The organism is Nocardioides sp. YIM 152315, from assembly GCF_029210375.1.
GTDB lineage: Bacteria > Actinomycetota > Actinomycetes > Propionibacteriales > Nocardioidaceae > Nocardioides.
Window position 1 is genome coordinate 1 of sequence record NZ_JARGER010000008.1, and the last position, 55,686, is coordinate 55,686.

56 protein-coding genes and 1 tRNA gene (1 of these 57 only partly in view) are annotated in these 55,686 nt (G+C 72.4%); 35 read left to right on the top strand and 22 right to left on the bottom strand.

Annotated features, from left to right (window positions below; all coding sequences use genetic code 11):
- Nucleotides 1–1,153 precede the first annotated feature (1,153 nt).
- From PZ894_RS01145 to PZ894_RS01160, 4 genes are all read left to right on the top strand, one after another.
- Nucleotides 1,154–2,134 (top strand): peptidoglycan-binding protein, encoded by a 981-nt coding sequence (locus PZ894_RS01145; RefSeq protein WP_275741616.1) that lies wholly within the window; start codon nt 1,154–1,156, stop codon nt 2,132–2,134.
- Between the two features lie 22 nt (nt 2,135–2,156).
- Complete coding sequence (locus tag PZ894_RS01150) at nt 2,157–2,819, top strand: lysophospholipid acyltransferase family protein (RefSeq protein WP_275741847.1); 663 nt, start codon at nt 2,157–2,159, stop codon at nt 2,817–2,819.
- A gap of 131 nt (nt 2,820–2,950) precedes the next feature.
- Entirely contained in the window at nt 2,951–5,095 is a 2,145-nt protein-coding gene (locus PZ894_RS01155) for a hydantoinase/oxoprolinase family protein (RefSeq protein WP_275741618.1), read from the top strand.
- Entirely contained in the window at nt 5,092–7,002 is a 1,911-nt protein-coding gene (locus PZ894_RS01160) for a hydantoinase B/oxoprolinase family protein (RefSeq protein WP_275741620.1), read from the top strand. The genes PZ894_RS01155 and PZ894_RS01160 overlap by 4 nt, the downstream gene beginning before the upstream one ends.
- Here the strand turns inward: PZ894_RS01160 and PZ894_RS01165 are convergent.
- From PZ894_RS01165 to PZ894_RS01175, 3 genes are read right to left on the bottom strand one after another with little or no spacing between them, the layout of a single operon-like run.
- Complete coding sequence (locus PZ894_RS01165; RefSeq protein WP_275741623.1) at nt 6,978–7,691, bottom strand: hypothetical protein; 714 nt, start codon at nt 7,689–7,691, stop codon at nt 6,978–6,980. The genes PZ894_RS01160 and PZ894_RS01165 overlap by 25 nt on opposite strands.
- A 16-nt stretch (nt 7,692–7,707) precedes the next feature.
- The gene (locus PZ894_RS01170) at nt 7,708–8,439 is read right to left on the bottom strand and encodes a hypothetical protein (RefSeq protein WP_275741625.1); all 732 of its coding nucleotides are present in this window, start codon (nt 8,437–8,439) and stop codon (nt 7,708–7,710) included.
- Nucleotides 8,432–9,016 (bottom strand): RNA polymerase sigma factor, encoded by a 585-nt coding sequence (locus tag PZ894_RS01175; RefSeq protein ID WP_275741849.1) that lies wholly within the window; start codon nt 9,014–9,016, stop codon nt 8,432–8,434. Before PZ894_RS01175 ends, PZ894_RS01170 begins: the two co-directional genes overlap by 8 nt.
- 123 nt (nt 9,017–9,139) lie before the next feature.
- Between PZ894_RS01175 and PZ894_RS01180 the strand changes: the two genes are divergently transcribed.
- Together PZ894_RS01180 and PZ894_RS01185 are read left to right on the top strand one after the other, a co-directional pair.
- Complete coding sequence (locus tag PZ894_RS01180; RefSeq protein WP_275741627.1) at nt 9,140–9,817, top strand: hypothetical protein; 678 nt, start codon at nt 9,140–9,142, stop codon at nt 9,815–9,817.
- 10 nt (nt 9,818–9,827) lie between these two features.
- Nucleotides 9,828–10,505, top strand: a complete 678-nt coding sequence (locus PZ894_RS01185; protein ID WP_275741628.1) for an NAD(P)H-binding protein — start codon at nt 9,828–9,830, stop codon at nt 10,503–10,505.
- Between the two features lie 18 nt (nt 10,506–10,523).
- Here the strand turns inward: PZ894_RS01185 and PZ894_RS01190 are convergent, their stop codons facing one another.
- Together PZ894_RS01190 and PZ894_RS01195 are read right to left on the bottom strand one after the other, a co-directional pair.
- Complete coding sequence (locus PZ894_RS01190) at nt 10,524–10,898, bottom strand: VOC family protein (protein ID WP_275741630.1); 375 nt, start codon at nt 10,896–10,898, stop codon at nt 10,524–10,526.
- Nucleotides 10,899–11,025: 127 nt separating this feature from the next.
- Nucleotides 11,026–11,241 (bottom strand): hypothetical protein, encoded by a 216-nt coding sequence (locus PZ894_RS01195; RefSeq protein WP_275741632.1) that lies wholly within the window; start codon nt 11,239–11,241, stop codon nt 11,026–11,028.
- A 132-nt stretch (nt 11,242–11,373) separates the two neighbouring features.
- Between PZ894_RS01195 and PZ894_RS01200 the strand changes: the two genes are divergently transcribed.
- Nucleotides 11,374–12,117 carry an SDR family oxidoreductase gene (locus tag PZ894_RS01200; protein WP_275741634.1) on the top strand — a complete coding sequence of 248 codons (744 nt, stop codon included), beginning with the start codon at nt 11,374–11,376 and terminating at the stop codon, nt 12,115–12,117.
- A 149-nt stretch (nt 12,118–12,266) separates the two neighbouring features.
- On the top strand, nt 12,267–13,877 hold the full coding sequence (locus PZ894_RS01205) for a carboxypeptidase-like regulatory domain-containing protein (protein ID WP_275741636.1): 1,611 nt from the start codon (nt 12,267–12,269) through the stop codon (nt 13,875–13,877).
- A 57-nt stretch (nt 13,878–13,934) separates the two neighbouring features.
- On the opposite strand, the gene PZ894_RS01210 is transcribed toward PZ894_RS01205, so the two are convergent.
- On the bottom strand, nt 13,935–14,594 hold the full coding sequence (locus PZ894_RS01210) for a response regulator transcription factor (RefSeq protein WP_275741638.1): 660 nt from the start codon (nt 14,592–14,594) through the stop codon (nt 13,935–13,937).
- Nucleotides 14,591–15,448 (bottom strand): sensor histidine kinase, encoded by an 858-nt coding sequence (locus tag PZ894_RS01215; protein WP_275741640.1) that lies wholly within the window; start codon nt 15,446–15,448, stop codon nt 14,591–14,593. The genes PZ894_RS01210 and PZ894_RS01215 overlap by 4 nt, the downstream gene beginning before the upstream one ends.
- A gap of 85 nt (nt 15,449–15,533) precedes the next feature.
- On the opposite strand from PZ894_RS01215, the gene PZ894_RS01220 reads away from it, so the two are divergent.
- Nucleotides 15,534–16,043: an SPFH domain-containing protein gene (locus PZ894_RS01220; protein WP_275741642.1), complete on the top strand. Its 510-nt coding sequence runs from the start codon at nt 15,534–15,536 to the stop codon at nt 16,041–16,043.
- Nucleotides 16,030–17,535, top strand: coding sequence for a potassium/proton antiporter (locus PZ894_RS01225; protein ID WP_275741644.1), 1,506 nt, complete (start codon nt 16,030–16,032; stop codon nt 17,533–17,535). The genes PZ894_RS01220 and PZ894_RS01225 overlap by 14 nt, the downstream gene beginning before the upstream one ends.
- Nucleotides 17,536–17,568: 33 nt before the next feature.
- On the opposite strand, the gene PZ894_RS01230 is transcribed toward PZ894_RS01225, so the two are convergent.
- Nucleotides 17,569–17,745, bottom strand: a complete 177-nt coding sequence (locus tag PZ894_RS01230) for a hypothetical protein (RefSeq protein ID WP_275741646.1) — start codon at nt 17,743–17,745, stop codon at nt 17,569–17,571.
- Nucleotides 17,746–17,868: 123 nt separating this feature from the next.
- On the opposite strand from PZ894_RS01230, the gene arcC reads away from it, so the two are divergent.
- Complete coding sequence (gene arcC / locus PZ894_RS01235) at nt 17,869–18,801, top strand: carbamate kinase (protein WP_275741648.1); 933 nt, start codon at nt 17,869–17,871, stop codon at nt 18,799–18,801.
- Between the two features lie 65 nt (nt 18,802–18,866).
- Nucleotides 18,867–19,961, top strand: coding sequence for a ring-opening amidohydrolase (locus PZ894_RS01240; RefSeq protein WP_275741650.1), 1,095 nt, complete (start codon nt 18,867–18,869; stop codon nt 19,959–19,961).
- A gap of 243 nt (nt 19,962–20,204) precedes the next feature.
- On the opposite strand, the gene PZ894_RS01245 is transcribed toward PZ894_RS01240, so the two are convergent.
- Both PZ894_RS01245 and PZ894_RS01250 read right to left on the bottom strand, forming a co-directional pair.
- On the bottom strand, nt 20,205–21,362 hold the full coding sequence (locus tag PZ894_RS01245; RefSeq protein WP_275741652.1) for a CoA transferase: 1,158 nt from the start codon (nt 21,360–21,362) through the stop codon (nt 20,205–20,207).
- Between the two features lie 62 nt (nt 21,363–21,424).
- On the bottom strand, nt 21,425–22,015 hold the full coding sequence (locus PZ894_RS01250) for a DJ-1/PfpI family protein (protein ID WP_275741654.1): 591 nt from the start codon (nt 22,013–22,015) through the stop codon (nt 21,425–21,427).
- 46 nt (nt 22,016–22,061) lie between these two features.
- On the opposite strand from PZ894_RS01250, the gene PZ894_RS01255 reads away from it, so the two are divergent.
- Both PZ894_RS01255 and PZ894_RS01260 read left to right on the top strand, forming a co-directional pair.
- Entirely contained in the window at nt 22,062–25,289 is a 3,228-nt protein-coding gene (locus PZ894_RS01255) for an ATP-dependent DNA helicase (protein ID WP_275741656.1), read from the top strand.
- Nucleotides 25,290–25,356: 67 nt separating this feature from the next.
- Nucleotides 25,357–28,530, top strand: a complete 3,174-nt coding sequence (locus tag PZ894_RS01260; RefSeq protein ID WP_275741658.1) for an ATP-dependent DNA helicase — start codon at nt 25,357–25,359, stop codon at nt 28,528–28,530.
- Here the strand turns inward: PZ894_RS01260 and PZ894_RS01265 are convergent.
- The 3 genes from PZ894_RS01265 to PZ894_RS01275 form a co-directional block, all read right to left on the bottom strand.
- The gene (locus tag PZ894_RS01265; protein ID WP_275741661.1) at nt 28,500–29,564 is read right to left on the bottom strand and encodes an FAD-dependent oxidoreductase; all 1,065 of its coding nucleotides are present in this window, start codon (nt 29,562–29,564) and stop codon (nt 28,500–28,502) included. The two genes, PZ894_RS01260 and PZ894_RS01265, sit on opposite strands and share 31 nt — an antisense overlap.
- A 205-nt stretch (nt 29,565–29,769) precedes the next feature.
- Complete coding sequence (locus tag PZ894_RS01270; protein ID WP_275741663.1) at nt 29,770–30,504, bottom strand: cache domain-containing protein; 735 nt, start codon at nt 30,502–30,504, stop codon at nt 29,770–29,772.
- The gene (locus PZ894_RS01275; protein WP_275741665.1) at nt 30,482–31,264 is read right to left on the bottom strand and encodes a GntR family transcriptional regulator; all 783 of its coding nucleotides are present in this window, start codon (nt 31,262–31,264) and stop codon (nt 30,482–30,484) included. Before PZ894_RS01275 ends, PZ894_RS01270 begins: the two co-directional genes overlap by 23 nt.
- 177 nt (nt 31,265–31,441) lie before the next feature.
- On the opposite strand from PZ894_RS01275, the gene PZ894_RS01280 reads away from it, so the two are divergent.
- The 5 genes from PZ894_RS01280 to PZ894_RS01300 are packed head-to-tail and all read left to right on the top strand — an operon-like array spanning nt 31,442 to nt 37,224.
- A complete protein-coding gene (locus PZ894_RS01280) occupies nt 31,442–32,836 on the top strand; it encodes a (Fe-S)-binding protein (RefSeq protein WP_275741667.1) in 1,395 nt (464 codons plus the stop codon).
- Nucleotides 32,833–34,344, top strand: coding sequence for an FAD-binding oxidoreductase (locus PZ894_RS01285; RefSeq protein ID WP_275741669.1), 1,512 nt, complete (start codon nt 32,833–32,835; stop codon nt 34,342–34,344). The genes PZ894_RS01280 and PZ894_RS01285 overlap by 4 nt, the downstream gene beginning before the upstream one ends.
- Nucleotides 34,341–34,634 (top strand): hypothetical protein, encoded by a 294-nt coding sequence (locus PZ894_RS01290; protein WP_275741671.1) that lies wholly within the window; start codon nt 34,341–34,343, stop codon nt 34,632–34,634. The genes PZ894_RS01285 and PZ894_RS01290 overlap by 4 nt, the downstream gene beginning before the upstream one ends.
- The gene (locus PZ894_RS01295; protein WP_275741673.1) at nt 34,631–36,178 is read left to right on the top strand and encodes an amino acid permease; all 1,548 of its coding nucleotides are present in this window, start codon (nt 34,631–34,633) and stop codon (nt 36,176–36,178) included. The genes PZ894_RS01290 and PZ894_RS01295 overlap by 4 nt, the downstream gene beginning before the upstream one ends.
- Nucleotides 36,175–37,224: an LLM class flavin-dependent oxidoreductase gene (locus PZ894_RS01300; protein ID WP_275741675.1), complete on the top strand. Its 1,050-nt coding sequence runs from the start codon at nt 36,175–36,177 to the stop codon at nt 37,222–37,224. The genes PZ894_RS01295 and PZ894_RS01300 overlap by 4 nt, the downstream gene beginning before the upstream one ends.
- On the opposite strand, the gene deoD is transcribed toward PZ894_RS01300, so the two are convergent.
- Complete coding sequence (gene deoD, locus PZ894_RS01305) at nt 37,217–37,936, bottom strand: purine-nucleoside phosphorylase (RefSeq protein WP_275741677.1); 720 nt, start codon at nt 37,934–37,936, stop codon at nt 37,217–37,219. The genes PZ894_RS01300 and deoD overlap by 8 nt on opposite strands.
- A gap of 25 nt (nt 37,937–37,961) precedes the next feature.
- On the opposite strand from deoD, the gene nudC reads away from it, so the two are divergent.
- On the top strand, nt 37,962–38,873 hold the full coding sequence (gene nudC, locus PZ894_RS01310; RefSeq protein ID WP_275741678.1) for an NAD(+) diphosphatase: 912 nt from the start codon (nt 37,962–37,964) through the stop codon (nt 38,871–38,873).
- Nucleotides 38,874–38,909: 36 nt separating this feature from the next.
- On the opposite strand, the gene PZ894_RS01315 is transcribed toward nudC, so the two are convergent.
- On the bottom strand, nt 38,910–39,161 hold the full coding sequence (locus PZ894_RS01315; RefSeq protein ID WP_275741680.1) for a mycoredoxin: 252 nt from the start codon (nt 39,159–39,161) through the stop codon (nt 38,910–38,912).
- Between the two features lie 78 nt (nt 39,162–39,239).
- Between PZ894_RS01315 and PZ894_RS01320 the strand changes: the two genes are divergently transcribed.
- The 3 genes from PZ894_RS01320 to PZ894_RS01330 all read left to right on the top strand — a co-directional run bounded on the left by PZ894_RS01320 (nt 39,240) and on the right by PZ894_RS01330 (nt 42,177).
- Entirely contained in the window at nt 39,240–41,264 is a 2,025-nt protein-coding gene (locus PZ894_RS01320; RefSeq protein WP_275741851.1) for an ATP-dependent DNA helicase UvrD2, read from the top strand.
- A gap of 210 nt (nt 41,265–41,474) precedes the next feature.
- A complete protein-coding gene (locus PZ894_RS01325) occupies nt 41,475–41,705 on the top strand; it encodes a hypothetical protein (RefSeq protein WP_275741682.1) in 231 nt (76 codons plus the stop codon).
- Nucleotides 41,706–41,838: 133 nt separating this feature from the next.
- The gene (locus tag PZ894_RS01330; RefSeq protein WP_275741684.1) at nt 41,839–42,177 is read left to right on the top strand and encodes a WhiB family transcriptional regulator; all 339 of its coding nucleotides are present in this window, start codon (nt 41,839–41,841) and stop codon (nt 42,175–42,177) included.
- A 52-nt stretch (nt 42,178–42,229) separates the two neighbouring features.
- On the opposite strand, the gene PZ894_RS01335 is transcribed toward PZ894_RS01330, so the two are convergent.
- Nucleotides 42,230–42,418, bottom strand: a complete 189-nt coding sequence (locus tag PZ894_RS01335; protein WP_275741686.1) for a hypothetical protein — start codon at nt 42,416–42,418, stop codon at nt 42,230–42,232.
- 29 nt (nt 42,419–42,447) lie between these two features.
- Between PZ894_RS01335 and PZ894_RS01340 the strand changes: the two genes are divergently transcribed.
- Entirely contained in the window at nt 42,448–42,654 is a 207-nt protein-coding gene (locus tag PZ894_RS01340; protein WP_275741688.1) for a hypothetical protein, read from the top strand.
- 103 nt (nt 42,655–42,757) lie between these two features.
- Here PZ894_RS01340 and PZ894_RS01345 read toward each other — a convergent pair whose 3' ends face one another.
- Both PZ894_RS01345 and PZ894_RS01350 read right to left on the bottom strand, forming a co-directional pair.
- On the bottom strand, nt 42,758–43,060 hold the full coding sequence (locus PZ894_RS01345) for a VOC family protein (RefSeq protein WP_345799128.1): 303 nt from the start codon (nt 43,058–43,060) through the stop codon (nt 42,758–42,760).
- Nucleotides 42,999–43,415, bottom strand: coding sequence for a VOC family protein (locus PZ894_RS01350; protein ID WP_275741691.1), 417 nt, complete (start codon nt 43,413–43,415; stop codon nt 42,999–43,001). The genes PZ894_RS01345 and PZ894_RS01350 overlap by 62 nt, the downstream gene beginning before the upstream one ends.
- A 22-nt stretch (nt 43,416–43,437) precedes the next feature.
- Between PZ894_RS01350 and PZ894_RS01355 the strand changes: the two genes are divergently transcribed.
- Nucleotides 43,438–43,602 (top strand): hypothetical protein, encoded by a 165-nt coding sequence (locus tag PZ894_RS01355; protein WP_275741693.1) that lies wholly within the window; start codon nt 43,438–43,440, stop codon nt 43,600–43,602.
- Nucleotides 43,603–43,645: 43 nt separating this feature from the next.
- Here PZ894_RS01355 and PZ894_RS01360 read toward each other — a convergent pair whose 3' ends face one another.
- Entirely contained in the window at nt 43,646–44,395 is a 750-nt protein-coding gene (locus tag PZ894_RS01360; protein ID WP_275741695.1) for a hypothetical protein, read from the bottom strand.
- 159 nt (nt 44,396–44,554) lie between these two features.
- Nucleotides 44,555–44,713, bottom strand: a complete 159-nt coding sequence (locus tag PZ894_RS01365) for a DUF5679 domain-containing protein (protein ID WP_165821076.1) — start codon at nt 44,711–44,713, stop codon at nt 44,555–44,557.
- A gap of 212 nt (nt 44,714–44,925) precedes the next feature.
- On the opposite strand from PZ894_RS01365, the gene PZ894_RS01370 reads away from it, so the two are divergent.
- The 3 genes from PZ894_RS01370 (at nt 44,926) to PZ894_RS01380 (ending at nt 47,823) form a co-directional block, all read left to right on the top strand.
- Nucleotides 44,926–45,720, top strand: a complete 795-nt coding sequence (locus tag PZ894_RS01370) for an enoyl-CoA hydratase/isomerase family protein (protein ID WP_275741699.1) — start codon at nt 44,926–44,928, stop codon at nt 45,718–45,720.
- A gap of 348 nt (nt 45,721–46,068) precedes the next feature.
- On the top strand, nt 46,069–47,109 hold the full coding sequence (locus PZ894_RS01375; RefSeq protein WP_275741701.1) for a PHP domain-containing protein: 1,041 nt from the start codon (nt 46,069–46,071) through the stop codon (nt 47,107–47,109).
- A 171-nt stretch (nt 47,110–47,280) separates the two neighbouring features.
- Nucleotides 47,281–47,823 (top strand): M48 family metallopeptidase, encoded by a 543-nt coding sequence (locus tag PZ894_RS01380; protein WP_275741703.1) that lies wholly within the window; start codon nt 47,281–47,283, stop codon nt 47,821–47,823.
- On the opposite strand, the gene PZ894_RS01385 is transcribed toward PZ894_RS01380, so the two are convergent.
- Together PZ894_RS01385 and PZ894_RS01390 are read right to left on the bottom strand one after the other, a co-directional pair.
- Complete coding sequence (locus tag PZ894_RS01385; protein WP_275741705.1) at nt 47,748–48,362, bottom strand: NUDIX domain-containing protein; 615 nt, start codon at nt 48,360–48,362, stop codon at nt 47,748–47,750. The two genes, PZ894_RS01380 and PZ894_RS01385, sit on opposite strands and share 76 nt — an antisense overlap.
- Entirely contained in the window at nt 48,359–49,702 is a 1,344-nt protein-coding gene (locus PZ894_RS01390; protein ID WP_275741707.1) for a zinc-dependent metalloprotease, read from the bottom strand. Before PZ894_RS01390 ends, PZ894_RS01385 begins: the two co-directional genes overlap by 4 nt.
- A 31-nt stretch (nt 49,703–49,733) precedes the next feature.
- Between PZ894_RS01390 and PZ894_RS01395 the strand changes: the two genes are divergently transcribed.
- The 7 genes from PZ894_RS01395 to PZ894_RS01425 form a co-directional block, all read left to right on the top strand.
- Nucleotides 49,734–50,156 (top strand): molybdenum cofactor biosynthesis protein MoaE, encoded by a 423-nt coding sequence (locus tag PZ894_RS01395; RefSeq protein WP_275741709.1) that lies wholly within the window; start codon nt 49,734–49,736, stop codon nt 50,154–50,156.
- Between the two features lie 46 nt (nt 50,157–50,202).
- Nucleotides 50,203–50,445, top strand: coding sequence for a hypothetical protein (locus tag PZ894_RS01400; RefSeq protein ID WP_275741711.1), 243 nt, complete (start codon nt 50,203–50,205; stop codon nt 50,443–50,445).
- 42 nt (nt 50,446–50,487) lie between these two features.
- On the top strand, nt 50,488–51,540 hold the full coding sequence (locus tag PZ894_RS01405) for a PDZ domain-containing protein (protein ID WP_275741713.1): 1,053 nt from the start codon (nt 50,488–50,490) through the stop codon (nt 51,538–51,540).
- Nucleotides 51,537–52,109, top strand: coding sequence for a PPA1309 family protein (locus PZ894_RS01410; RefSeq protein ID WP_275741715.1), 573 nt, complete (start codon nt 51,537–51,539; stop codon nt 52,107–52,109). The genes PZ894_RS01405 and PZ894_RS01410 overlap by 4 nt, the downstream gene beginning before the upstream one ends.
- 28 nt (nt 52,110–52,137) lie before the next feature.
- Complete coding sequence (locus PZ894_RS01415; protein ID WP_275741716.1) at nt 52,138–55,182, top strand: UPF0182 family protein; 3,045 nt, start codon at nt 52,138–52,140, stop codon at nt 55,180–55,182.
- A 48-nt stretch (nt 55,183–55,230) separates the two neighbouring features.
- Nucleotides 55,231–55,304, top strand: a tRNA-Met gene (locus tag PZ894_RS01420).
- Between the two features lie 194 nt (nt 55,305–55,498).
- On the top strand, nt 55,499–55,686 hold the 5' portion of the coding sequence (locus tag PZ894_RS01425; RefSeq protein WP_275741718.1) for a helix-turn-helix domain-containing protein. 37 nt of this gene lie beyond the right edge of the window; 188 of the gene's 225 nt are visible here — the first part of the coding sequence; it begins with the start codon at nt 55,499–55,501; its stop codon lies beyond the right edge, outside the window.

Sequence of the window (55,686 nt, forward strand, 5' to 3'; positions counted from 1 at the left end):
GGGCGGTCAAGGGCGCGAAGGGCGAAGCGAACCCTTGACCGCCCTGGCGGAGGACGAACACTGGCGCCGCCGGGAGGACGCCAACACTCACTGCCCCCGGGGGCACCGCGCCCAGCTCGACGTACCCGACCACCCGGGGTGGTTTCGAGACAGACGCCAGCGCGCCATCCTCAACCACCGGTGGCCCCTGCGGTGGTTTCGAGACGGGCGCCAGGGCGCCTTCCTCAACCACCGTGACGCTCGGGCGGCTTCGAGACAGGAGCGGGGGCGCCTTGCTCAGCCGCTGGGACCGTGGTCGCGAGGCTCGTCGCCGGGCGCTCCCACCGGGCCGAGTTCTCCACAGGCGCGGTGGAAAACCTGTGGGAACCGGGCCGTCGGCTGTGGACCACGGGGCCTTCGCCTGTGGGCGAACCGGCCGTTTCGGTGGAACCGGAGGAATGTCGGCCGGAGGTCTTGCGCGCCGTGGGACCCAGGGCATAGAACTTCTCCCACGCACTCCGGCAACGGGGAGCGGGACAGCTCGGAGACGAGGGTCCACACGGTGGTCCGCCAGCTTGCTGGAGGAGCACCGCGGCGGCTGGGTGACGAGGCCGCCGGGACCGGAGGAGCCGAGCGTGTCGACCGGAAGCGTCACCGGTACCGGTCAACCGAAGGGCCCTTGCGACTCATACTCGCAAGGGCCCTTCCTTCATTTCCGGTACCAGCGGCCAGGAGGGGCATGCCGGCGTCGCATCCGCGAGCCCATCTCCGATCCCGCTCAACTGTGGGGATCTGAACGAATTCTGTGGACAACGCGCACCTGATCTGTGGACGAACCAGCGAATTCCGGTGGAACCGGGAGAATGTCGGCGCAAGGCCTTGCGCGCGGCGTCACCCAGGGCATAGAACTTCTCCCACGCACTCCCGCAAGGGTGGGCGGGACAGCTCGGAGACGAGGGTCCACACGGAGCGTCGCCGGCTTGCCGGAGACGTTCCGCGGCGGCGAGGTGACGACGTCCGCCGGGGCCGGAGTCGACGAGCGGTCGACCGGGAGCGTCACCGGTACCGGTCACACCGAAGGGCCCTTGGAACTCATACTTCCGAGGGCCCTTCACCTTTTCCGACAAGGGTTTCCCCGGTTCCGCGGGCAGGGTGCTCGTGCTCGGATGGGTGCATGACCCGGACACTCCGCACCCTCGTGGGCTTCGTCCTCGTCGCGCTCGTGGCCGTGCTGGCGCTCGGCGTCGCGAGCCCGTCGTACGCCGCGACCTACCCGACGCTGTCGACCGGCTCGACGGGCGCGAACGTCGCGAGCCTCCAGTACCTCCTCACCTCGCGCGGCTATGCGACCGCCGCCGACGGCGACTACGGCAGCGGGACGAGGGCCGCGGTCACGGCGTTCCAGTCGGCCGCCGGCCTGACGGCCGACGGCGTCGCCGGTCCGGCCACCTTCGGCGCCGTCGTCAGCACGCTCCGCCAGGGTGACACCGGGCCGGCCGTGCAGGCGCTCCAGGTCCAGCTGGTCAAGCACGGCGCCTCGATCTCCACCGACGGCGACTTCGGCCCCGCGGCCGACGACGCGGTGCGCTCCTTCCAGTCGTCCCACGGGCTCGCCGTCGACGGCGTCGTCGGCCCCGCGACCTGGCAGGAGCTCCTCGGCACCGGGGGAGGCGGGGCGACGCCAGGGACGACGTACGACTCGCTGTCCGAGGAGCAGAAGGCCAACGCCCGGACGATCATCGGCGTCGCCAAGGGCGCGGGGGTGCCACAGTACGGATGGGTGATCGCCCTCGCGACCGCGATGCAGGAGTCGACCCTGATCAACCTCGACTACGGCGACCGCGACTCGCTCGGGCTCTTCCAGCAGCGCACCAGCCAGGGCTGGGGCACCGAGGCGCAGATCATGGACCCGGTGCTCTCCAGCAAGGCGTTCTACGGCGTCGCCGCCCACACGTCCAACCCGGGCCTCCTCGACATCAGCGGCTGGGAGTCGATGTCGGTCACCCAGGCGGCGCAGGCGGTCCAGCGCTCGTGCTGCCCCGACGCCTACGCGAAGTGGGAGACGCTCGCACGCGACATCGTCGCGCACGAGTCCGGGGCACCGACCATTCCGCGAGCCGACACCCCGGGCAGGAGTCGGCGGACCGGCCGGTAACCGCGAGACTTGGCCCGTGGTCATGTACTCGGTCCTGCACGCGGTCGTGCCGCCGGTCGCGAAGCTGATCTGGCGGCCCACGGTCACCGGGCTGGACAACGTCCCCCGCACCGGCCCGATCATCCTGGCCAGCAACCACCTCAGCTTCGCCGACAGCCTGGTCATCCCGATCGTCGCGCCGCGCAAGGTCGTCTTCCTCGCCAAGTCCGACTACTTCACCGGCACCGGGATCAAGGGACGACTGCAGAAGGCATGGTTCGAGGGCATGGGCCTGATCCCGGTCGACCGCGACGACTCCCGCGCCGCGATCGCCAGCCTCGACACCGCGCTGGAGGTGCTCGGCCGCGGCGAGGCGTTCGGCATCTACCCCGAGGGCACCCGCTCCCGTGACGGCCGGCTCTACCGCGGCCGCACCGGCGTCGCCCACCTCGCGCTCACGGCCGGCGTGCCGGTCGTGCCTGTGGGCATCACCGGCACCGAGAAGCTGCAGCCCATCGACTCGCGACTGCCGCGGGTCGTGCCGGTCACGGTGACGTTCGGTACGCCGATCGACGTCGCGGGACGGTACGACGGGGTGCCGCTCGGCAAGGCCCGTCGCGAGATCACCGACCAGATCATGCGCGCGATCCAGGCGCTGACCGGCCAGGAGGAGGCGGGGGTCTACAACGCTCGGCCCGAGGAGTGAGCGAAGCGAACGTCTCGAAAGGGACGGCCCGCCCGGCGCGGGGCGGGCTGGCAAAGGTTGCCGCGAGACGGCTGGTTCGTCGGCAATCTCTGCCGTGGGCCGGACCTGACGCCGCCGGTTGAATAGGGCGCATGGCAGAGCGGCAGCGACGGATCCGGATCGGCATCGACACCGGCGGCACCTTCACCGACGTGGTGGCGTTCGACGAGGACACCGGAGAGCTGGTGACCACCAAGACGCCGTCGACGCCGAGCAACCCGGCCGACGGCTTCCTCGCCGGCATCGACAAGGTGCTCGGCCTGCTCGGAGCCACCGGCGCCGACATCGACGCGGTCAGCCACGGCACCACCGTCGCGACCAACCAGCTGCTCGAGGGCAAGGTCGACCGGCTCGGGTTCATCACCAACACCGGCTACGAGGCGATGCTCGAGATCGCCCGCCAGTCCGTGCCCGACGGCTACGGCAACTCCTACTTCTGGGTCAAGCCCGACCGCATCGTCCCGCGCGACCGCGTCAAGGGCGTCGAGGGACGACTCGACGTCAACGGCGACGAGGTCCGACCCTTCGACGAGGACGGCGCCCGCGCCGTCGCGCGGTGGTTCAAGGAGCAGGGCATCAACACCCTCGGCGTCTGCTTCCTGCACGCCTACGCCAACCCGGTGCACGAGGACCGGATGCGCGCGATCCTGGCCGAGGAGCACCCCGAGGCGATCGTCTCGCTGTCGAGCGAGGTGCTGCGCGAGTACCGCGAGTACGAGCGCGCGATGACCACCCTGGTCGACGCGGCCGTGAAGCCCAGGCTCTCGGCGTACGTCAACAACATCAAGGCGCGGCTCACCTCGTACGACGACCGCACCATCCCCTTCTACGTCATGAAGTCCAACGGCGGCGTGCTCTCGGCCGACGAGGTCGTGCACCAGCCGATCACCACCGTGCTCTCGGGCCCGGCCGCCGGCGCGCTGGGCGCCGCGCTGATCGCCAAGGTCGCGGGCTTCGACAAGGTGCTCACCTCCGACGGTGGCGGCACCTCGACCGACGTGTCCGTCGTGATCGACGGCGAGCCGACGCTGACGACCGAGGGCTCGGTCGGTGCCTTCCCGTCGAAGATCCCGATGATCGACGTCGTGACCGTCGGTGCGGGCGGCGGCTCGATCGCCTGGCTCTCGCCCGAAGGCAACCTCAAGGTGGGTCCGCAGTCGGCCGGCGCCGACCCCGGCCCGCTCTGCTACGGCAAGGGCGGCACCGAGGTCACGATCACCGACGCCCACGTCTTCCTCGGCCGCATCCCCCCGCACCTGCTCGGCGGCGAGATCCCGCTGGACGTCGACGCCGCCCGCAACGGCATCGAGGCGCTCGCCAAGCAGCTGGGCCTCAGCCCGGAGGCCTGCGCCACCGGCATCCTCGAGATCTCCGCGTGGAACCAGGCCAACGCGCTGCGCCAGGTCACCGTCAAGCGCGGCCTCGACGTCCGCGACTTCGCGCTCACGACGTTCGGCGGCTCCGGCTCGCTGCTGCTGTGCCGGCTGATGGACGTGCTCGGCATCCCGACCGTCCTCGTCGCGCCCAACCCGGGCAACGTCTCGGCGTTCGGCCTGCTCACCGTCGACGTCAAGAACGACTACGTGCAGACCCACGTGGCGCTGGCCGACAAGCTCGACGCGGCGGACGTGGCCCGCGTCTTCGACGGCCTCGCCAAGCAGGCGACGGTCGCGCTCTCCAAGGAGGGCTTCGCCGCCGACGAGCACCAGTTCGTCCGCACCGCCGACCTGCGCTACTTCGGGCAGGCCTTCGAGGTCCGTGTCGCGGTGCCCGACGGACCGGTCGACGCCGACGCCCTCGACGAGGTGGCCCGCCGCTTCCACGCCGAGCACCGGGTCCTCTACGGCTACGACTTCTCCGGCGACGACTCTCAGCAGGTCGAGTGGGTCAACCTCCGGGTCTCCGGGATCGGTCCGATCCGGCGGCCGGAGATCAAGCGCCACGGTGGTTTCGAGACAGGACTTCGTCCTTCCTCAACCACCGACACGGTGGTTGAGGAAGGCGCCCTGGCGCCTGTCCCGAAACCACCGCGCCAGGTCTGCTTCGACGCCGAGCAGGGGTACGTCGACACGCCCGTGCTCTGGCGGCCCGACCTCGCCCCGGGCACCGTCGTCGAGGGGCCGGTGATCATCGAGGAGTTCGGCTCCACGGTGCCCGTGCACCCCGGCTTCGCCGTCCGCATCGACGAGTTCCTCAACCTCATCGTGACCCGCAGCCAGGAAGGCAGCCAGGCATGAGCCGTCGCGCCCCCACGCAGTTCCCCTTCGGCCACCTGACCGCCGACGCCGGCGCCAGCGCCGATCCGGTGCTCGTCGAGATCGTCCAGGGCTCACTCGCGAGCGTCGAGATGGAGGTCGAGACCGCCATCGGCCGCACCAGCCGCAGCCCGATGATCCGCGACGCCCACGACTTCCGCGCCGGCATCCACGACCGCCTGCTGCGCAAGCTGACCGGCCGCTCGTACTCCGCGCTCGTGCACCCGGTCGCCCGCGACTTCCTGATCGAGGAGATGCGCGAGGGAGACGTCTTCTTCCACAACGACGTCTACCGGTCCGAGGGCGGCATCGGGCACCTGCCCGACCTGTGCGTGACGGTCCCCGTCTTCAGCGGCGGCAGGGTCGTCGCCTTCGTGCAGGCCTTCGGCCACCACGACGACATCGGTGGCGCCGTGCCCGGCTCGATGCCCTCCAACGCCACCAGCGTCTTCGAGGAGGGGCTCATGGTCCCGCCGATCCGGCTGTGGGACGCCGGCGTCCCCAACCGCGCGGCGCTCAGCATCATGACCCGCAACTCCCGGATGCCCGAGTCGCTGGCAGCCGACCTCGACGCCGAGTGCTCGGCCTGCCTGATGGGCGCCCGCCGGCTCGGCGAGCTCTTCGACCGGTACGGCGTCGAGACCGTCGAGTCCTGCTTCGACGCGATCATCAGCCGCACCACCGACACCTACCGCCGCGAGATCCTCGGCAAGATCCCGGTCGGCACGTGGACCTGGGAGGACTACGCCGAGCACGACGGCGTCGACGACCCGCAGCTGCACACGCAGCGCATCACGCTGACCCGCACGCCGGCCGACGACCCCGAGGGGGAGCGGCTGATCCTCGACTTCGACGGCACCTCGCCCCAGGCGAAGGGCCCGATCAACCACTGCGGCGACTACAGCGACGGCGTCTTCCTCAAGAAGTGGCTGGCGCCGATCCTGCGCAACCTCGCCGACAGCCCCGAGCGGATGGCCGAGCTCGACGTCAACGAGGGCATCGTGCCGCTCATCGAGATGCGGTTCCCCGAGCCCGGCACGCTGCTGACGCCGGTCTTCCCGGCGCCGACCAACGCCCGCACCTTCGTGATCCTCCGGCTGCTCGGCGTGCTCGCCGGCGTGGTCGCCAAGGCCGTCGACGGCAACATGCCCGCCGACCAGGAGACGATCCGCTACACCGGCGTCTACGGCGAGGACCTCGAGGGCCGGCCCTACCTCATGCGCGAGGTGCTCGGCGGCGGCTCGGGCGGCCGCTACTACGCCGACGGCGAGGACACCATCCACGTCGTGCCGGACTCCCGCAACCTCCCCACCGAGTTCACCGAGGCGCGCTTCCCCTTCCGCGTCGAGGCCCTGACGCTCGCGACGGACAGTGGGGGCGCGGGCCGGTTCCGCGGCGGCCTCGGCTACGAGAAGCACATCCGGATGCTCAAGGACGGCCACTTCATGTCGATCGCCGACCGGTCCATCCTGGCCTGCTGGGGCGTCAAGGGCGGCCACGCCGGCAGGCCGTTCGAGGTCACGATCGACCCCGGCGGTCCGAACGAGCGCGAGGTCGACGCCCTCGCCGACGCCGAGGAGATCAAGGCCGGCGAGGTGGTACGGATCCGCACCACCGGCGGTGGCGGCTGGGGCAACCCGCTCGACCGCGACCCCGCCCTCGTCGTCCGCGACGTGGTGTGGCGCAAGGTCTCCCCGGAGGCCGCGCTCGCGTCGTACGGCGTGGTGCTCACCGGCTCGCTCGACGACGACTCCCTGTCGTACGACGAGGCCGCGACCGTCGCCGAGCGCGCGAGCCGTCCGGAGCCGAGCGAGGCGTTCTTCGACCGCGGACCGGGGTACGCCGAGCTCGCGTCCGGTGCGGCCTATGCCGAGGTCGACCTGGTCTGAGGCACGAGCCAGTCGGCGTCGGGGTCCGGCTCGGGCTCGTCCTCCCGCGTGGGGCGCAGCCGCAGCCACGCCACGGTGAGCAGGACGCCGGCGGCCAGGCCTCCGAGTCCCCACCAGACGCCGTCGACCGGGGCGGACGACCCGGCGGAGGACGCGGCGGCCGGCGCCGACGTCGGCGGCTCCGCCCGGACGGGAGCCGGAGCGGGAGCGGTCCTGTCCGTGAGCAGCCGGTCGAGGAGCAGCGAGAGCTCCTTGCCCGATGCGGCCCGGTGCCACACGACCGGGCTGTCCCAGATCGAGCCGGTCTCGCCGTCCATCACCTGCGTCGAGATCCACGGACCGCCCTCGGCGTCGAGGTAGACGCGGTCGATCCGCCACGGCTGCACGTCGTGGATCAGCCAGGTCACGGTCACGCCCGGGCCGCTCTCGTGCGTGCGGCCCGACGGGTCGGCGGGGCCGGTCCCGCCGTTCGCGCCGACCAGGTCGGCAAGCCGGTCGTACTCGGGATCGGTGTAGTAGACCGAGGCGGTCCTCCCCTCACCCGGGACCGAGAGGAGGGCGCTGGTAGGCCCGCCCGCCGACGCGGGCGGCGGCGTCAGCGGCGCCAGGGCGACGACGGCGACGACGGCGACGACGGCGATGAGTGGTGCGCGGAGCGTGAGCACGGCTGCCTCCTCGGGACGGTTCACTGGTGGTACACCGCCGTCAGCCGACAGGTTCCGACGACTCCGCGACCCGGATCGCCCGCCCGAGGTCGATGTCGCCCTCGAGCCGGAGCGTCGTGGCGCCGTCCTGCCAGATCAGCGTGTGCCCGGCGAGCCGGGCGGAATGGGTGACCTGCGTGCCGTCGGCGTCGATCAGCGCGACCTCGTGCGGCTCCTCGAACCAGAGCGCGTCGCCGCCGTCCACGCCGACGAAGGTGACCCCGGGCGTCCGCTTCACGACGGAGTAGTCCAGGCGCGCGTCGAACTGGTCGAGGCGGAGTACGCCGGCGTCGTCGGTCGTCCAGCTCATCGACACCCTGCGCCGGTCGGGCGACACCTCGACGCCGTCGGGGTCGCCCAGCCCGGCGGGCGCCGACACCGGGAACCCGACCAGCGCCGCGGCCTCCGACAGCCGCCCGGCCACCGGCAGGTCGGGAGGCGGGGGCGCCGGGTCCGAGGTCCCGGCGCCGCCCGGCTCGACCCGCACCGCGCCGAAGCCGAACCAGTCCGCGACGGCGGCGCGCACGGGCGGCGTGGCCAGCAGGCCCACGACGATCGCGACGACGACGAGCGCGGCCAGCCGGCGTCGCCGGGTCCACCACTCCGCCGTACGCCGTGTGGGCGGGTCGGCCACGCGTCGCAGCACGGCGCCCGCCAGGCCCTCCGACGGCGCCGCGACGTCGGCGCCGCGGCCCAGCGCGACCAGGTCGCGCACCAGCTGGTCGTCAGCCACCGCGGGTCACCTCCTCCGGCAGGTCGGACTCGGCGTCCAGCACGTCCCGCAGGCGGGCCAGGGCACGGTGCAACCGGGACTTCACGGTGCCGCGCGGCCACCCCAGGACGGTCGCGGTCTCGGCCTCGTCGAGGTCGAGGAGGTAGCGGCAGGTCACCACCTGGCGATGGTGCGGCGACAGGCCCGCGAGACCGCGGACGAGGGCGTCCTGCCGCTCCCGGGACAGCACGGACTCCGCCGGGTCGTCGGGCCGGGAGAGGAGCAGCGGCGCGGCCCGCTCCCACTGGCGTTCGCGCGCCGATCGCCGGGACGTGGACCGGTGCAGGTTGCGGGCCTCGTTGGCGACGATCCTCAGCAGCCACGGACGGAACGGCGCCCCGGGCCGGAACCGGTCCAGCGCGGCGTACGCCTTGACGAAGGCCTCCTGCACGACGTCCTCCGCGTCTGCGCCGGCACCGAGCAGGGCGGCGGTGCGCAGCGCGATCGGGGCATGGCGACCCACCAGCTCCGCGTACGCGTCGCGATCACCGCCGCGTACCCGGGCCAGCAGCTCAGCATCGTCCGGGCCGGCGTGCAGTTCGGTGTCCCTCTCTCGTCCGACCTGTGTACACCACCGCGCGCCCGGAGGTTCCCGACCTTGTGCGCGGATCTGCGGAGGCGCACCATGAGAGGCACGGCGCGTCGCGAGAAGGTGAAGCCGATGGGCACGACAGATGTCCTCCGCAGCTCGATCCATCACTCCCAGGACCGTCTCGTCGACCGACTGGCCGACGCGCGCTCGATGGAGGCGCCGCCCGACCGTCCACGCGAGGGACATGCCCGGATCGACGCGTTCCTCTCCAGCGCGAGCAAGCACCTCCATGCCGTCGACGAGGTGCTGCTCCAGCCGACCCGTCGTGGCGTGCCGGACGGCGGGCCGCTCGTGCACGACTACCTGCGCTCCGTCAAGGACCTCGAGGTGGTGCTCGCCCACGTGAAGGCGCACGAGTACGGCTCGGTCTACGAGACGTCGTTCTCGTGGCCCGAGGTCTGGGGCGACGTCGAGCACGCGATGACCGACCACCACCGCCACGAGGCGGTGCTTGGCGACCGGCTCAGCGACACCCTCGACGACGAGGAGCTCCAGGACCTCGCGCAGCGGCTCTACTCCGCGGAGCTGGCGGCTCCGAGCCGGCCGCACCCCTACACCCCGCACACGGGCCTGTTCGGGGCCGTCGCCCGCAAGGTGATGCACACCGCCGACCGCTTCTGGGACACGGTCGAGGGGCGGATGGTGCCCGAGCCGGTGCCGCCCCCGAAGAAGAAGCCGGGCCTGGTCGCGCAGTACTTCCTGGCCGACCCGCGCTTCGACGAGGAGGAGCGGCGGCCCAGACCCTAGGGTCGGGGGCATGACGCGGATCGCCGTCCTGGGAGGACACGGGAAGACCGGCCGGGCGGTCGCCGTCGGGCTCGCCGACCGGCGCGCCGAGGCGGTGCCCCTGGGGCGCGGCGCGTGGCCGGACCTGCCCGACGCGCTGGCCGGCTGCGACGCGGCGTACCTGATCGCGCCCAACCTGCACCCCGACGAGCCCAGCTACGTGGGTCAGGCGCTCGCCGCCATGTCGGTCGCCGGAGTCCGCCGCGTCGTCTACCACTCGGTGGCGTCGCCGTACGTGCCCGAGATGCCGCACCACCTGGGCAAGGCGGTCGCCGAGTCGCGGGTGCGCACGTCGGGCCTGGCGTGGACGATCCTCCAGCCCGGCGCCTACCTGCAGAACCTCGACCTGTCGGGCCCGACCGTGCGGGTGCCGTACGACGTGGACGCGCCCTTCGGCCTGCTCGACCTGGCCGACCTCGGTGCCGCCGCCGCGAGCGTCCTGCTCGAGGACGGCCACGACGGCGCGACGTACGAGCTCGCCACGCGCCGGACGACCACGCGCGAGCTCGCCGAGGAGGCCGGCCTCGTCGCCGAGCGCGTGCCGGATCCGGGCACGCATCCGTGGCTGAGCGCGATGTTCGACTACTACGACCGCTTCGGCCTGCCGGTCGGCACGCTCCCGCTGCGGGCCCTGCTCGGTAAGAGCTGACCGGTCGGAGCTGACCGGTCAGGCGTTGGCGCGGACGATCTGCTGGAGCGCCCACCGGTTGCCGTCCGGGTCGGCGAAGTAGACGAACCGGCCCCACGGCTGCTCGTCGACTCCCTCGCAGTCGACGCCGCGCTCCCGCAGGTAGGTGAGGGCGGCGTCCGCGTCGTCGACGACGACCTGGATGAGCTGCGAGGAGCCCTGCGGCATCATCTCCAGCCCGACGCCGAAGCAGAACGAGCACGCCGAGCCCGGGGGCGTGACCTGCACGAAGCGCAGCTCCGGGCTGACGCGCTGGTCGTGGTCGACCGTCCAGCCGACGGTGTCGCCGTAGAACTCGACCGACCGGTCCACGTCGGCGACGGCGATCGGGACGAGCTCGATCCTGAAGTCCATCGGGTGCTCCTTCTGGTGGGGTTGGGTACCACCAGTCAACCGCGGATTCAGGTCAGTTCCTGACCGTTGTGGCCGGCCGATCCGGAGAGTGTGCGACCCGACCTGCGGGCCGCCCTGCGACGTCAGGTCAGTCGTCGACCTCGGCGACCACGACGAGCTGTGCGCTGTCGGGATCGACCCAGATCCGGTCGACGCCCTCCCGGCGCAGGGTTGCCTCGATGGCGTCGAGCAGCGCGAGCTGCAGCGACACGCTGGCGTCGGGGTGGACGGTCACGATCTCCTTGATCGCGCGGCGCAGGGGGGCCGGACCGGTGGGGGCGGGGGCGGTCGTCTGGACGCTCATGCGGGTTCGATCGGCCGTCGCGGGCGACTGCTGCGGAGTGAGGCCCGCGTTTACCCAAAGTTGGGGGTCATGGCGCCGTTCCACCCGATGCCCGGTACTCGTGTGGGCCGCCCGCCCTGACAGACTCACCGCATGCGCCGACTCTCCCTCGTCACCGGCGGCACCCGCGGCATCGGCGCAGCGATCGCCCTCCGGCTGGCACGCGACGGCCACGACCTCGTGCTCGGCCACGCCCGCGACGACCGCGCGGCGGAGGAGGCCCGGCTCGCGGTCGAGGACGCCGGCGCCCGCTGCGCCGTCGTGCGCGCCGACCTCACCGACCCCGACGGGGTCGACCGGCTGTTCGCGGCCGCGGCGGAGCACGGGCGGCTCACCGGCGTCGTCAACAACGCCGGCGCGACGCTGCACCTCGGCCGGCTCGCCGAGACCCCGCCGGCGATCGTCGCCGCCACCGTCGACCTGAACCTGACCGCGGCACTGCTCGTCGCCCGGGCCGCGGTGCGCACGCTCGGCACGTCGTACGGCGGCGCCGGCGGCGTGCTCGTCAACGTCAGCTCGGGCGCCGCGACCCTGGGCGCCCCGGGGGAGTACGTCCAGTACGCCGCCGCGAAGGCCGGCGTGGACGCGATGACGGTCGGGCTGGCGCAGGAGGTCGCCACCGACGGGGTGCGCGTCGTCGGCGTGGCGCCCGGCATCGTCCGCACCACGATCCACGCCGACGCCGGCGAGCCCGGGCGCGTGGACCGGGTCGGGCCGCGGGTGCCGCTCGGCCGCGCCGGCGAGCCCCACGAGGTCGCCGACGCCGTCGGCTGGCTGATGAGCGACGAGGCGTCGTACGTCACCGGCACCACGCTGCGCGTCGCCGGCGGGCGATGAGCGGGGCCTCGGCGACGGATCGTTGGTCTAGACCGGTCGCGTCCGCCCCGTGGTGTGCCGCGAATCGGACTCCAGGCGTCCTTTAAGGTTTCTCGCATTGTCGTCCGTCTCGGACGGGATCTCGGATCACTCATGAACGGGGGACTCTCTTGACCATCGCCACCCCGACGCCCCGGCGTCGGCTCCTCAGCGCCGCCGCAGTGGCTGCTCTCGCCGGATCGGCGCTCGTCGCCGGCACCGCGACACCCGCGTCGGCCGTCCCGATCCCGCCAGGATCGATCACCGGCGTCGTCGTCGGTCCGGACGGGGCGCCGGCTCCCGGCGTGTCCGTCTACGTCACCGGCGACCTCAACGGCGACGGCGACTACAACGATCCCGAAGACTCCTTCGACAACATCGACACCGGCGCCGGTGGCGACTACGCCTTCGCTCACCTCGCCGCCGCCAACTACCAGGTCCAGTTCTCGGGGCCGGGCTACCAGAACCAGTCGACCCTGGTGTCGGTCGGTGCGGGCAACTCGGCCCTCCCGACGACGATCCTGGCCGCCGAGGCTCCCTTCGTGGTCGTCGACGCCAACACCGACATCACCGGCACCGTCACCAACGCCGCGACCGGCTTGGCGCTCCCGGGCGCCAGCGTCACCGCCTACAACGCGACCACCGGCGCGTACGTGCAGGGCACGACGGTCGACGTGACAGGTGCCTACGAGTTCGAGGATCTCGACCCGAGCATCCCGGTCAAGCTCATGTTCACCCGAAGCGGTGGGGGCGGCCTGCTCGGCTACGAGAACCAGTGGTCCGGCGGTGCCCGCAGCAAGGGCGCTGCCGCCGTCGTGACGCTCACCCCCGGCACGCCCGTGACCGTCTCGGCGGCGCTGACGCAGTACGCCGGCATCACCGGCAAGGTGCTCAACCCGGGCGGCGGGGTGCCGTACTCCGCGTCGGTCGTGGCCTTCGACGCCGACACCGCCGCCGTCTCGTTCGCGACCGTGCGACCCGACGGCGCCTACTACCTCGACGGCCTGCATGCGGGCGAGAGCTACCGGCTCCGGTTCACCGGCTACGACCTCGTCGGCAACGACACGGCCAACGACGGCCACACCTACCTGGACGTCTGGCACGGCGGAAGCAACGACTTCACCCACGCGACCGCGCTGACGACGGGCGCACCCGGTACCTTCACCACGGGCATCGACGCGACGTTCGACGACAGCCTGACCGTGCTGGAGAAGCCCTCGATCGCCGGCACCTTCGCGATCGGCAAGACGCTGAAGGCGAACCCGGGCCGTTGGAGCAAGAACGGCGGCTCGGTCTTCACCTACGCGTGGCTGCGTGGCTCGAAGACCCTCGCCACCGGACCGACGTACAAGCCGGCCAAGGCGGACGCGGGCCGGAAGATCAGCCTGCAGGTGACGAACAGCAACCTCTACGCCGGCGAGGAGCGCGTCGCCACGGTCACCGTGACCGGCAAGGTCGCCAAGTACGCCTCGAAGATCGACAAGTTGGCCAAGACCAAGAAGGGCAAGCTGACCGTCAAGGTCAAGGCCGGTGGTGAGAAGGCCAAGAAGATCAAGGGCAAGGTCGTCCTCAAGAAGGGCAAGAAGACCATCGCCAAGGCCAAGGTGAAGAAGGGCAAGGCGAAGTTCCCGCTCAAGGGACAGCTCGCCAGGCCCGGCAAGCACAAGTTCACCGTCAAGTACACCGGCAACAAGACCACGTTCGCCTACCAGGGCAAGATCAAGGTCACGGTCAGGAAGTAGCACCCGGACCTCGCGCCGCGGCCCCGGGACCGAGTCAGGTCCCGGGGCCGCGGCGCGTCACGGCTCGATCAGGCCGGCCCGGATCGCGTAGCGGGTGAGCTGGGTGCGGTCGCGCATGCCGAGCTTCGCGAGGATGTTGGCGCGGTGGCGCTCGACGGTCTTGATGCTGATCGTCAGGGCGCGGGCGATCTCCTTCGACGAGCTGCCCTCGGCGATCAGCTTGAGCACCTCGTCCTCGCGCTCGGTCAGCACCGTCTCGGGCACGCGCTCGCCCCGCCGCATCCGGTCGAGGTAGTCGCGCACCAGCGCCCCCATCGCGCCGGGGTAGACGAACGCCTCGCCCCGCAGCGCCGCGCGACACGCGCCGACGAGATCCTCGTCGGCGACCGACTTGAGCACGTAGCCGCAGGCGCCGAGCTTGAGCGACTCGAAGAAGTACTGCTCGTTGTCGTGCATCGAGAGCATCAGCATCCGGGGCGGCTCGCCGCGCGACGAACGACGCCCGATCTCGCGCGCCGCCTGCAGGCCGGTCATCCGGGGCATCGCGATGTCGAGGATCACCAGGTCGACGTCGGTGTCGCGCACGCGCTCGACGGCCTCGGCCCCGTCTCCCGCCTCGGCCACGACCGTGAGGTCGGGCTCCTGGTCGAGGATCAGGCGTACGCCGCGGCGCACCAGGGCGTGGTCGTCCGCGAGCAGGATCCGGGCAGCGGTCACGACGACGGCACCTCCAGTCGCACGGTGGTGCCGGCGGGGGAGCTGGTGACCGCCAGCTCGCCGTGGGCGAGCCGGGCGCGCTCGCGCATGCCGCGCAGGCCGTCGCCGTCGGTGCGGGTGTCGAAGCCCCGGCCGTCGTCGGCGACGACCAGCGCCACCCGGTCGCCGACGCGGGTGAGCGAGAGCTCGACACCGTCGGCGTGCGCGTGCCGGGCCGCGTTGGTGAGCGCCTCCTGGGCGACCCGGTAGACGACGAGCTCGGCCTCGGGCGAGAGCGGGGGCAGGCCGGGCGTGACCACCCGGCGCACCGACGCGCTGCTGTGCTCGGCGAAGTCGTTGGCGAGCGACGCGAGGGCGTTGGGCAGGCCGAGGTCCTCGAGCACGCCGGGCCGCAGCCGCCGGACGACGCGGCGTACGTCGTCCAGGCCGTCGCGGGTGCTCTCGCGCAGCGCCGCGAGCTCGTCGGCGAGCTCCGGCGGGACCCGCTGCTCGAGCTGCTTGAGCCCGAGCAGCACGACCGTGAGCTGCTGACCGACGTCGTCGTGGAGCTCCCGGGCGATCCGGTGTCGCTCGGCCTCCTGGGCCGCGAGCGCCCGGGCGCTGCTCGCGGCCCGCTCGTCCTCGAGCCGCTCGAACATCGCGTCGTACTCGGCCACCACCTTCTCGATCGGCTTGAAGCTCGAGCGCAGCAGCAGCGAGTTGGTCACGAGCATCACCAGCAGGCCGACGCCGAGCACGACTGCCTCGGACACGACGGGGTGCCGCGACACGCTGAACGGGCCCAGCACCAGCAGCAGCGTCGCGACCGCGAGGACGGCGCCGTTGATCAGCACCACCTTCCAGTACAGCCGCACGCGGCCAGCCTGACACGCGCGCGCGGGCACGAAATGGGTGGTGGACCCCATTCGGCGGCGTGTCGCGCCCGCGAAGACTAGGGGCATGACCCCGACGACGTACCTCCTGGCGGCCGCCGCGCTCGCGGTCTGCTGGGCGGCGGCGTGCGTGCGCCGCGTGCCGTCGGGCTCGTGGGTGGCCGTCACGCGTGACGGCATGGTGCGCCGGGTGCGCCGCAGCGGTCTGGCGTGGCGGCTGCCGTTCGTGGAGCGCTTCGAGCAGGAGGTCGACGACCGGCAGGAGGTGCCGCTGCACGTGCGGGCCGCGACCCGGGACGGGGTCCGCGTCCACGTGCTCGCCGAGGCGGTCGTGTCGGTCCCGCGGCCCGTCGTCGGCGCGGCGTACGTCGACCCCTGGTCGGCGGCGGAGCGGGCCGCGGAGGAGGCGATCGCCCGGTCCGTGACGGACTGGTCGGCAGCCGAGCTCACGCAGACGGCCGCGGCCACCACGCGGCCGCTCCGCCGCCAGGTGGACGCGGCGATGGACGAGCACGGGGTGCGGGTCGCCGACCTGGCGCTGGTCGAGGTGGACGTCCCGCTCCATGGATCCCGCTGACCTCAACGTGGTCCTGCTCGTCGGAGCGGGGCTGCTGCTGGTCGCGGTCGCCGCGGTCCGGGTCTCGATCGGGGCCGGGCTGCCGAGCCTGCTGCTCTACCTCGCGATCGGCCTCGCGGTCGGCGAGGCGGGCCTCGGGATCGAGTTCGAGGACGCCGAGGTCGCCCAGGTGCTCGGGTCGGTCGCACTGGCCGTCATCCTCGCCGAGGGCGGCTTCACCACCGACTGGCGCACGGTGCGGCCCGTCGCGCCGCTCGCCGGGGTGCTGGCGACCGTCGGCGTCGCGATCTCCGTCGTGGTCACCTCGGCGCTGGTCTACGTGCTGCTCGACGTCGACGCGCGCACGGCGATCCTGCTCGGCGCGGTGGCGTCGTCGACCGATGCGGCCGCGGTGTTCGCCGTACTGCGCAGGATGCCGGTCCGCGGGCGGCTCCGGGCGACCGTCGAGGCGGAGTCCGGCTTCAACGACCCGCCGGTGATCATCCTCGTCACCGTCGTCGCCTCGAGCGCGTGGGCCGACGCCGACGGACTGGGGATCCTCGGGCAGGTCGGCTACCAGCTGGTGCTCGGTCTCGCCGTCGGCTACCTGGTCGCTCGGGCCGGCCGGTGGGTGCTGTCTCGCAGCGCGCTGCCTGCCTCCGGTCTCTACCCGATCGCGACGCTGGCGATCGCGTTCGTCGCGTTCGCGGTCGCCGGTGTCGCCGGTGGCAGCGCGCTGATGGCGATCTACGTCGCCGGGCTGACGCTCGGCAACTCGCGCCTACCGCACCGGGCCACCACCGAGAGCTTCGTCGAGGGCCTCGCCTGGCTGGCCCAGATGGGTCTCTTCGTCATGCTCGGGATGCTGGCCAGCCCGGCGCGGCTGCTCGACGCGCTGCCCGGCGCGCTGGTCGTGGGCGGCGCGCTCACCCTCGTCGCGCGCCCGGTGTCGGTGCTCGTGTGCGCGACCCCATTCCGGGTGCCGTGGCGTGAGCAGGCGTTCATCTCGTGGGCCGGGCTGCGCGGCGCCGTCCCGATCGTGCTCGCCACGATCCCGATGGCCGCCGGGATCCCCGGCGCGCACCGGATCTTCGACGTGGTGTTCCTGCTCGTCGTCGTCTTCACCCTCGTGCAGGGTCCGACGCTGCCGTGGGTCGCCCGGCGGCTCGGAGCCGCCGCCGACGCCAGCCCCCGGGAGGTCGCCATCGAGTCGGCGCCGCTGGAGGACCTCGACGCCGCGCTGCTCCAGTTCTCGGTCGGGCCGGGCTCCCGCCTGGCCGGCGTCGAGGTGGCCGAGCTGCGACTGCCCCCGCCCGCCGCCGTCTCCCTCGTCCTGCGCGGCGCCGAGATCTTCGCGCCCTCGCCGAGCACCGCGCTCCGCGTCGGCGACCACGTGCTCGTCGCGGCCGCCCGGTCCGAGCAGCAGCGCATCGAACAGCGCCTGCGTGAGGTCAGCGACGGCGGTCGCCTCGCCGGCTGGTACGCCACCCTCGACCAGAAGGCTCCCGCATGATCACCGCCGTTCTCGCGGTCGCCGTCTTCGCGATCACCTACGGCCTGATCGTGAACGACGCTGGCGTTCTTCTTGCTGATCGGCAGCCTCGTCGAGGTAGGCGTGATCGGCGACGTGGGTGAGCTGGCCGCCGACGCCCCGGGCATCGCGGCCAAGGGAGGGTCGCCCGATCAGCTTCTGGAGGTTCACCAGGTACGGCGTCGTCGTCACCCTCGCCACACTGCTGATCTCGTGGGTCTACGTGTGGATCAGGTACTTCGTGCTCGCCTGACCCCCGTGCTCTTGGCAACTCCTGCCATGGGCCGTCGTGCAGCCGGTCACTAGGTTCGTCGCATGAGGGTCCTGCTCGCGCTCGGCGGCAACGCCATGACGAACGCCGACGGGCGTGCCCGCCCGGAGGACCAGATCGCCGCGGCGGGGGTCGCCATGTCCGCGGTCGCCGACCTGCTCGAGCACGACGTCGAGGTCGTGATCACGCACGGCAACGGCCCGCAGGTCGGCAACCTGCTCGTCAAGAACGAGCTGGCGGCCTCCGTCGTGCCCCCGGTCCCGCTGGACTGGTGCGGCGCGCAGACCCAGGCGACGCTGGGCTTCGTGCTCATGGACGCGCTCGAGGCCGAGCTCCGGCGGCGCGGCATCGACCGTCGTACGGCGGCGGTCGTGACGCGCACGCTCGTCGACGCCTCCGACCCGGGCTTCGAGCGGCCGACCAAGCCGATCGGCCGGTTCCTGCCGGCCGAGGAGGCGGCGGTGCTGATCGAGCACGGGGAGACCTGGGAGGACCGCGGGGCGAAGGGCTGGAGGCGCGTGGTCGCCTCTCCCGAGCCGCTGCGGATCCTCGACGCCCCGGCGGCCCAGGCGCTGGTCGACGCCGGCTTCGTCGTGATCGCCAACGGCGGCGGCGGCATCCCGGTCGTCGAGGAGGGCGGGTCGTTCCACGGGGTCGAGGCGGTCATCGACAAGGATCTCGGTGCCGCGCTGATGGCGAGGTCCGTCGAGGCCGACGTCCTCGTCATCGGCACCGACGTGCCGCACGCCGTGCTCGGCTACGGCACGCCCGAGGCCCGCGACGTCGGCGTCGTGACCGCCGCCGAGATGCGGTCGTACGCCGCGGACGGTCACTTCGCCAGTGGCTCGATGGGGCCCAAGGTCGACGCCGCCTGCCGGTTCGTCGAGCAGGGCGGCGCGCGCGCCGTCATCACCGACCTCGCCCACATCTCCGACGCGGTGACCGGCGTCGCGGGCACGGTCGTCGTACCCAACTAACCCCGGCGGTTGAGGAGGTCGCGCAGCGACCGTCTCGAAAACCCCGGAAACCGAAAGGAAACCTGATGCCCAGCGCCATCGAAGTACGCAAGGTCCCGATCCACTCGGTTGCCGACGCCAGCGAGCTCGCGAGGCTGATCGACGACGGCGTGATGGAGGCCTCCCGCGTCATCGCGATCATCGGCAAGACCGAGGGCAACGGCGGCGTCAACGACTACACGCGGATCATCGCCGACCGCGCGTTCCGCGAGGTGCTGGTCGCCAAGGGCGCCGACGCCGACGCCGTGAAGCAGGTGCCGATCGTGTGGTCGGGCGGGACCGACGGCGTGATCAGCCCCCACGCGACGATCTTCGCGACCGTCGACGCCGAGCCGACCGACGAGCCGCGGCTGACCGTCGGCTTCGCGATGAGCGAGCAGCTGGCGCCCGAGGACATCGGCCGCACCGCGATGGTCAGCAAGGTCGCGGACGCCGTTCGCGTGGCGATGGAGCGGGCGGGGATCACGGACCCGGCGGACGTCCACTACGTGCAGACGAAGACGCCGCTGCTGACCATCCACACCATTCGGGACGCGAAGTCGCGTGGCAAGACCGTGTGGACCGAGCACACCCACGAGTCGATGGACCTCTCCAACGGCTGCACCGCGCTCGGCATCGCCGTCGCGCTCGGCGAGATCGAGATGCCGTCCGACGAGGACGTCATGCACGACCGCTCCCTCTACTCGTCGGTGGCCTCGTGCTCGTCGGGCGTCGAGCTCGACCAGGCCCAGGTGGTCGTGGTCGGCAACGCCCCGGGTGTCGGCGGCCGCTACCGCATCGGCCACTCGGTGATGGAGGACGCGCTCGACCAGGAGGGCATCTGGGAGGCGATCCGCTCCGCCGGTCTGGACCTCCCCGAGCGCCCGCGCACCGCGGACCTCGACGGCCGCCTCGTCAACGTGTTCCTCAAGTGCGAGGCCTCCCAGGACGGTCAGGTCCGCGGCCGCCGCAACGCGATGCTCGACGACTCCGACGTGCACTGGCACCGCCAGATCAAGGCCGCCGTCGGCGGCGTCACCGCGGCCGTCACCGGCGACCCTGCCGTCTTCGTGTCCGTCTCCGCCGCCCACCAGGGCCCCGACGGCGGCGGCCCGGTCGCCGCGATCGTCGACCTGGGCTGAGGTCGGTCCCACCCCTCGCAGGAATCCCCGGTGCACCGGGGATTCCTGCGCTTCTCGGGGGATGCAACACCCGAGAAGCGAGGGGAGTCCCCGAGAAGTCCCGGTGAGGGTGCCGCGGGTGCCGGCGTCGGCGCTTCATCAAGGGATGCGGGCGAAGCCGCGCCTCCCTGGGCGAGTTCACCACGGGAAGCGTGGCTTGACCTTCATCCCTTGATGAAACCCCTCAGCGGCCCGCCCCCGGGCTCACGAGTCGAGCCACTCCCGGATGGACTCGTTGTGCTGCCCCAGCGTCGGGGGGGCGACGTGGGACGAGCGCCCCCCGGAGAACGGCTGGTCGTCGAAGCGGATCGGCGACCCCGGCAGGCGCACCTCTCCCTGGGTGGCGTGCGAGACCGAGAGCAGCAGGCCCTGCGAGAGCACCTGGTCCCAGCCGTAGACGTCGTCCATCGACCGGACCTTGCCCGAGGGCACGCCGGCCTCGGCCAGCAGCCCCAGCCAGTGCTCCGCCGGCGAGGAGGCGAAGAGCGACTCGATCCGCGACACCAGGGCGTCGCGGTGGGCGACGCGCTCGGCGTTCGTCGCGAAGCCCTCCTCGGCGGGGTCCCACCCGAGGGCGCCGCACAGCGCGCGCCACAGGCCCTCCGACCCGCAGGCGATCTGCACGGGCGCGGTCTGCGTCGCGAACATGCCGTACGGCGCGATCGACGGGTGGTGGTCGCCCGCGAGACCGGGCACCTCCCCGGCGACGGTCCACCGCGTGCCCTGGAAGGCGTGGACGCCGATCATGCCGGCCAGCAGGGACGTCCGGACGACGCGGCCGCGGCCGGTGCGGGAGCGCTCGTGCAGGGCGGCGAGCACGCCGAAGGCGCCGTTCATCCCGGCGATCAGGTCGGCGATCGGCACGCCGACCTTGGTCGGCTGCTCGGTGCCGGTGATCGACATCAGCCCGCCCTCGCCCTGCGCGATCTGGTCGTAGCCCGCCCGCTTGGCCTCCGGGCCGTCGTGTCCGAACCCGGTGATCGACAGCACGACCAGCCCCGGATTGAGCTCGTGCAGCCGCGAGACCGGGAAGCCGAGCCGGTCGAGCACCCCGACCCGGAAGTTCTCCATCAGCACGTCGGCCCGCTCGACGAGCCGCGCGAGCACGTCGCGGTCCTCCTCCGACTTCAGGTCGAGGACGAGCGACTCCTTGTTGCGGTTGGCCGACATGAAGTACGTCGACTCGCGCTCGTGGCCCTCGCCGACGAACGGCGGGCCCCAGCCGCGGGTGTCGTCGCCGCTGGGCGACTCGATCTTGATGACCCGGGCGCCCATGTCGCCGAGCATCATGCCGGCGTGCGGTCCGGCGAGCGCGCGGGTCAGGTCGAGGACGACGAGGTCGGAGAGAGGTCCTTCATCCATGACCGGCACGCTACCCAGCCCGACGGCTCCGTCCTACGGCGAGAGGTGACAACCGGAGGCGGTCAGGACTGCCACATCCACTCCATCTCGGCGACGGTCCGGTCCCGCGTCTCCTGCCCGGCGAGCAGCTGGACGACGTGCAGCGCGAGGTCGACACCGGCCGAGACGCCACCCGAGGTGAGGATGTTGTCGCTGCTGCGCACGAAGCGCTGGCCGCGGATCACCTTGGTGCTCGGCGAGATCGCCGCGAGCTCGTCGTACGCGTCGTGGTGCGTGGTCGCCGACCGTCGCGCGAGGAGCCCCGCGGCCCCGAGCACGAGCGCGCCGGTGCACACCGACATCAGGAGCTCGACCTCGGCCGCGCGGTCGCGCACCCACGCCAGCACCTCGTCGTCCTTCGTCAGCGCCCGCGACCCGGCGCCGCCCGGCACCACGACGAGGTCTGGGATCGGCGCGTCGGAGAGCGAGTACGTCGGCAGCACGGTGAACCCGCCGCGACCGGTCACCGGCCCGTCGCCGACGCCCACCGAGAACACCGAGAACGGGTTGCCCTCGCCGAGCTCGCCCGCCACGTTGAAGACCTCGTAGGGGCCGGCGAAGTCGAGCACCTCCATGTCGTCGAAGGCGAGGATGGCGACGGTCCGATGGCTCACGGCCCCATTGTCGGGCGTTGTCGGCGCGGTCTGGTCGAATGGCCACATGGCGACCGCGACACCGGAGACGACGTACCACCTCGTGCGTCCCGACGCCGCCGTCACGGTCCCGACACTCGACGAGCACCAGCAGCGGGTCGTCGACCACGCCGGCGGGCCGCTGCTCGTCCTGGCCGGGCCGGGCACCGGCAAGACGACGACGCTGGTCGAGACGATCGTCGACCGGATCGACCGCGGCGGCGCGCGGCCCGACGAGGTCCTGGCGCTGACCTTCTCCCGCAAGGCCGCCGAGCAGCTCCGCGACCGCGTGACGGCCCGGCTCGGGCGCACGATGTCGACGACGTTGAGCACGACGTTCCACTCCTTCGCCTACGCCCTGATCCGGCGCTACTCGCCGGCCGAGCTCTACGAGGCGCCGCTGCGCCTGCTCTCGGCGCCCGAGCAGGACGTCGTGCTGCGCGAGCTGCTCACCGACCACGCCGAGTCCGTCACCTGGCCCGACTCGCTGCGCAGCGCGCTCGGCACCCGCGGCTTCGCGCGCGAGGTCCACGCCGTGCTCTCCCGCGCCCGCGAGAAGGGCCTGGACGGCGAGCGGCTCCGCGCGCTCGGGGAGGCCGAGGCGCTGCCGGAGTACGTCGCGGCCGGTCTCTTCCTCGACCAGTACCTCACCAACCTCGACTCCCAGGGCGCAACCGACTACGCCGACCTCATCCGCCGCGCGACGATCGAGGCCGAGGCCCATCGCGACGAGCTGCGGGCCCAGCTGCGGCACGTGTTCGTCGACGAGTACCAGGACACCGACCCCGGTCAGGTCGCACTCCTGCGCGCCCTCGCCGGCGACGGCCGCGACCTGACGGTCGTGGGCGACCCGCACCAGTCGATCTACGGCTTCCGCGGGGCCGAGGTGCGCGGCATCCTCGACTACCCGACCGAGTTCCCCCGGGCCGACGGGTCGCCGGCCGACGTGGTGGCGCTGCGCACCACGCGCCGCTTCGGCCCCCGCGTCCTGGTCGCCTCCCAGCGGGTCGCGGGACGGCTCGCGCTGCCGGGCAGCATCCCCGAGGAGGCCCGCACGGCGTTCCTCGCCCCGGAGGCGACGTCCGGGCTCGGCGACGGCCGGGTCGTGGCGCGCACCTTCGACACCGAGCGCGCGGAGGCCGAGCACCTCGCCGACCTGCTGCGCCGTGCCCACCTCGAGGACGGCGTCCCCTGGCACGAGATGGCGGTGCTGGTCCGGTCCGGACGCAGCTCGATCCCGCCGCTGCGTCGTGCCCTCGGCGCGGCCGGCGTCCCGGTCGAGGTGGCCAGCGACGAGGTGCCGCTGGTGCGCGATCCCGCCGTGCTGCCGCTGCTCGACGCGCTGCGCGCCGTCGTCAACCTCGACAACGATGACGTGGAGCAGGTCGACTACCTTGACCCGGCGCGTGTCGAGGCCCTGCTGCTCGGTCCGCTCGGCGGGCTCGACGCCGGCGACGTACGCCGCCTGGCCCGGCTGCTGCGCGCCCGCGAGAAGGAGCAGAGCAAGGCCCAGGACCGGCCGCCGCGGCCGTCGCGCGACCTGGTCCGGCTGGCCGTGGTCGAGCGCGGGTTCCTCGACGGCCTCGACGGACCCGAGGCCGGTCGCGCCCGCGCCCTGACCCAGCTGCTGCTCGACGCCCGCGAGCAGATGGTCTCCGGTGCGTCGGCCGAGGAGCTGCTCTGGACGCTCTGGTCGCGCACCGGCTGGCCCGCCCGGCTGCGGCGGTCGGTCGACCTCGGCGGCGGCACGGCGCGCCGGGCTCACCGCGACCTCGACTCGGTGTGCGCCCTCTTCGACGTCGCCGCCCGCTCGGAGGAGCAGCGCGACCACGTCGGTGTCCGGCCGTTCCTGGCCGGCCTCGTCCAACAGCAGATCCCCGCTGACACGCTGGCCGAGCGCGGCGCCCGCGGCTCCGCCGTGCGCCTGCTCACCGCCCACCGCGCCAAGGGGCTCGAGTGGCGCCTGGTCGTCGTCGCCCACGTGCAGCAGGACGGCTGGCCCGACCTGCGCCGCCGCTCGACGCTGCTCCAGGCCGACCGCATCGGCTCCGACGGCGTCGTGCCACCGGTCTCCGCGCGTGAGCTGCTCATGGAGGAGCGCCGCCTGTTCTACGTCGCGTGCACCCGCGCGCGGCAGCGGCTGGTCGTCACGGCGGTCGCATCGGCGGAGGACGACGGCGAGCAGCCGTCCCGCTTCCTGGAGGAGCTCGGCGTCGGGATCGAGCGCGTGGTCGGCCGGCCGGGGCGCCCGCTGTCGAGGACCGGGCTGGTCAGCGAGCTGCGACGTACCGTCGCCGACCCGGCCACCAGCGAGCCGCTCCGCGAGGCCGCCGCCCGGCGCCTGGCCCGGCTCGCCGGGGCGAGCATCGGCGGCCGACCGCTCGTGCCCAGCGCCGACCCGTCCACGTGGTGGGGCACCCGCGCCGCCACCCGCTCCGTGCAGCCGGTCCGTGACCCCGACCAGCCGGTGCCGGTGTCGGCCAGCGTGCTCGAGTCGATGATGGTCTGCCCCACGCAGTGGTTCCTCGCCCGCGAGGCCGGCGGCATCGCCCGCGCCCACCAGTCCGCCAACCTCGGCGAGCTGCTCCACGCGCTCGCCCAGCGCGTGGCCACCGGCGAGGTGGAGCCCGCGATCGACGTCCTCATGGAGCACGTCGACGCCGTGTGGGACCGGCTCGACTTCCGCACGCCGTGGTCGAAGGCGCGCGAGCACGAGCGCGTCCGCGCCGCCCTCGGCCGCTTCCTGCACTGGCACGTCACCAACCCGCGGCGGCTCGTCGGCACCGAGGCCCAGTTCTCGACCGTCGTCCGGCTCGACGACGGGGAGCAGATCAAGCTGACCGGGTACGCCGACCGCCTCGAGCTCGACGCGGACGGCGACGTGGTCGTCGTCGACCTCAAGACCGGCCGCACCAAGCCCAGCAACAAGGCCGTCGAGAGCCACCTCCAGCTCGGCCTCTACCAGCTCGCAGTCGACCACGGAGCCGTCGCCGAGCTCGCCCCCGACGCCCATGCGGGCGGTGCGGAGCTCATCCAGCTCGGGCTCACCGACGGCGGCGAGACCGCGGTCGTGCAGTCACAGGACGTGCAGCCCGACGACGGCCCCGGTCGCGCTGCGCTGCGCGACCAGCTGCGCGCCACCGCGGGCATGCTGCGTACGGAGTCCTTCCCGGCCGTCGCCGGGCAGCACTGCCGCGACTGCGGGTTCGTGCCGATCTGCCCGATCAAGAGCGCGGGATCGGTGACCAACCAATGAACACCCCACCAAGTTGCACGCTCCACTCGCTGCGCTCCCTCCGCGCACAACTCGTCGGGGACCCCGCATGACCCCACGACAGATCCGCACCCCCGAGGAGCTCGCGGCGGTGATGCGCACGCCGTACGCACCCAGCGCCCAGCAGTGGGCGGCGATCTCCGCGCCGCTCGCCCCGGCCGTCGTGATCGCCGGCGCGGGGTCGGGCAAGACCACGCTGATGGCCGCGCGCGTGGTCCACCTCGTCGTCACCGGCCAGGTGCGCCCCGACGAGGTGCTCGGCCTGACCTTCACCACCAAGGCGGCCAGCGAGCTGCGCGGCCGGATCCGGACGGCCCTCCAGGAGGCCGGCGCCCTCGAGGAGGCGGACGAGCAGGGAGACGTCCTCGAGCCCACGGTCGCGACGTACAACGCGTACGCTGCCGGCCTGCTCACCGACCACGGCCTGCGCATCGGCCACGAGCCCGACACGCGGGTGATCACCGACGCGGCCCGCTACCAGCTGGGCGCGCGGGCGGTCGACCGGTTCACCGGCGACGTCCGCCACCTCACCGACCACCCGGCGACGGTCATCCAGAACCTCCTCGCCCTCGACAGCGCGATGAGCGAGCACCTCGTCACACCCGACCGGGTGCGCGACCTCGACGCCGAGGCGCGGGCCGGGTTCGAGCGCGCGCTGGCCGAGGAGCTCGCCGGCAAGGGTCGCGTCACCTACCGCGAGGCGGTGGAGAAGGCGATCTTCGCGATCGACCGGCGGGCCGAGCTGCTCGGGCTGGTCGAGTCCTACCGGCGGCTCAAGCACGACCTCGGGCTGATGGACTTCTCCGACCAGATCGAGCTGGGCGCGAGGCTGGCAGCCGAGCAGGCGGGCGTCGGCGAGCACGAGCGGGCGAGGTTCAAGGTGGTGCTGCTCGACGAGTACCAGGACACCTCGGTCGCGCAGGCCGTGATGCTGTCGCGGCTCTTCTCCGGCGGACACCCGGTCACGGCCGTGGGCGACCCCAACCAGGCCATCTACGGCTGGCGCGGGGCGTCGGTGTCCAACATCCTGAACTTCGCCGAGACGTTCCCGGCCGCCGACGGGGGCGCGGTGCCGACGTACCCCCTCACGGTCAACCGGCGCTCCGACGCCCGCATCCTCGACGTCGCCAACCGGCTGGCCGCGCCGCTCCACGAGAAGTTCACCCAGGTCGAGCCGCTGGTCGCCAAGCCCGAGGCCGGGCAGGGCGAGGTGACGACCCGGGTCTTCACGACGCATGCCGACGAGCTCGCCTGGCTCGTCGACGCGGTCGAGGCGGCGCACGACCCCGGCGGCGGCTGGGCGAAGATCGGTGTGCTGACCCGCGACAACGCGCACGCCGAGGACGTCTTCGACGCGCTCACCGGGGCCGGCATCCCCGTGGAGATCGTCGGCCTGTCCGGCCTGCTCCGGCTGCCCGAGGTCGCCGAGATCGTGGCGACCCTGCACCTGCTCCACGACGTCACGGCCAACGCGTCGCTGCTCACCCTGCTCACCGGTCCGCGCTGGGCGATCGGCCCGCGCGACCTGCGGCTGCTCAGCCAGCGGGCCTTCGAGATCGCCGGTCGCCGGGGACGCGGGGCCACCCCCGAGTCGATCGGCGACCACCTGCTCGAGATCGCCGACGGCATCGACCCCGCCGAGATCGCGTCGCTCGACGACGCGCTCGGCGACCCGGGCGACCAGCCCTACTCCGCGGAGGCGCTGGAGCGGTTCGGGCTGCTGGCGACCGAGCTGCGGATGCTGCGCGCCCACGTCGGTGAGCCGCTCCTCGACATCGTCCGGCGGATCATCGACACCAGTGGCACCGACGTCGAGCTCGCCTCGGCCGTCAGCCCGGCCGCGGCAGCCCGTCGCGACAACGTGGACCTGTTCGTGAAGGCCGTCGCCGACTTCCAGGCAGTCGACGGCGACGTGACGCTCCCGGCCCTGCTGGCCTACCTCACCGCCGAGGACGACCAGGGCAACGGCCTCGACGTCGCCACCCCGACGGAGGCCGACTCGGTCAAGCTGCTCACCGTGCACCGGTCCAAGGGCCTCGAGTGGGACTCGGTGTTCCTCGTCGGCGTCTGCGAGACCCGCTTCCCGTCCAACCGCTCGCGCACCCTGTGGACGTCCTCGCCCGCGATCCTCCCGGCGCCGTTGCGCGGCGACGCCCACGACCTGCCGCAGCTCGCCGGCCACGACAAGGCCGCGCTCGACGCCTACCGTGCCGCGACCCGCGACCACGACGCCGAGGAGGAGCTGCGGCTCGGGTACGTCGCGTTCACGCGCGCGGCGCACCGGCTGGCCGTGACGTCGTACCTGTGGAGCCCGCGGGCGACACCGTTCGGGCCGTCGCCCTACCAGGCCGTGGTGCGCGACCGGCTCGACGCCTGGGGCGAGCCGACGGACGGCTGGCAGGACAAGCCCGTGAAGGGCGATCCCAACCCCTACGACGCGGTCGACCCCTCTCGGCCGTGGCCGCCCATCGGCACCGGCCAGGAGGCCGCACTGCGACTCGAGGCAGCTCGGCGGGTCCGGGAGATCGATCCCGTGGCGGCGGATGCCGGGCTCGACATGATCGAGGCCGCGCGTGTGGCCGAGTGGGACGAGGAGCTCGAGCGGCTCGTCGGCGAGGCCCGCGCCGAGCGCAGCAGCGACATCGAGGTGACCCTGCCCAGCAGCCTCTCGGCGACCGCCCTCGGTCGGCTCCGCGACGATCCCGGGACGTTCGCGCGCGAGCTCGCCCGGCCGATGCCGCGGCCGCCGTCGTCGGCGGCCCGCTTCGGCACCCGCTTCCACGCGTGGGTGGAGGCGCGGTTCGGTCAGCAGGATCTCTTCGACTACGGCGACCTGCCCGGCCGCGCCGACGCCGGCATCGACGACGACACCGACCTCAAGGAGCTGATCGCGACCTTCGAGTCCGGCCCGTTCGCGACGCGCACGCCGTTCCAGGTGGAGGCGCCGTTCGCGCTGGTGCTCGCGGGTCAGGTGGTCCGCGGCCGCATCGACGCCGTCTACACCGAGACCGACGGTCGCTACCTGCTCGTCGACTGGAAGACCAACCGGTCCGCCACCGCCGACCCGCTCCAGCTCGGCATCTACCGGCTCGCGTGGGCCGAGCTCCACGGCGTGCCACTGGAGAGCGTCCGTGTCGCGTTCTACTACGTCCGCACGGGCGAGGTCGTCGAGCCCGAGGACCTGCCCGACCGTCAGGCGCTCGAGGCGCTGCTCTCCGTGTGAGCCAGCCACGCGGCCACGCCGCGAGCGGCGGACCGCCCGGCGCGGTTGGCGCCGATCGTGCTCGCGGACGGGCCGTAGCCGACCAGCTGCACGCGCCGGTCCGCGAGGGCGGTCGTGCCGGCGCGGTCGAGCTGGATGCCGCCGTGCTCGGAGCGCAGGCGCAGCGGCGCGAGGTGGGCGATGGCGGGCCGGAAGCCGGTCGCCCAGAGGATGACGTCGGCGGGCCACGGGGTCCCGTCGGGCATGCGGACGCCGTCGGGCTCGATGCGCGTGAACATCGGCTGCCGGTCGTACGCCCCCAGGCGCGCGGCCGCCTGCTCCTGCTCGCGCAGCGCCAGCCCGGTCACGCTGACCACGCTCATCGGCGGCAGGCCGCGGCGGACCCTGTCCTCGACCAGCGCCACCGCCTCGCGGCCGCGCTCGGGTGTGAAGTCGTCGGTGCGCCAGACCGGCTCGCGGCGGGTCACCCAGAGGGTGTCGGCGGCCACCGGCGCGATCTCGCCGAGTAGCTGCACGGCCGAGGCGCCACCTCCGACCACGACGACCCGGCGCCCGGCGAAGTGGTCGGGCCCGGGATAGCGGTGCGTGTGGAGCTGCTCGCCGCGGAAGGCGTCGATGCCCGGGTACCACGGCAGGTGCGGCTGCGACCAGGTGCCGGTCGCGTTGACGATGGTGTGCGACGTCCAGCTGCGGTCGCCGGCGTGGACGGCCAGCAGTCCACCGACGGACTCCACGCGGTCGACGCGGACCGGTCGGAGCACGGTCAGGCCGTGGGCGCGCTCGTAGTCGCCGAAGTAGGCGGGCACCACGACGTTCGCGCGACCCACCTCGTCCGCCGGGGGTGCCGAGTCGGGCAGCGCCGCGATGCCGTGCACGTCGTGCATCGTCAACGAGTCCCACCGGTGCTGCCACGCGCCGCCGGGCGCGGCGTTCGCGTCGAGGACCACGTGGGAGATGCCCCGCCGCTGCAGGTGGTGCGCCGCCGACAGCCCGGCCTGTCCGGCACCGATCACCACCGAGTCGAGGATCTCCACCTCCGGGCAACACCGCGCGGGCGCGGGATAGTCCGAGGCCGCCGGCGTTGCGGTGGTTGAGGAGCGACGAAGTCCCGTCTCGAACACGGCGGCTCGGTGGTTGAGGAGGGACGAAGTCCCGTCTCGAAACCACCCTTCGGCGATCACCGGGTTTCGAGACGCGTCGCTCGGTCCGTCGCTGCGCTCCGGTCCGAGCCGACGCTCCTCAACCTTCGCCGCTGGTCGCTGCCCTCGCAGGCTCGGGCAGCGGCGGCTCGATGAGCTCCCAGGGCAGCCGGGAGAGGCGTACGCCGGCCCGGCGCCGCTGCTGGGGCAGGAGGCAGCCGGTGATCCAGCGGCTCGAGGTCGACACCACGACGCGGCCCTCGTCGTTGGCGAGGATCGCGTCGCTGCCGCCGAGCCCGCGCAGCACCATCGTCTCGAAGCCGGTGATCGGCACGTCGGCGCCGGCGACGCCGAGGAAGCGGCCCGCGACCTCGATCGGCATGGTCAGCGTCAGCAGGTAGCGATCGGTGCCGTGCACGTCGACGTAGGGGCCGACGACGTGGCGGGCGCGGGTCCGCCGCGGGACGGCGAACCAGTCGGCCGCCGTGTAGTCGTAGAAGCCGATGCTGTCGGGGTGGAGGTCGACCTCGAGGGGCACGGGTGCGTCCCTGCCCGGCGGCCGCTGCCACCACTCCAGGCGCAGCGGGTGACCGGGCAGCGTGCCGGGCTCGAGGATGATGCCGAGGCCCACCGCGAGCTGGTCGGCGGCCTCCAGGAGCTCGACGAAGGCCGGCGCGAGACCGCTGACGTCCGCGTCGTCGAACGGGCGCCCCGTGTCGACGGCGGCGGCATGACGGTCGAGGGTGAGTCGCCGTACCTCCGCGACCGTCGCGAAGACACCCTCGGCCGCGGCGCAGATCACCGTGGCCGGGTCAGCGGCGTGGGTGGTGGTCATCCGGTCCTCCCTCCCGGTCGCGCGACCGGGTCGTGGCGATGTGCTCCTCGATGAGCCGCCGGGTGTCCCCGTCGACCTGCTCCTCGGTCAGCCGCCGGGCCAGATCGCCGTCGTGGCGGGCGACGGCCTCGACGACGGCCGCGCGCTCGCCCGCGACGGCCGCCGCCGAGCGGTCGGGCTGCAGCCGCCACATCACCTGGGCCAGGTCGCCCTGGATCTCGATCTCGAGCCGGGTGAGCCGGGCCGACTGCGCCGCGGCGGCCATCTCGATGTAGAAGCGGCCCTCGAGCCGGTGCAGCTCGGTGGCGTCGCGGGCGCCCGACATCCGGGAGACCAGGTCGCGCAGCCTGGCCAGCTCCGTCGGCGAGGCCCGCTCGGCCGCCTTGTGCGCGGCGGACCCGGCCACCATCGCGTGCATGTCCCCGATCTCGCGCAGGTCGCTCACGCCCACCTCGGCGAGCCGGTCGTGGGAGAGGCGCGCCAGTGCCGCCGGCGACATCCGCACGAAGCTCCCGCCACCGCGACCGCGCCGGGTCTCCACGAGCCCGCGGGAACGCAGGTCGGCCAGGGCGTCGCGCAGGGTGAGCGTCGAGACGTTGAGCGTCGCCGCGAGCTGCGACTCGGAGGGCAACTGCTCACCGTCCTCGATGAGCCCGAGGGCGATCGCACTGCCGAGCCGGCGAGCGACCGCCTCGCTCCGGCCACCCCCCTCGAGCGGGGTGAGGAGCGCGTCGCGCGCGTCACCCGACAGCAGTCGCACCGCGCCTCCTCCCGTCGAGCCGCCCAACCGCGGCCCGCGGCCCGATCGTATGTCCGGACCACCCCCGATTCCGGGGTTGTCAGTAAACATTCAGTCCCATAGGTTTATCCACCAGCTGAGGTGACCTGACTCACATCTGACTCACATCTGACTCGCACCGAGAGGCGGGAGCTGCCGATGACGCAGACGGACAGGGGAGAGGGAGGCGGCGCCGACGCACTGTCGTCGCCGTTCACGCCGGGGATGCGTGACAACCCCGCGGAGCTCGGGGAGTACGTCGACGGGATCGTCGGCCGGCCGCTGCCCGTGGTCGACGGGGCGCCGGTCGGGGACCCGGGGCCGAGCCCCGAGCAGGAGTTCGCCACGGAGTGGCGCAACGCGGCGTACAACTGCTTCTCGTCGGGCCACAAGTTCTGCCGCGAGGTCTGTCCGGTCATGCAGGTGACCCGCAACGAGTCGTGGACGCCGACCGCCTTCCACGCCAACGTGGTCGCGATGGAGAAGGGCGACCTCTCGGTCGAGGACGTCGCCGCGGACTACGTGAACTGCACCCAGTGCGGAGCCTGCGAGCTGCGCTGCCCCAACACGCTCTTCACCGGCGACTTCTACCGCTTCCGCACCCGCACCGTCGACGTGGTCAAGGCCGTGCGCGCCCTCGCCGTCGACCAGGGCGTCCACCAGGAGGGCTGGCGCACCTGGAACGCCCGCACCGACGAGCGCACCCACGAGCCGGTGCTCGGCGACACCCCGGTCAGCCAGGAGCACGTGCGTGACTGGAGCGAGGGTCTCGACCTGCCGCTCGGCGGCGAGACCGTGCTCTTCGTCGACTGCGAGGCCGCGTTCTACCGCACGTCGGTGCCCCGCGCGGTCGCGCAGATCCTCCGGCTGGCGGACTACGACTTCGGGCTGATGGGCGAGCAGTGGTGCTGCGGCGGGCCCGCGGCCGAGATGGGCTACGTCGACCAGGCCAAGCGGTTCGCACGACACAACCTCGACAACTGGCGCTCGACCGGCACGAAGCGCGTGCTGGTGCTCGACCCGCACGACTACATCTCGTTCACCGAGGACTACCCGCGCTACTTCGGCGACGAGTACGCCGACATCGAGGTCGTGCTGGTCGTCGAGCTCTTCGCCCAGCTGATCCGGGAGGGCCGGCTCACCCCGTCGGTCCCCGTGGAGCGCACGATCACCTACCACGACCCCTGTCGGCTCAACAAGCGCAAGGGCATCTGGAAGGAGCCGCGCGAGATCCTCCGCGCGATCCCGGGCCTGACCTTCAACGACGTCGACCGGGTCACCCAGTGGTCCTACTGCTCCGGGGGAGGGGGCGGGCTGCCCGTCGAGAAGCCCGAGCTCACCGCCGCGATCTCCGAGCGTCGGTTGGAGAAGGCGGCCGCGCTCGAGGTCGACACCCTGGTCAGCGCGTGCCCCTGGTCGGAGCGGCCGCTCTCCGAGGCTGGAGCGGGACAGGACATCGACGTGGTCGACATCCACGAGCTGCTGGCGCAGAGCCTCGGCGTCGAGGTCGGGGGCACCACGCGGGGCCCGTCGACGGGGGAGGGTGCGGCGTGACCCTCCAGGCCGAGCGCGTCGACGAGGTCGTGGCCGCGCTGCGCTCCGTGCTCGCCGACGACCAGATCCTGACCTCGAAGGCCGACCGCTTCAACCGGGCCCGTGTCCCCGCGCCGTTCCCGGTGCACCGGTGGGCCGAGCGGCTCCCCGACCTGGCGGTGCTGCCCACCAGCACCGCGCAGGTCTCCGGCGTGCTGCGCATCGCCAACGAGCTGCGGATCCCGGTCGTGCCGCGGGACGGCGGCACCGGACTCACCGACGGCGCGGTGCCATTGCGCGGGGGGATCGTGCTCGACGTCAAGCGGATGAACCAGGTCAAGGAGCTCGATCTCGACAACCGCACTGTCACGGTCGGCACCGGCATCAACATGCTCAAGCTCAACGAGGAGCTCGCGCCGCACGGACTGTTCTATCCCGACGACCCCGCGTCGTACCCCTGCTCCCTGGTCGGCGGCCGCATCGGCACCAGCGGGTGGTCGCTGATCGGCTCGCGCTACGGCCACACCCGCGACCTGGTGCTGAGCTTCGACCACGTGCTGCCGACCGGGGAGGTGCTGCACGTCGGTGACGGCATCGGCCACAAGATCAGCAAGTCCTCGAGCGGCTACCAGCTCAAGCACCTGTTCATGGGCCACCAGGGCACGCTGGGCGTCGCCACCGAGGCCACGCTCAAGCTCTACCCCAAGCCGGAGGCGGAGCTCTCGCCGTTCTGGGCCTTCGACGACTACGACGACGCCTACCGGTGCGTCGGCGCGCTTGCCCGGGCGGGCGTCGCCACGTTCGCCGGTGCCGTGCTCTTCGACGAGTGGAAGGTGGCCTACCTCCGTCGCGACGACGAGGCCTACATCCCCCAGCCCGGCGACGTGCGCGCCCTGGTCTGCGCCGTGATGTACGGCTACGAGGACGAGGTACGGCCGGCCGGCCGGAGGCTCTTCCGGATCGCGAAGGAGCACGGCGCCCGCTACCTGGGCGACGAGATCTCCGAGGGCGACTGGGCCGCGCGCCACGACCGCTACGCCACCCCGCTGCACGGCCGCACCAAGGACGGCCAGGTGGTGCCGATGAGCTGGCACTGCGAGGACGCGGCGATCAACTACACCCACCTCCCGGCCGTCTCGAAGGCGTGGCACGAGATCGTCGCCGACCTGCGTCGCAAGACCGACGTGTTCGACGACTGGGGCATGTTCGCCTACACCTCGGCCGACACCGGCGTCGACTACCTCACCGAGATCGACGTCGGCATCTGGGAGCAGCAGCTCGACGACCGGGCGTGGGACCTGTGGGTCCGGGCCAAGCGCGACATCGCCGCGGTCGCCCTCGCCCACCGCGGCTCCATCAGCGCGTGCCACGGCTCGTGTCGGGCCGGTGAGGTCGACCTCGTCCCCGACGAGCTCGGCCGCGGATTCGACGTGATGCTCGACCTCAAGCGCACCCTCGACCCCCACAACATCATGAACCCCGGCAAGTACCTCCTCGACCGGGCCTTCGAGACAGGAGACCGGCCATGAACGCTGGGTCCGACGGCAGATCGATCGGCTACCGCTACGCCGAGCAGCACGACCCACCCGACCCGGTCCGGGTCTCGGACGTCGCGGTGACGACCTTCGAGCACGTCTTCGAGGTCGACCCGCGCCTGATGGAGCGGTGGGTGCTCCAGCAGCAGTTCCCCAACTGGGACAGCCTCCGCATCATGAACAGCCGGCACGACCACCTCGACTGGATGCACCGCCACTTCGCCCACAGGGTCGTCGTCGGCTCCGAGCTGCTGGCCGAGGTCGAGCAGGAGGGACGGGGATGAGCCACTCGCTCCGCGACGACCCCGGGTCGCACCACCACCACGAGCACGACGCGGACGCCGCCACGCTGGCATCACTGGGCTACACCTCCGAGTTCAAGCGGGAGATGAGCCCCTGGGCCAACTTCGCGCTGGGCTTCACCTACCTGTCGCCGGTGGTCGGCATCTACACGCTCTTCGCGGTCGGCCTGATCACCGGTGGGCCGGCGATGATCTGGTGGCTGGTCATCGTCGGCGTGGGCCAGCTGCTCGTCGCGCTGGTCTTCGGCGAGATCGTCTCCCAGTACCCCGTGGCCGGCGGGGTCTACCCGTGGGCCCGACGGCTCTGGGGTCGCAAGTGGGCGTGGATGACCGGATGGATCTACCTGGTCGCCCTGCTCACCACGATCGCGGGCGTGGTCTACGGGTCCGGGCCGTTCCTGGCCCAGCTGCTCGGCTTCACCGCCGGCACCCGCTCGACGATCACGTGCGCGCTGATCCTGCTCGCGGTGGCGCTGGTCATCAACCTCATGGGCACCCGCTGGCTGGCGATGGCGGCGATCATCGGCTTCAGCGCGGAGCTGCTCGGCGCACTCGCGGTCGGGGCGTGGCTGCTGCTGACCGAGCGGCACCAGAACCTGTCGGTCATCTTCGACACCGAGGGCGTGGTCGGCCACAGCGGCGGCTACCTCTCGGCGTTCCTCGCCGCCGCCCTCATCGGCATCTACCAGTACTACGGCTTCGAGGCGTGCGGCGACGTCGCCGAGGAGGTGCCGGACCCGACGCGCCAGATCCCGAAGGCGATGCGGATGACGATCTACGTCGGCGGCGCCGCGGCGATCTTCGTGTGCCTGTCACTCCTGCTCGCGGTCCAGGACTACGCCGCGGTCATCGACGGCACCGACGCCGACCCGGTCACCACGGTGCTGCACGACGCGTTCGGCGAGGGCGGCACGAAGGTCGTCCTCGCGGTCGTGATGATCTCGTTCCTCTCCTGCGCGCTCAGCCTGATGGCGGCGGCGAGCCGGTTGATGTACTCCTATGCCCGCGACGACATGATCTTCGGGTCGCGGCTCTTCCGGACGTTCCTGCCGCAACGCCACGTGCCGCCGTACGCGATGCTGGTGGCCGCGCTGGTGCCGGCGGTGATCGTGCTCGGCTCCGTGGCCTCGACGAAGGCGCTGACGTCGATCATCTCCTTCGCCACGCTGGGCATCTACCTCGGCTTCCACATGGTCACGATCGCCGCGCTGCGGGCGCGGCTGAGGGGCTGGGTGCCGCGCGGGAACTTCACGCTCGGCCGCTGGGGGCTGCTCGTCAACGTCGCGGCGGTGACCTACGGCGTGCTCGCGATGGTCAACATGGCGTGGCCGCGCACGCCCGACCTGCCGTGGTACGACAACTGGCTCGTCGCGCTCTCCGCAGCCGTGGGTGCGGGCATCGGTCTCGTCTACATGGTCGTCGTCCGGCCCTACGAGCGCAGCGATGCCATCTCGGGAGACGCGATCTCGGACGGTGGCCGGCAGTCGGCGACCGAACCACTCCATCGAGAAGGGTCGAACCCATGAGATTCAGCTACGCGATGCTCCCGGACTACCCGTTGAGTGAGTCCCTGGCATCGATCAAGAAGGCCGACGAGCTCGGATTCCACGCGGTGTACGCCGCCGACGAGACGTGGCACAAGGACCTGTGGCTGCTGTTCGCGGCGGCGGCCGCCTCGACGAGCCGCATCCGTCTCGGCCCGAGCATCTCGGGCGTGTGCCTGCGCGAGCCGACGCTGATCGCGCAGGCGGCGGCGACCCTCGACGAGCTGACCGGCGGCCGCGCGGAGGTGGCGGTCTCCAGCGGCAACTTCGGGCTGCTCGCGCAGTACAAGATCGACTGGGCGACGACGAAGCCGCTCTCCCGGGTCAAGGAGTCGGTGCAGGTGATCCGCACGCTGCTCGACGACGGCGTGATCACCTTCGACGGCGAGTTCTTCAAGTACGACGGGCTGTTCACGTTCGCGCGGCCGGTGCAGGATCACCTGCCGGTCAAGATGGGCGCGATGCGCGGCCCGAAGTCGTTCGAGGCCGCGGCCGAGTTCTCCGACGGCTGCCACCACGCGCTCAGCTACACCCGCGAGGCCTACGACTACATGATGGAGCACTGCGCCATCGGCGCGCAGCGGGCCGGCAAGGACGTCCAGGACCTCGACATGGGGTCGTGGGTGGTGTTCTCGGTCGCCGAGGACTCCGCGATCGCCAAGGACGCGGCCCGCAGCATGGTCGGCCTCTACGCCTCGTCGATGCCGGCGGAGCAGCTGCGCCGCAACGGCGTGGAGCCCGAGGAGGTCGCACCCGTCATCGCGGCCATCGGCGCCGGCGACATGGCGAAGGGCATCGAGCTGACCACCCCCGACCTCGCCGAGCGCCTCTCGATCGCGGGTACGCCGGAGGAGGTCACCGCCCGGATCAAGGACCAGATCGAGCCGTCTGGCGTCAACCACATGATCCTCGCGATCACCGACGCGGCCCTGGTCAAGGCGCTGATGGGCCGCGAGCTCGAGGGCGTGCCCGACATCAACTCCCAGCTGCAGCTGGTCCACGACCGGGTGATGCCGTCGTTCACCTGACCGTGCCGGCCCCCGCGCTCAGCGCGATCTCGACCATCGCGCCGAAGGTCCGCTCGCGCTCCTGCGACGTCGTCTCCTCGCCGGTGACGAGGTGGTCGCTGACCGTGCAGATGGCGAGCGCGCGGCGGTCGAACTTCGCGGCGAGCGTGTAGAGGGCGCTGGCCTCCATCTCGACCGCCAGCACGCCGTACTCGACCATCCGGGCGGCGTGCTCGGGTCGCGCCGGGTAGAAGGAGTCGCTGCTGTAGAGGAGCCCGACGTGCACGGCCTCGTCGAGGGCGGCCGCGGTGGCGGCGTCGTGGGCGGCGCGGAGCAGGCCGAAGTCGGCGACGGGTGCGTAGTCGAGGCCGTCGAAGCGGATCCGGTTCATCGACGAGTCGGTGCACGCGCCGGAGCCGATGACGATGTCGCGGACGGCGAGCCTCTCGGTCATCGCGCCGCAGGACCCCACCCGGATGACCGACTGCACGTCGTACTCGGTGAAGAGCTCGTTGGCGTAGATCGCCAGCGACGGCTGGCCCATGCCGGAGCCCTGCACCGAGACGCGGTGGCCGCGCCAGGTGCCGGTGTAGCCGTACATCCCACGCACCTCGGTGTAGCACCGGGCGTCCTCGAGGAACGTCTGCGCGATCCACTTCGCCCGCAGGGGATCCCCGGGCATGAGGACGAGGGGCGCGATGTCGCCGGCCTGGGCGCCGATGTGGGTGCTCACGGTGGTGGAGACTAGCGTCGCCGGCGTGACCTTCCAGCACGAGCGGCTCATCGCACACCCCCACGACCGGTCCGGGGTCCACCGGGCCGACGACGCGTGGCTGGCCGAGCACTGGGCCGACCCGGAGGCCCGGGTGCTGGTCGTCTCGGGGACCCGGATCAAGCCGGTCGACGGAGCGATCGAGTGGGTGTCGCCGGCCGACGCCCCGGACGGCCTGCGGGTGCTGCTCGGCGAGCACGACGGGCACACCTGGTTCGCGGTCATCGTGGACGCCGAGGTGTCGCGGGCGGAGCAGGGGTCGTGGACGCCCCTTCGCGGAGCGCTGCCGTTCCTGGCGGACGACGCGCTGGCGAGTGCGCCGCTGGTCTTCCACGCGCTCGGCCTGGCCGAGTGGCTGTGGGTGACGCGCTACTGCCCGCGCTGCGGCGAGCCCCTCAGCCCCCGGTCGGCCGGGCACGAGCTGGCCTGCGTCAACGAGCACGTGCAGTTCCCGCGCACCGACCCGGCCGTGATCATGGTCGTCACCTCGGGCGAGCCGGGCTCGGAGGACGAGCGCTGCCTCCTCGGCCGCGGGGCGACGTGGCCGGAGGGTCGCTACTCGACGCTGGCCGGCTTCTGCGAGCCGGGCGAGTCGCTCGAGGACGCCGTACGCCGCGAGGTCGCCGAGGAGACCGGCGTCCGGGTCGGCGAGGTCGAGTACTTCGGCAACCAGCCGTGGCCGCTCCCGGCCAGCCTGATGCTGGGCTTCGTCGGCCGCGCCGTCAGCACCGAGATCGAAGTCGACCACCACGAGCTCGAGGACGCGCGCTGGTTCACCCGCGCCGAGATGAAGGAGCTCGCCGAGGCCGGCACCATCCTGCTCCCGCGGCGAGGCGTCTCGATCAGCCGCTCGCTCGTGGAGCACTGGTACGGCGGGGAGCTCCCCGGCAGCTGGTGAGGCCCGGCTTGTCAGCCGAAGCGAACGGCGAGGACCTCAGCCCGCCAGCGCCGCGATCTTCTCCTTCACCTGCATCAGCGAGGGGTTCGTCTGAGCGGTGCCGTCGGGGTACACCAGCGTGGGAACGGTCTGGTTGCCGTCGTTGGCGGACTCGACGATCTGCGCCGCCGACGGGTCCTGCTCGATGTCGACCACGTCGTAGGCGATGCCCTCACGGTCGAGCTGGCTCTTCAGCCGGTGGCAGTAGCCGCACCAGGGGGTGGTGTACATGGTGAACGAGCTGCTCATCTGGGGCTGTCCCCTCCGACGTCTAGGGTGTGGTTCTCGCTCGATCCAACCATCGCCGCCGAGGAGTTGTTCCCGCAGATGCCCGACCTGCTCTCCGCCCTCGACCCCGAGCAGCGCCAGGTCGCCGAGGCGCTCCGCGGACCGGTGCGGGTGCTGGCGGGCGCGGGCACCGGCAAGACCCGGGCGATCACCCACCGGATCGCCCACGGGGTCGCGACCGGGGTCTACGCGCCGACCGAGGTGCTGGCCGTCACGTTCACGACCCGCGCCGCGGGTGAGATGCGCAGCCGGCTGCGCGTCCTGGGGGCCGGGGGTGTCCAGGCGCGCACGTTCCACTCCGCGGCCCTGCGTCAGCTGCGCTACTTCTGGCCGCGCGTGCAGGGCACCGAGCTGCCGACGCTGACCGAGTCCAAGATCGGCATGCTCGCCTCGGCCGCGCGCCGGCAGCGCCTGACCGCCGACCAGGCCCTGCTGCGCGACCTCGCCTCGGAGGTCGAGTGGGCGAAGGTCAGCAACGTCCAGCCCGACGACTACGCCCGCGTGGCCCGCGCCCGCGGCCGGGCGCTCGCCGGGCACGACCACGACACCGTGGCGCGCGTGTTCGCGTCGTACGAAGAGGTCAAGCGCGCGCAGGGCCGCATGGACATGGAGGACGTGCTGCTGCTGACCGCCGGACTCCTCGACGGCGACGAGCGGGTCGCCGCCCAGGTCCGTCGGCAGTACAAGTGGTTCGTCGTCGACGAGTTCCAGGACGTGTCGCCCCTGCAGTGGGCGCTGCTGCGGCTGTGGCTCGGCGGTCGCGACGAGCTCTGCGTCGTCGGCGATCCGGCGCAGACCATCTACTCGTTCGCGGGCGCCGATGCGCGCTACCTGCGCGACTTCCGCTCCGAGTACCCCGACGCCGCCTCGATCGAGCTGGTCCGCAACTACCGCTCCACCCCCGAGGTCGTCGACGCCGCCAACACCCTGCTCGCGGCGTCCTCGAGCCGCAGCGTCGAGCTGCGCGCCCAGCGGCCCTCCGGACCGGCCGTCTCCTACACCCCGCGCGCCGACGAGGTCGCCGAGGCCGACGCCGTGTCGGCCCAGGTCGGCCGACTCCGCGACGCCGGACGCTCTCTCGGCGAGGTCGCGGTGCTCTTCCGCATCAACGCCCAGTCCGAGGCCTTCGAGGAGGCGCTCGCGGCCCGCGGCATCCCGTACGTCGTGCGCGGCGCCGCCCGCTTCTTCGACCGTGCCGAGGTGCGCGAGGCGGTCACCCGGCTGCGCGGGGCCGCACGGTCGGGCGAGGCCGACGGCGACGGGCTCGTCGAGGCCGTGACCGGGATCCTCGCAGGCATGGGCTGGACCCCCGACGCCCCGACCAGCCGCGGCCAGACCCGCGACCGGTGGGAGTCGTGGCAGGCCCTGGTCGACCAGGCCACGGAGTTCGCGACCACTCCCGGCAGCGAGCTCAACGGGTTCGTCGACGACCTCGACCGCCGGGCGGCCGAGCAGCACGCGCCCGTCGCCGACGGCGTGACGCTCGCGACGTTCCACGCCGCCAAGGGCCTCGAGTGGGACTCGGTCTTCCTCTGCGGCCTGCAGGACGGCACCCTCCCGATCACCTACGCCGAGAGCCCGGCGGCGGTCGAGGAGGAGCGCCGGCTGCTCTACGTCGGCATGACCCGGGCCCGCGTCGACCTCTCGCTGTCGTGGTCGCTCGCCCGCAATCCCGGCGGCCGGGCCTCCCGCAAGCCGTCGCGCTTCCTCGACCCCCTGCTGCCGGAGTCCGCGCGCGCGGAGGCCGGGCAGCCGCGCAACCGCCGGGTGGCGCGCTGCCGCGAGTGCGGCCGCCCGCTCACCACGGGCGCCGAGAAGAAGGTCGGCCGCTGCGCCGACTGCCCGGCGTCGTACGACGAGGAGCTCTTCGAGCGGCTCCGCGCCTGGCGCAAGGAGCGCGCCGGCGAGGAGGGCAAGCCGGCGTTCGTGGTGTTCACCGACGCCACGCTCCAGCTGATCGCCGAGCACAAGCCGCGCAGCGCCGACGCGCTGCTGCGCATCAACGGCATCGGTCGGTCCAAGGTCGAGAAGTACGGCGACCAGGTGCTCGAGCTGGTCGGCTGAGCCGGTTCCGCGTGGGCTCCCGCGCCCTTGTCGATCGGCCTTCGACCGCCGATCCGGCGGCGCAAGAGACCGATGGCAGAAACTTTTCGGGAAATAGGCACTAAATCGTTTGCCCATTACACCGTCGACCCGATAGTTTCCTCTCACCAACCGCCGCGCACCACGGTCCTGGCACGACCGGCGCACGACTCACCGAAGGAGGTGGCCCTTGTGAACAGCACTCAGCTCCGGACGACGGCTCGGACCCCGTCTCGCTTCTGCGCGCCCATTTCCGGCCACGCCTTCGGCATCGCCGTGCCGGCGACCGACGCCCGCACCACGACCGTCGTCGTGCGCGAGCGCGCGGTCATCGCGGCCACCAAGGGCGGCGCCAAGGGAGACATGGGCCTTGCCCAGTCCTACTTCCCGGGGACCAGTGCCTGGAGACCACCGACCTGTTGACACCCAACAGCCATCGGCAGCCTCCAGGCCGCGGAACCCGAACCGGGATCCGCGGCCTTTCTGTTTCTCAGGGGACAGAGCCCTCGGACCGAACGCACCACCCACAGCGATCAGGTAACGAAGGAGGTGAAACATGACCATCAGTGAACTCGTCCGCACCGATGGGACTGCCGAGGTGAGGCTTCCCGAGCCGAGTCTGGGGCAGCTGCACGACGAGGCGCACCGCGTCGACGACGAGCTGCTTCCCTGCCGGGAGAACAACCCCGAGCTCTGGTTCGCCGAGTCGCCCAGCGACGTCGAGTACGCCAAGGCCCTCTGCTTGGACTGCCCGGTCCAGGCGCTGTGCCTCGACGGCGCGCTCGAGCGGCGTGAGCCCTGGGGCGTCTGGGGCGGCCAGCTCTTCCTGCAGGGCACGGTGATCCCGCGCAAGCGGCCCCGCGGCCGGCCCCGCAAGAACGAGGTCGCGGCCTAGCAGTACCCGTCCATCCATCCATCCGTCATCGATCCACCTTCAGACAACGACGTCAGAGGACACCGAGATGAACTTCAGCCATCAGGACCTGGCCCGAGCGCACGTATCCGCTCGGCTGGGAGAGGCGCAGCAGTGCCGGCAGGGCCAGCGTGTGGTCCGCGTGCTCACCTCCGGTCGCAAGGCCGAGCAGCTCGCTCAGCAGGCCCGTCTCGCCCTCGCCCGGTCGCTCTGAGCGAGCCACCGCAGAAAACGAAAGTCGAATCGACTCCGATGAACACTCACCAGCAGACCAACCCGAACGGACTCACCATCATGAATCTTCTCCACGAAAACCTGGCCCGCGCGCAAATGTCCGAGCGCCTGGGAGAGGCGCATCAGCTCCAGCTGGGCTACCGGCTGGCCCGTGCCCGTCGACTCAGCCGCAGGGCCGAGCAGGCGGCACAGCAGGCGCGTCTGGCCCTCGCCCGCGCGCTGTAGTGACGGTCCTGAGGACCAGCCGATCTCACCCTGATCGCGGGTGACCGAGACCGGGAGCCGGCTCCGACGACGTACGTCGGGGCCGGCTCCCGGCGATTTCGGGTCAGCCGAGATCGCGGTGCCGGAGCTGCGCGGGGGAGTTGCCGGCCACGCAGAAGACCTGTCCCGCAGGGTCGCGCAGGACGTGCCAGACCCCGGGGCCGGCGCCGAGATCGGCGGCACCGAGCCCGGCCAGGCGACGGACCTCCGCGGCGACGTCGTCGGTGCCGTGGTTGAGGTGCGCGCGCACCGCCCCGTCGGGCTCGTCGAGCAGCTGGAAGAGGAGCCGCAATGGCGAGTCGGCGTCATCGTGCCACTTGCCGGCGAACTCGTCGGCCGGCGAGTCGACCCAGCGGCCGGCGAGCAGGGCCCGCCGCCGCGGGACGGTGTGGCTGGGCGGGGACGACGCAGAAGGGGAGACCTCCGGGCGACCGCAGGGTCTGCCAGCGATCGTGGTCGGCGACCGGCAGGGCCCCGAGGGCGATCGACTCCGTCACGAACGAGGCCGGGTCGTCGGTCTCCACGTCGAGGTGCACGCGCGGCGAGCCGCCGATCTCCTGGAGATGGAGGTACGCCGTGCCCTCGGGTGGCTCGAGGCTGCGCAGCTCGGGACGCCCCGGCCGGGCCGCGCCGATCGGCCACCCGGTCACCGCGGCCCAGAACCGTGCGGCGTTCGCGTGTCGATCGGCAGGGAGGTCGATGACGGCGTGGAGTCGGACCATGTCACGAGGTTAGGTTGGAGCCATGACGTCGACGTGCGACTTCTGCGGCCGCGTCGAGACCGACGACGCGAAGACGCTGACGTGGACCACCGCGGTCGAGAACGGCCGCCGGCGCACCTTCTGCGACGAGTGCTCGCGCACCCACCTGCGTGCGATGGAGAGCAAGCTCGACAGCGAGTGGTGGTGAGCAGGACGCGCCAGCGGACTGCTCGATGGTGGTCGAGCCCCGGTCAGCCGGTCGCCAGCGCGTCCCAGGCGCAGCCGCACCAGGGGTGCCGGTGCCACGGCCGCGGGCGCGGCGCCAGCTCGAGGCCGAGGTCGACGGTGGCGGACCACGTGGTGGGGCGCTCGCCCGCGACGTAGGCCTGCACGTCGCGAACCGCCCAGGCGACGGCCAGCGCCGCGAGCGCGGCGTCGCCGGGCGTGGCGGGCACGCCGCCGAGCTGCTCGACGACGACCGCCCGGCGCGGGTCCTGCTCGGCGAGGTGGGCGTCCACGCACCGCTGGCACGCGGTCGCGCCCGGCACCACGAAGGGGCCGACCCGGTGGCCGGTCGCCCCGGCGCCGACCACGAGGTGGGTGCGACCCTCACGCAGGTGGTCGTCGACGAGGTCGCGGGGCGGCTCGCCCGCGGCCAGCACGAGGACGACATCGGCGTCGCCGGGGTCGTCGACGACCGCGGCCCGCTCGGCGGCGATCAGCCGGGCGGCCTCGGCGCACGGTGCCGCCGCGCCGACGAGGGCGACCCGGCCGGTCGCCCCCGTCGCGGGTCGGAGCATCCCGGCGGCGCGCAGGTCGCGCAGCAGCCGATGGCCGCTGCTCGCGGCCGGCGCCGGCCAGCGACCCGCGGCGAGGTCGGCCAGCACCCGTTGCACGTCGGGGTCGTCGGGGGCGACGACCCGCCACGGCGGATCGAGGCCGACCTGGAGGTGGCGGTCGTCGCGGCGTACGACGTGCAGGCCGTCGCGCAGGAGGTTCATGTCCTGCGGTCTACCCGGGATCCGGCCGGCGTGGCGCGTCATCCACAGACGGGTTGTCGAGGCGCGTCGCAGCCTGGGAGACGCGACGACGGCGCCGCCCCGGGATGACCCGGGGCGACGCCGTCGTGGAACTCGTGGGGCGCGACGCGCGAGTGCGCGTCAGGCCTTGCCGAGGATCCGGTTGAGGTTCGTGCCGCAGACCGGGCAGACGGCCTTGGCCATCTTGGTGCCCTTGTCGTTGACCTTGACCTCGCCCTCGGCCTCGCGCTTCTCCTTGCACTTCACGCAGTAGAACTCGCCGCTCCAGGTCTCCGCCATGACGGCCTCCTTGCCTAATTCATCTCTTCGGTCGTCGCGACGGGGCGAGGGGGAAGACCCGTCGGAGCCCGGCGGGGTGCCGCCGGGCCGTGTCCGACCCTACGACACGCGGGGCTGAGCGTGCTGCAGGCACACCGTGTGCCGTGTTCGTGGCGTCCGGCGCGGTGAGTCCGGTCACGGCGCTCCCGGAGCCCGCTGAGTACGTTGTCCGCATGCCCGAACTCACCCATCTGCGCCTCGAGCGCGCCCGCGACGGCGTCGTGCTGCTGACCCTCGACAACCCCGACCAGCGCAACGCGATGTCGGACGACATGACCTCGTCGTGGGTGGCCGCCATCGACGAGATCGCCGCCGACCGGTCGGTGCGCGCGGTCGTGGTCACCGGCGAGGGCACGGCGTTCTGCTCGGGCGGTGACACGTCGTGGATCGCCAGCGAGCCCGACGCCTCGGTCGACCACCTGCGCACCCGGATGATCGGGTTCTACCGCGCGTGGCTGTCGATCCGGCGGCTCGAGGTGCCGACGATCGCGGCGGTCAACGGCCCCGCCATCGGCGCGGGCCTGTGCCTGGCGCTGGCCTGCGACCTCCGGTACGCCGCGGCGGGCGCCCGTCTCGGCGCGCCGTTCGTGAAGCTGGGCATGCATCCCGGCATGGCGGCGACCTTCCTGCTCCCGAACGTCGTGGGGGAGGCGCACGCGCGGGACCTGCTGCTGACCGGGCGGGTCGTGGACGCCGACGAGGCGCTGCGTCTCGGGCTGGTCTCCCGGGTGATCGAGCCGGCGTCGTTCGTCGAGGAGGCCCTCGACGCCGCCGCGGCGATCGCCGCCGCGGCGCCGATCGCCACCAGGCTGACCACGCTCGCGCTGCGCGACGGCGGGCACGCCGACGCCGAGGCCTGCCTGCAGTGGGAGGCGATGGCCCAGCCGATCACGCTCGCGACCGCGGATCTCCAGGAGGGCATCCGGGCGGCCCGCGAGAAGCGCGCGCCGGTCTTCACCGGACGCTGACCCGCCCGAAACTTTCGGGCGGGTCGACGTAGAAGAGGCCCCCGCATCGCCAGCCCGACACTTGCCTTCCCCTTGCGAGTGTCGTTCGGCGGCCCGGGGGCCTCGTCTGGAGAGACGCTAGGAGGCGCCCGCGCCGCGGGTCAATGCAACCGGGCCACAGCCTGTGGACAACGCTGTGGACAAACCTGTGGACGGCGCCGACGGGCGGTGGACGAAGCCCCTCGGACGCGGGATGCGACTGTGGACGGGGCGCGGCGTACCGCCGGAGTCGGCGCGCTGACCAGCCACAATGGCTGTCCACCGGTTGTGGAGGAAAGAATCCCTGGATCGGGATCGGGAGGTGTCGGCGTGTCGTACGACGGTGGTCCGGTCGCCGCGCTGCGGCGGATCGCGTTCCTGCTGGAGCGTGGGCGCGAGGACACCTACAAGGTCAAGGCGTTCCGCGGCGCCGCTGCGGCGATCCTGCCGCTGCCGCACGCGCAGGTGGTCGCTGCGGTCGAGGAGGGGACGCTCACCAAGCTCCCCGGCGTCGGCGCGAGCTCGGCGAAGGTGATCGAGCAGGTGGTGCGCGGCGAGGTGCCGGAGCGGCTCGCCGCGCTCGAGGCGCAGCACGGCGGCCCGCTGACCAGCGGCGGACTCGACCTGCGGGCCGCGCTGCGCGGAGACCTGCACACCCACTCCGACTGGTCCGACGGCGGCTCGCCGATCGAGGAGATGGCCTTCACCGCGATCGAGCTCGGGCACGACTACCTGGTGCTCACCGACCACTCGCCCCGGCTCACCGTGGCGCGCGGGCTCAGCCCGGAGCGGCTGCGCCGCCAGCTCGGCGTCATCGAGGCGGTCAACGACCACCTGTCATCTGTGGGAGACAACGGCTTCACCCTGCTCAAGGGCATCGAGGTCGACATCCTCGACGACGGGTCGCTCGACCAGGAGGACGACCTGCTCGCCCGGCTCGACGTCCGCGTCGCCAGCGTGCACTCGAAGCTGAAGATGGACGCCGCCGCGATGACCCGGCGGATGATCGCCGCGGTGGAGCACCCGCGCACCAACGTGCTCGGCCACTGCACCGGTCGGCTGGTCACCGGCAACCGGGGCACCCGACCCGGCTCGCAGTTCGACGCGAAGGCCGTGTTCGAGGCCTGTGCGGCGAGCGGCACCGCGGTCGAGATCAACTCGCGCCCCGAGCGCCGCGACCCGCCGACGAAGCTGCTCGAGCTCGCCCGCGACCTCGGCTGCCTCTTCTCGATCGACAGCGACGCGCACGCGCCGGGGCAGCTCGACTTCCAGATCTACGGCTGCGAGCGGGCCGAGGAGGCCGGCATCGACCCCGACCGGGTCGTCAACACCTGGCCGAGGGAGCGCCTCCTGGCCTGGGCCAACGGCTAGTACCGCGACTGGTGACCCTTGCCCTGCGAGCGTCGTCCAGCGCGTGCTCTCGCAAGGCGCCGGAGCGAAGGCATACCGAACCGTCTTCCGAGCGACGGCAACGCAGCGAGAGTGCGTGATGGGCGGCGCGTAGCGGGCGAAGGTCGCCGGTCGAGGTACTAGGTTCGGGACATGACGGGCCGACCCGAGGTGGAGGTGCGCCGCTCGAAGCGGCGACGCCGCACCGTCTCGGCGTACCGCGACGGCGACCGCGTCGTGGTGTTGATCCCCGCCTCGCTCTCGCGCAAGGAGGAGGCGGAGTGGGTCGAGACCATGCTCGCCCGCCTCGAGAAGTCCGAGCGGCGGCGCAAGCCCAGCGACGAGGACCTGATGAAGCGGGCGAGGTCGCTCAGCGACCGCTACCTCGGCGGCCTGGCCCTGCCCGAGTCGGTCCGGTGGGTCGACAACCAGGAGTCCCGCTGGGGATCGTGCACGCCGGGCGACCGGACGATCCGGCTGTCCGCGCGGCTGCAGGGGATGCCGTCGTGGGTCATCGACTACGTGCTGATCCACGAGCTGGCGCACCTCTTCGAGGCCAGCCACAACGACCGGTTCTGGGCCTGGGTCGACCGCTACCCGCAGGCGGAGCGGGCGAAGGGCTACCTGATCGGCTGGTCGGCGGCGGCCCGGCTGGACCTGCCACCCGGCGAGGTCGCCGGCGACGAGGTCGATTGAGACCAGCGCTCGCGCGCCCGCCGGATCAGCTCGTGCATCTCGTCCTCGAGCTCGGGGAGCGCGTCGACCGGCCACCAGCGGACGTCGAGGGACTCCTCGCTGGTGGCGTGCGCGGCGCCCGCCGGGGCCAGCGCCGTGAACCGTACGTCGAGGTGGCGGACCGTCCCGCGCGGATCGCAGAAGTCGACCGTGTGCTCGTCGAGGTGCAGCGGCCGGGGATCGAGGCGCAGACCGTCGATGCCCGACTCCTCGGTCGCCTCCCGCAGCGCTGCGGCGGCGAGGGTCGGGTCGGCGGGCTCGACGTGACCCCCGAACGCGAACCAGCGCCGGGCCTTGCGGTGCAGGTTGAGCAGCACCCGGTCCAGGCCGGCGTCGAGGACCAGCGCGCCCGCGGTCAGGTGGTCGGGGAAGCAGGAGCGCTCCACGCCGTCCGGATGGGCCTCGAGGTGCGCGACGTACCTGGCCCGCAGCTCCTCCTGCCGGGCATCGGAGCCGGCCCAGGTGCGCAGCGTCTCCAGCGCGTCGGCGTGGACGCTCACTCCTCCTGCTCGCCCGGCTGGCCACCGAGCAGCTTCTGCAGCTCGGCGTCGAAGTCCTCGTCGCTCAGCTGCGGCGGGGCGGTGGCGTCCTCGCGGAACCCCAGCGGGTCGTCGAGGTCGGCCGCGGTCGGGAGCAGGTCGGGGTGCATCCACACGCCGTCGCGGGCCTCGGTGCCCTGGCGGGTGCGCAGGGAGCCCCACAGCGTGGAGGCGTCGCGCAGCCGGCGGGGCCGCAGCTCCAGGCCGACCAGGGTCGCGAACGTCTGCTCGGCCGGGCCGCCCGCGGCGCGCCGGCGCCGGAAGACCTCCTGGAGCTTGCCCGCGGTGGGCATCCGCTCCGCGGTCGCCTGGCCGACGACCTCGTCGACCCAGCCCTCCACGAGCGCGAGGGTGACCTCGAGCCGCTGCAGGGCGGCCTCCTGCGCGGGCGAGCTGGGCAGGTCGAACATGCCGCCCTCGAGCAGCTGCTGCAACGACTCCGGGTTGGTCGGGTCGATGCCGCGCATCTGCTCCTCGAAGCGGGACTGGATGCCCTCGGCGTTGATCTCGATGCCACGCGCGTAGTCGGCCACCGCGCCGATGAGGTGGTCGCGCAGCCACGGCACGTGGGCGAAGAGGCGCTGGTGGGCGGCCTCGCGCAGCGCGACGTAGAGGAGCACGTCGTCGGCGCCGACGTCGAGGTCGGCCGCGAAGGCGTCGAGGTTGGCGCTGACGATCGCGGCCTTGCCGGGCGCCGCGAGTGGCAGCCCGATGTCGGAGACGCTCAGCACGTCGGAGGCGAGCGCCCCGAGCCCGGAGCCGATCTGGCCCGCGAGCATGCCGCCGACCGCCTGGCCGAGGATGCCGAGGATCGGTCCGGACATCTCCCGCGCCTCGGCCGGCATGGCGCTGCCGAGCGCCTGCACCGACGACTCGGCGATCGGCTCGACCAGCACCTTCCACACGTCGGTGGTGCCGACGACCCACTCGGCCCGGCTCCATGCGGCCGGCGCCGTCACGCCGGAGGGGAACGCCGTGGCCTCGTCGAGCCAGTGGTCGGCGAGCTGGAACGCGTCGGCGACGGCGTCGCGCTGCCGCTGGGTCGGGCTCGGGTCGGGCGACTGAGCCACGGTCTTGCGGGCCAGGTCGATCGCGAAGTCCCAGTTCACCGGGCCGTCGTGCGGCTGCATCAGGAACTGCAGCTGGCCGAAGAGCTGGTTCAGGTCGGGCATCCCGCCCGGCATCCCGCCGGGCAGGCCCGCCCCTCCGCCGCCCATCGCGCCGAAGAGCTGCTCGAACGGCGTCCCCTTGAAGGGGTTCTGGTTGCCGTCGTCGGGGTTCTCGCCCGGCTTGTCGTTCATGCCGACCACGGTACGCGGCTAGTGTCTGCCTGTGAGCACGATCCGCCTCGCCGAGCTGCGCGACACCCCGCTCGACGTCGCCGAGGTCGTCGCCGCGCTCGACGACGACGCCTCGGGCGGGCTGACCCTCTTCGTGGGTCGGGTCCGCGACCACGACCAAGGCAAGGGCGTGGTCGGCCTCGACTACAGCGCCCACCCCACGGCGACCGAGCGCCTGCGAGACGTGTGCCAGCGCGTCGCGGCGGAGCACGACGTGCACGGGGTGGCCGCGGTGCACCGGGTCGGCAGCCTCGACATCGGCGACATCGCGGTCGTCGTCGCGACCACGGCGAGCCACCGTGGCGACGCCTTCGCCGCGTCCCGGGCACTCATCGACACCCTCAAGGCCGAGGTCCCGATCTGGAAGCACCAGCGCTTCGGTGACGGCACCGAGGAGTGGGTCGGCACCCCGTAGGCGTGCCTCCCGCCGGACCGCCACGCCGCCGCCTACGCTCGGACCCGTGGAGATCCTGCTCTGGCTCGTGCCGTCGGCGGTGGCGACGGCCGTCGCCATGCTGTGGGTCGGCTGGCTCGGGCGCGAGGGTCGCGGCGAGGTCGACCGCGACGTCGCCGTACGCCGGATCGCGGCCGCGCTCGAGCCCGAGCGACGGCGCCGCAGGCCGGCGCCCGGCTACGCCGCGCCGCAGCCGGAGCGCGACCGCAGCACCGGCGTCGCCGTACGCCCGTCGCGTCGGGCGTCCTGACCGCCCGCGCGCACGTTGGCGCGGTCTGACAGTCTTGGCGCCATGACGCAGCGCACCTTCGCCGGCCTGCTGGCCGTGCCGTTGGTGATCGCGCTGTGGGTGGCGGCCGCGTTCGAGTCCCTGCCCTACGTCACCTACGAGCCGGGCATCACCGTCGACGTCCTCGGTGACAACGACGAGGGCGAGCCGATCATCCAGGTCGACGGGCACGAGACCTGGGCCGACGACGGCGAGCTGCGGATGACCACGGTCTACGTCTCCCAACCCGACGCGCACAACACGCTCTTCGAGCTGATGCAGGACTGGATCAGCTCCTCCAGCGCGGTCTACCCGTTCGACGCCATCTACCGCGACGACGTGACCACCGAGCAGAACCGCGAGCAGGGTCGCCAGGAGATGACGTCCTCCAAGGACGCCGCGACGGCGGCCGCGCTGACCGAGCTCGGCTACGACGTCACCGACGCGGTGGTCGTCGGGGTCGACAAGGGCGCGCCGGCCGACGGCCGGCTGGAGCAGGGCGACGTGATCCTGCGGGTCGACGGACAGCCGGTCGGCGACTCCGACGACGTCGTCGACGCCGTCGGCCGGGCCGCGGCGGGGCAGCCGCTCGCGCTCGTCGTACGTCGCGACGGTCAGCGGCGGACCGTCGAGGTGACGCCGCGGGAGGTCGACGGCGGGCCGCAGGTCGGCATCCAGGTCGGCACCGAGACGACCGACTTCCCCGTCGACGTCACCGTCGCGATCGACCCGAGCATCGGCGGCCCGAGCGCGGGCCTGATGTTCAGCATCGGCATCTACGACATCCTCACCGAGGGCTCCCTGACCGACGGCCGGACGATCGCCGGCACGGGCACGGTCGACGCGGGCGGCAACGTCGGCCCGATCGGCGGCATCCAGCAGAAGATCGTCGGGGCGCGCGATGCGGGCGCCGAGCTGTTCCTGGTGCCGCCCGACAACTGCGACGAGGCCGTCGAGGCCCCGCACGGCGACATGCTCCTGGTCGAGGCCGAGTCGACGCACAGCGCGCTGCGGTCGATCGAGAAGTGGGTCGACGACCCGGACGCCGACCTCCCGGCCTGCGGAGGCGCGACGTGAGCGACGAGTACGACTCCGCGCTGCCCGGCTTCGACAACGTCGACCCGGCGCTGGCGGCCGCCGTCCTCGAGATCGAGGACCACATCGCGGGCGAGGGCTGGGACCAGCCGGCCCGCCTCTACGCGCTGGTCGACACCGCCTCGCTGGTCGCGCGGGAGCCAGCGCTGGCGGCCGCGATGGGCCTCGACTCCGCGGCCGCCGAGGGGTCGCTGACCCCGATCGAGCAGGAGCAGCTGTCCGCCGACCAGCCGTTCGAGGAGACGCTGGGGTCGATCACGTGGCCGCCGGGCGTGGCCGGCTGCGCCGCCGTCGTGGAGCGGCTGGTGCTGCCGCCGGACGCCGACGAGCAGATCCCCGACGACCGCGCGCTCGCGGAGCAGTTCGCGCGCGAGCACCCCGAGCGCCAGGAGGTGCGGATCGCGGCCGGCGTCACACGGGCCGGCGCGACGTACTGCGCCCTGCGGCTGCGGGCCCACGACGACGACCAGTCCGTGGTCGGCGGCGCCGATCTCGTGCCGGGCCTGCTGGAGCTGCTGGGAGCCACGCTCGAGGACGAGCCGGAGTCGTAGGCCGTGACGAATCAGGGAGAGACCAAGCATGAGTGAGCTGTTCGACGAGGAGTCCCGCGAGGCCCCGCCGCCGCGCGGATCCCGGCGCTCGCGCGCACTGATCATCACCGCGGTGGTGCTGGTGCTCGCGTTCCTCGGCCTCTCCACCTTCGCCTCGCTCTACACCGACCGGCTCTGGTACGAGTCCGGCGGATACTCCGAGGTCTTCTCGACGATGTTCTGGACCCGGCTCGGCCTCTTCCTCGTGTTCGGCGCGGTGATGGGGCTCGTCGTCGGCGTCAACATCTACCTCGCCTACCGGTTCCGGCCGTTCTTCCGGCCGAACTCGCCCGAGCAGACCGGTCTCGACCGCTACCGCGACGCGGTGACGCCGATCCGCACCTGGCTCCTGGTCGGCGTCTCGATCGTGCTCGGCGCCTTCGCCGGCAGCTCGGCGATCGGGGAGTGGCGCAACTACCTGCTCTGGCGCAACGGCGGCTCCTTCGGGGAGCAGGACCGGTGGTTCGACAAGGACATCGGCTTCTACGTCTTCGACCTGCCCTGGCTGCACTACCTCGCCGACTACGCGATGGCGGTGCTGGTCGTCGCGCTGATCGCCACCGTCGTCGTCCACTACCTGTACGGCGGCATCCGGCTGCAGACCTCCCGCGACCGGCTCTCGGGCGCGGCGCAGGTGCAGATCTCCGTGCTGCTGGGGCTCTTCGTGCTGGTGAAGGCCGCGGACTACTGGCTGGACCGCTACGACCTCGTCACCCGCTCCGGGCCGCTGATCACCGGCATGAACTACACCGGCGACAACGCCATCCTCCCCGCGAAGAACATCCTGCTCGGCATCTCGATCATCTGCGCGGTGCTCTTCTTCGTCAACGTCTGGCGCCGCACCTGGCTGCTGCCGTCCGTCGGCCTCGCACTGCTCGCGGTCTCGGCGATCCTGCTCGGCCTCATCTGGCCCGGCATCGTGCAGCAGTTCCAGGTCAAGCCGTCGGAGGCCGACAAGGAGGCGCCGTACATCCAGGCGAACATCGAGGCCACCCGCGCGGCGTACGACATCGACGACGTCGAGGTCGACGACGACTACTCCTCCGCGGCGGACACGAACGCCTCGGTCGACGAGCTCGACGCCCAGACGACCTCGACGCCGCTGGTCGACCCGCAGCTGGTGCGCGAGGCCTTCGAGCAGAACCAGCAGGTCCGGGCCTACTACTCCGTGGCCGACGTCCTCGACGTCGACCGCTACGAGATCGCCGGCAACGACCGCGCGCTCGTGCTCGGCGTGCGCGAGCTCGACCAGTCCGGCATCCCCTCCGGGGACCGGAACTGGTCCAACCTGCACACCGTCTACACCCACGGCAACGGCGTCATCGCGGCGTACGCCAACCAGCGTCCCGAGGACAACTCGGCGCAGATCGACGCCACCACCCAGCAGGGCGGCGACCAGAGCGGTCTCGTCTGGGCGCAGGGCAACGTGGCCGGCCAGGACGCGCTGGCCCGCGCCGTGGGCGGCGAGTTCGAGGACCGCATCTACTACGGCGAGCAGAGCCCGGAGTACTCCATCGTCGGCAAGGCGAGCGAGGGCGCGAACGACGTCGAGCTCAACCTGCCGACGGGCAACACCGACGCCGGCACGACCACGACGTACGACGGCTCCGGCGACGCCGACGTCGGCGGCTTCTTCAACCAGCTGATGTTCGGCGTGAAGTTCGGCGAGCCCAACTTCCTCCTCTCCGGGCGCGTCAACGAGAACAGCCGGCTGCTCTACAACCGGACGCCCCGCGAGCGGGTCGAGAAGGTCGCACCCTGGCTCACCGTCGACAGCGACCCCTACCCGGCGATCGTGGACGGCCGCATCCAGTGGATCCTCGACGGCTACACGACCACCGACCGCTACCCGGGATCGGAGCGTGAGTCGTTCGAGGAGATGACAGACGACTCGCTGCAGGTCGAGACCGGGCTGCAGACCCTGCCGACCGACGAGATCAACTACATGCGCAACGCCGTCAAGGCGACCGTCGACGCCTACAGCGGCGAGGTCACGCTCTACGCCTGGAACGAGGACGACCCGATCCTGCAGGCCTGGGACAAGGCGTTCCCGGGCACGGTGCAGCCGAAGTCGGAGATCTCCGACGAGCTCATGCAGCACCTGCGCTACCCCGAGGACCTGTTCCAGGTGCAGCGCTACCAGCTGGCCCGCTACCACGTCACCGACCCGAGCGACTTCTACCAGGGCAACAACCGGTGGGAGGTGCCGGAGGACCCGTACGCCGCCGGCCGGTTCCAGCCGCCGTACCGCCTCTTCGTGGGCGACGTCACCGCGGGGGAGAAGTTCTCGGTCACCTCGGTGTTCGTGCCCTACCAGAAGAGCAACCTCGCGTCGTTCGTCTCCGTCGACTCCGACGCGACGAGCGACGACTACGGCACGATGCGGGTGCTCCAGCTGCGCACCGAGCAGACCCCGGGACCGGGCCAGGTCGCGAACCAGTTCGCCTCGGACCCCGACATCGCCGACCTGCTCGCCCAGTTCAACCGCAGTGGCGGAACCGTCAGTTACGGCAACCTGCTCACGCTGCCGATCAACGAGGGCCTGATGTACGTGCAGCCGGTCTACGCCAGCCGCGCCGCCTCCGAGTCGAGCTTCCCGATCCTGCGCTACGTGCTCGTCAAGTACGGCAACGAGATCGGCCACGGCGCCACCCTGCTCCAAGCCCTCGAGGACGTCCTGGGCGAGACCGCCAGCGGCGACACCGGCGACACCGGGGGCGGCAATGGCGGTGGCAACGGTAGCGGTGGTGGGACCGGCGGCGGCACCGGCGGCGGCCAGGGCGGCACCGTGGACCAGCAGATCGAGGGACTGCTGCAGAAGGCGGACTCGGCGTACGACGCCGCCCAGTCGGCCCTCACCAGCGGCGACCTGGCGACGTACCAGCGCCAGGTCGACCGGGCGCAGACCTTCATCGAGCAGGCGCTCGACCTCGCCGACAAGCGTGGCGCGAAGACTCCACCGGAGACGCCGTCGGCGGGGCCCTCCGAGTCACCCACCGAGGCCGACAGCGGGGACGATAGCTCCGCCGGCTGACCCGGATTTGGCGCGCTCCACCCCGGTCTGTAAGGTGGTGTTCACCGACGCGGGGTGGAGCAGCTCGGTAGCTCGCTGGGCTCATAACCCAGAGGTCGCAGGTTCAAATCCTGCCCCCGCTACAAAATTCAGGCTCGGATCCCCTGGGGATCCGAGCCTGAAAGCATTTGAGACTTGATCCGGTCATCACAAAGTCATCACTTACTCGGCCGATCGACCCGTCCGAAGGCCCTTGCCCCGCACCAGCTTGCGCGTGAGCATGGACGCCTTCGGGTCCGCTCGGGTCCGCTTGGGCTGCGCCGTGCACCTGAGCGGCATGACGACCCAGCTGCGAACAGTCGCGGGCCTCGACCCGCTGCTGAGCATCGAGGATCTCGCCGAGTACCTCGGCGTGCCGATCGCGACCATCTACGACTGGCGCGTCGACGGCAAGGGCCCGCGTGGCATCCGGGTCGGGCGCCACGTCAAGTTCACGACGGGCGACGTGCTCGCCTGGATCGAGAC

What these genes read in the sequence shown, in the direction of transcription:
- PZ894_RS01145 (WP_275741616.1), top strand. Translation starts at nt 1,154, where the DNA reads ATGACCCGGACACTCCGCACCCTCGTGGGCTTCGTCCTCGTCGCGCTC.
- PZ894_RS01150 (WP_275741847.1), top strand. Translation starts at nt 2,157, where the DNA reads ATGTACTCGGTCCTGCACGCGGTCGTGCCGCCGGTCGCGAAGCTGATC.
- PZ894_RS01155 (WP_275741618.1), top strand. Translation starts at nt 2,951, where the DNA reads ATGGCAGAGCGGCAGCGACGGATCCGGATCGGCATCGACACCGGCGGC.
- PZ894_RS01160 (WP_275741620.1), top strand. Translation starts at nt 5,092, where the DNA reads ATGAGCCGTCGCGCCCCCACGCAGTTCCCCTTCGGCCACCTGACCGCC.
- PZ894_RS01180 (WP_275741627.1), top strand. Translation starts at nt 9,140, where the DNA reads ATGGGCACGACAGATGTCCTCCGCAGCTCGATCCATCACTCCCAGGAC.
- PZ894_RS01185 (WP_275741628.1), top strand. Translation starts at nt 9,828, where the DNA reads ATGACGCGGATCGCCGTCCTGGGAGGACACGGGAAGACCGGCCGGGCG.
- PZ894_RS01190 (WP_275741630.1), bottom strand. Translation starts at nt 10,898, where the DNA reads ATGGACTTCAGGATCGAGCTCGTCCCGATCGCCGTCGCCGACGTGGAC.
- PZ894_RS01195 (WP_275741632.1), bottom strand. Translation starts at nt 11,241, where the DNA reads ATGAGCGTCCAGACGACCGCCCCCGCCCCCACCGGTCCGGCCCCCCTG.
- PZ894_RS01200 (WP_275741634.1), top strand. Translation starts at nt 11,374, where the DNA reads ATGCGCCGACTCTCCCTCGTCACCGGCGGCACCCGCGGCATCGGCGCA.
- PZ894_RS01220 (WP_275741642.1), top strand. Translation starts at nt 15,534, where the DNA reads ATGACCCCGACGACGTACCTCCTGGCGGCCGCCGCGCTCGCGGTCTGC.
- PZ894_RS01225 (WP_275741644.1), top strand. Translation starts at nt 16,030, where the DNA reads ATGGATCCCGCTGACCTCAACGTGGTCCTGCTCGTCGGAGCGGGGCTG.
- arcC (WP_275741648.1), top strand. Translation starts at nt 17,869, where the DNA reads ATGAGGGTCCTGCTCGCGCTCGGCGGCAACGCCATGACGAACGCCGAC.
- PZ894_RS01240 (WP_275741650.1), top strand. Translation starts at nt 18,867, where the DNA reads ATGCCCAGCGCCATCGAAGTACGCAAGGTCCCGATCCACTCGGTTGCC.
- PZ894_RS01245 (WP_275741652.1), bottom strand. Translation starts at nt 21,362, where the DNA reads ATGGATGAAGGACCTCTCTCCGACCTCGTCGTCCTCGACCTGACCCGC.
- PZ894_RS01255 (WP_275741656.1), top strand. Translation starts at nt 22,062, where the DNA reads ATGGCGACCGCGACACCGGAGACGACGTACCACCTCGTGCGTCCCGAC.
- PZ894_RS01260 (WP_275741658.1), top strand. Translation starts at nt 25,357, where the DNA reads ATGACCCCACGACAGATCCGCACCCCCGAGGAGCTCGCGGCGGTGATG.
- PZ894_RS01270 (WP_275741663.1), bottom strand. Translation starts at nt 30,504, where the DNA reads ATGACCACCACCCACGCCGCTGACCCGGCCACGGTGATCTGCGCCGCG.
- PZ894_RS01280 (WP_275741667.1), top strand. Translation starts at nt 31,442, where the DNA reads ATGACGCAGACGGACAGGGGAGAGGGAGGCGGCGCCGACGCACTGTCG.
- PZ894_RS01290 (WP_275741671.1), top strand. Translation starts at nt 34,341, where the DNA reads ATGAACGCTGGGTCCGACGGCAGATCGATCGGCTACCGCTACGCCGAG.
- PZ894_RS01295 (WP_275741673.1), top strand. Translation starts at nt 34,631, where the DNA reads ATGAGCCACTCGCTCCGCGACGACCCCGGGTCGCACCACCACCACGAG.
- PZ894_RS01300 (WP_275741675.1), top strand. Translation starts at nt 36,175, where the DNA reads ATGAGATTCAGCTACGCGATGCTCCCGGACTACCCGTTGAGTGAGTCC.
- PZ894_RS01315 (WP_275741680.1), bottom strand. Translation starts at nt 39,161, where the DNA reads ATGAGCAGCTCGTTCACCATGTACACCACCCCCTGGTGCGGCTACTGC.
- PZ894_RS01320 (WP_275741851.1), top strand. Translation starts at nt 39,240, where the DNA reads ATGCCCGACCTGCTCTCCGCCCTCGACCCCGAGCAGCGCCAGGTCGCC.
- PZ894_RS01330 (WP_275741684.1), top strand. Translation starts at nt 41,839, where the DNA reads ATGACCATCAGTGAACTCGTCCGCACCGATGGGACTGCCGAGGTGAGG.
- PZ894_RS01340 (WP_275741688.1), top strand. Translation starts at nt 42,448, where the DNA reads ATGAACACTCACCAGCAGACCAACCCGAACGGACTCACCATCATGAAT.
- PZ894_RS01350 (WP_275741691.1), bottom strand. Translation starts at nt 43,415, where the DNA reads ATGGTCCGACTCCACGCCGTCATCGACCTCCCTGCCGATCGACACGCG.
- PZ894_RS01355 (WP_275741693.1), top strand. Translation starts at nt 43,438, where the DNA reads ATGACGTCGACGTGCGACTTCTGCGGCCGCGTCGAGACCGACGACGCG.
- PZ894_RS01360 (WP_275741695.1), bottom strand. Translation starts at nt 44,395, where the DNA reads ATGAACCTCCTGCGCGACGGCCTGCACGTCGTACGCCGCGACGACCGC.
- PZ894_RS01365 (WP_165821076.1), bottom strand. Translation starts at nt 44,713, where the DNA reads ATGGCGGAGACCTGGAGCGGCGAGTTCTACTGCGTGAAGTGCAAGGAG.
- PZ894_RS01370 (WP_275741699.1), top strand. Translation starts at nt 44,926, where the DNA reads ATGCCCGAACTCACCCATCTGCGCCTCGAGCGCGCCCGCGACGGCGTC.
- PZ894_RS01380 (WP_275741703.1), top strand. Translation starts at nt 47,281, where the DNA reads ATGACGGGCCGACCCGAGGTGGAGGTGCGCCGCTCGAAGCGGCGACGC.
- PZ894_RS01390 (WP_275741707.1), bottom strand. Translation starts at nt 49,702, where the DNA reads ATGAACGACAAGCCGGGCGAGAACCCCGACGACGGCAACCAGAACCCC.
- PZ894_RS01405 (WP_275741713.1), top strand. Translation starts at nt 50,488, where the DNA reads ATGACGCAGCGCACCTTCGCCGGCCTGCTGGCCGTGCCGTTGGTGATC.
- PZ894_RS01415 (WP_275741716.1), top strand. Translation starts at nt 52,138, where the DNA reads ATGAGTGAGCTGTTCGACGAGGAGTCCCGCGAGGCCCCGCCGCCGCGC.